Origin of the sequence: Bacillus cereus group sp. BfR-BA-01453, from assembly GCF_022662915.1 — a bacterium.
Classification (GTDB): Bacteria; Bacillota; Bacilli; order Bacillales; family Bacillaceae_G; genus Bacillus_A; species Bacillus_A paranthracis.
The window spans coordinates 1-56230 of record NZ_JAKUEN010000021.1 but is presented as its reverse complement, the minus strand read 5'-3'; the positions used below and the strand labels follow the sequence as shown (position 1 = coordinate 56230).

Below are 56230 nucleotides of genomic sequence, written 5' to 3'. Positions count from 1 at the left end.
ATCAGTGGACATTAAAAAAGATGGCTCCGATCGAATATCGGAACCATCTTTTAAGTGCTTGATTTTTCAGGGCTTTTTTATTAAACTGTCCATTTTATAGGGTACAGTTCAGGAGGTAGAGTACTGCTTCTTTTTATTGCTTCATAATTAAAAATCAGAACTTTCTAACTATCTTTTTTAATATTTTTAAATTATAATAAATAGTAGCAATCTATTCCAATTATCAGGGGGCTCATACATATGAAAGCTGCAGTAAAACATAACATCTCAGATTTTAGAGACTACTTAAAGTCAAACGATATATACATGGAAGAAAATATAGATGAAAATGATGGCTCTGTTCACTTTTCAGTAGGATTAGAGACAGAAGCTGGCGCAAAAATTCAACTGATCGCTGCTTTCCAAAACGAACATCCTACTGTAGATATATACTGCTTCAATGTTGCTCACGTACCGGATGCAACAGCAACAAATGACATTTTGCACGTTATTAATGAATTAAACACATCTTACCGATTTGCAAAATTCACATTAAACAAGCAAAATGCAATTGACATTTCAACATCTCTTGCATTCTCAGAACCAAACTTTAATCCAGCACTTGTATTTGAACATACGAGAATGCTATATAAATTAGCTAATGACGAATATAAAAATTTAATGAAAGTGATTTGGGCATAAATAAAAGGATGGGCTGCAAGCAGTGCCATCCTTTTATTTCGATATCATATCAATCCACATCTTAATAGCTGTACCTACAATCAAAATCGATAACATATATTGCAGTGCTTTTTGATTGATCTTCTTCCCAACTCGCGCTCCAAGCGGCGCAGCAAAGATGCTTGCAATCGCAATAATAAGAGCTGGCATTACAACTACTTGCCCAGTTATCACTTTTCCAGTCGTAATCCCTACTGAGGAAATGAACGTAATAGCGATAGAGGTTGCTATCGTTGTACGTATTGGCAAATTTAAAATGACTAGCATAATCGGAACTAAAAGGAACGAACCTCCAGCACCTATAATACCTGATGCGCCTCCTACAATAAATGCTAACAAACTTGCTAACCATTTATTATATTTTACTTCATCACCATTATTTCGTTTCGGTACGAACATCATAATAGCAGCTATTGTTGCTAACGCTGCATAAACAACATTGACCGTATGTTCCTCTAATGCATTAGCACCAAAACTACCTATAAAACTTCCTATTAATATACTAGCTCCCATATACACAACGAGCGTTTTATCCATATCATTACTTTTCCGATAAGCCCATGCCCCTGCAAAAGTTGCAAAGAATACTTGCACCGCTGTAATACCACTCACTTCATGTGCAGTATAGCCAGTAAATCCTAGCAATACCGGAATGTATAAGATCATCGGATAATTAATAATCGCACCGCCAATTCCAACCATTCCTGATATAAACGATCCTATAAACCCAATTATAAAAAGTAATACGACTAAGCTCATCTTACATCCCCTCCCTTCTAGAAAGAAGATGAATTAAATGAATAAGTTCACATTCCCATCCGAAGCATCTGCTAAATATGCTCCTACTCCTGCAAACTCTACCCCTTCCATAATCTCTTCCTCTTTTAACCCTAATAAATCTACTGTCATTTGACAAGCGACAAGTTTAATCCCCTGTTCTTTCGCCAAATCTATTAAATCTGGTAACGGCATCGCATTATGTTTTTTCATAATACCTTTAATCATCTTTGGTCCCATACCAGCAAAATTCATTTTAGATAATCCCATCTTATCAGCGCCACGTGGCATCATTTTTCCAAACACTTTTTCGATGAAATTTTTCTTTACCTTCACAGGTTCATCTTTTCTTAAAGCATTTAATCCCCAGAAAGTATGAAAAATCGTTACCTCTTGATCATAAGCAGCTGCACCATTTGCAATAATATAAGCAGCCATCGCTTTATCATAATCTCCGCTAAACAAAACGATTGTTGTTTTCTTTTGTTGTTCCATGTTGTCCTTCCTCCAATTACCTATAGGGGTATTTTTATTTTTATAAAAAATCGTTTCGCCCTATTCTACTTTACCTTCCCAAGCTAACATACCACCTACCATATTGATCACTTGAAAACCGTAACTTTCTAAAAACTGAACTGCTCTTGCACTTCTTCCGCCAGAACGACAAACGATAATATACTCTTTCTTTTTATCCAACTCATGCATACGAAACTCCAATAGTCCTAGTGGAATATTACACGCTTCTGGAATTTTCCCTTCAGCTACTTCTTCTACTTCACGTACATCTACGATATTTACTGCTTCTTTACGTACCAATTTTTCTTCTAATTCTTTTGCTGTCATTTCTTTCATTTTACATTTCCTCCTCACAAACCATTCATTCCGCCTGAAACATTGATAACGTGCTGAAATCCTAATTTTTTTAACATTTTCGCTGCTTGTTTACTTCTCATTCCACTCTGACAAATAACGATTACTTCCCTATTCTTATCTAATTGATTTGTCTTACTCGCTAAGTCATTTAGCGGGATATTTTGAAATCCTTTCATATGATTTCCTCTATATTCACCTACTGTACGAACATCGATAAAGTACTTTCCCTGTTTTCCTACTATACTTTTTAATTCTTTTCCGTTTATATTTTGAACACCTTTCACAGGTAAAAAGCGTGAAATAACAAACCATGCAGCAAGTACAATGAAAAGCGTACTTAATATTGTGTTCATATAATCAACCTCTCTACATTTATAAAAATACTATGCCTTCTTAATCCAAAACTTCAGCACATCGCCTTCCTCTTCATGCTTTACGATGTCATGGCCACTTTTATTTGCCCAAGCTGGAATATCCTTAACTGACCCTTTATCAGTTACCTGTACTTCTAACACTTCTCCAGTTTGCAAAGTATCCATCGCTCTCTTCGTTCTTACAATCGGCATTGGACATGCTAAATCTTTTGCATCTAATACTTGTTTTACATTCATCATCTATTCCTCCATTTTTCATTCATTCGTTTATTTATTTATTTATTTATTTGTGAACTGCACAACGATTTGGACCAATCTCCATTTCACGCTCTTCATCCAAACTCGGGTGAATTTTACCCATATTCGTTTGACGGATTTCTTCATATGCATTCGGTTGAGGTGGTAAATTCTCTGTTACAACTTTACGGAACTCTCCCTCATCCTCAATATTTAAACCTGCATTATGCTCAAATAAATCTTTTAATTTTGCACTAACAATACCACTTTCGTCCATTTCACTTATTTTTGAATAATGAGCCGGTAACACAATTAAACTTTGAGATAGTTCTTTATATCGGCTATACAAAGTATTACGTAAATCACTTACCCAATCTTCAGCTTTCCCAGCAAGATCTGGACGCCCGATGGAATCTACAAATAAAATATCGCCTGATAATAAATAGGAATCATCTACAATAAATGACGTACTTCCAATCGTATGCCCTGGTGAGTATAATGCGTCAATTTCAATTTTAGTACCCCCCACCGTAATAACAGATCCTTCAACAAGCGGTTCGTATGAGAAAACAACTTCCTCCGCATCTTTTGGCGGTAACCAATACGTACCACCTACTTTTTCCGCTAACTTACGTCCTCCAGAAATATGGTCTGCATGTAAATGTGTATCCATTACATTCGTAATCGTAACAGCATGCTCTTTCGCAAATTCTTCATACGCTTCAACTGTTCTTACTGCATCAATAACTGCTGCTTCACCGTTTGAAACGACCATATAAGATAAACAGCCTTTTCCAAGACGGTTAAACTGATACATACTTCCGCCATTTTTTAAATCTCCAACTTTTACAGGCTTTACATATTCACTCCATGCCTTCATACCACCAGCTAAATAATAAATATTTTCTAATCCAGCCTCTGTTAATTGCTCTGCCACAAATATAGAAGACCCTTCTTTTGCGCATACTACTAAAACATCTTTATCTTTAGGTAATTCACTTACAATATGATCTACACCATCTAACAAATCAAAATACGGTTTATTTATAGATGAGATTTGTTTCCCTTCAATTTTCCAATCTTCATAATCCGTCTCATTACGAACATCTAAAATAAACAACTCTCCGAATAAAACTTTCTCTGCAACATCTTTTGCTTGTAACGGTTTAACATTCATTTAATTACCCCCATAGGTATATTTTTATTTAAAAAATTTTAATTCTTTATATTCCCTTGCCACTCTAACATGCCTGGAATGACATTCTTCACATTTACATAACCTTTCTCTTTCAACATATGGCAAGCTACATCACTACGGTTACCCGTTCGGCAAACAACATAAATTTGCTTCGTCTGATCTAAAGCTGCACTGTCTAACTCTCCTAACGGCACGGAAACAGCCGATGGAATATGACCAAAAGCGAATTCCGCCGCTTCTCGAACATCTAATACAATACACTCTTCATCACTTAATAATATCTCTTCCAACTCTTCATTCGTAATTGTATGAGGATACTTTGCTACTTCATTCACTTCATGCTCATGCGCTTTCCTAACGTAATGCATCAAAACATCGCCCTCTTGTTTCGTCCCGATATATTGATGCCCTACTTTATTCGCCCAGCTTTGTATGTCTACTGTAGACCCTTTATCTGTTGCCTTAATTTCAATCACTTGTCCTGATGCCAATCCTTCTATCGCCTTCTTCGTTTTCACAATCGGCATCGGACAAGCCAAACCTTTACAATCTAAACTCATATCCACTTTTATACTCATAGTCGATTCCTCCACAATTTATATACATATACCTGTAGGGGTATATTAAAATGTTTTTGAAAATCTGTCAACTCTTACGTTTGACAGATTATCGGCTTTTTACAAGTAATTGAACAGCTTCTTTAATTAACTCTTCATTTGAACCGTTACCTTTTTCAAACTGCTCACGTAAACATTGCTCTAGATTTGTTCCAACAACAAGTCCAATTGTACGATCAAGTGCAGAACGAGATGCCGTTAACTGTGTAATAACCTCTCGGCAATCTTTTCCTTCTTCCATCATACGAAGCACACCACGAACTTGGCCTTCAATACGTTTTAATCTATTTTTCATATCTTGATTGTATTCCACTATAGACCACCTCCGTAATTATAACTATATTATACATTACTTTGTAACTTTGTATAATATCATATACCCTTAAGGGTATATTGTAAAGCGTTTTGTTTTTTGGACATTTCTAACGGATAGTAAAAATGCAAAAGCCACTGATTGTATTGGCTTTTGCATTTCTCAACTACACTGCATTATTATCTTACTTCTTATAAACTCTTTTTAAAACTATAATCCATTTCTCCACCTAGTGCTGCAGCTGTATCACCAGTTTCTCTAAAATCATGTGTATATGTTTTTTCAAATGAACCGAAATCTACTTGCTTATAAAATTCAAAACAAGGGAATCCATCATGCTCTCCTTGAACATCGATAGTACCATCCTTTTTCACACAGACATTTAATACATAATCTACAGGAGGTGCATATACATTTAATGGATTACTTGCACTCGCACTCATTTTAAATTGTACACCACCGGAATTCCATACGATATCAGTACACACAATATTTTCCGTACTCGCTTTTCCAGTTCTTTTATTCACCGAACCATCTGGATTCGTAATCTTCTCTGTCGTAATACCCGTATTCGCATATGAAAACACTTCTTCTTTATAAAAATCAACTACTACCTCTTGCTCCACTCTAGAACGCATCGTATTTACCGCATGTGGTGTAAATTCACGTGAATCACCTTCAAATTGGATTACTTGTCCTGTTTCCATATCCTTCTTGGCTTCAGTCCAAGACATTGGAATAAATACACTGGCTCTAATTTTTACGATATTAGTCATAAGAAACACCTCTATAATTCTAATTTTATATACTGCATTATTTAATAAAAAATCCACCATTTCAGCTACATAATTAAAGCCTTTCTCTTTTATGTTGGCTACTTCCTTCATAAAAATGGTGCTATATTTTCCTTTTAAAGTTATATTCCATTTCTCCATCTAGTGCTGCTGGGGTATCATTCGTTTCTCTGAAATCATGTGTATATATTTTTTCAAATGAACCAAAATCTATTTGTTTATAAAATTCATAGCAAGGGAAACCATCATGTAAACCTTCAATATGCACAATGCCACTTGTATTAACTCTTATAACCAAAAAATAATCTGCTGCAGGTGCCGCCGCATTTAACGGATTACTTGCACTTGCTCTCATTTCAAATGAAACTTCATCTTCACTCCATACAATATTTGTACATGCGATGTTTTCTGTACTTGTTTCTCCCTTTTGATATTCAATTGAGCCGTCTGGATTTGTAATTTTTACAGTAACGATGCAAGCATCTGCATATGTGAAAATTTCTCTTTTATAAAAATCAACAATCACTTCTTGTTCTAATCTTGAACGCTTTGAATTTACAGCGTACGGTGTAAATTCACGTGCATCTCCGGCGTATTCAAAAATTCTTCCTGTTGCAGCGTCCTTAATAGGCTTCAGCAACGCATACGGTGCAAATACACTCCCTCTAATTTTTACGATATTAACCATGTGAAACCTCCATTGATTGTATATTATATAAATCATTATTTGTTCTACAACATAATATAGTCAATTTGATTGACTATATTATGCATAGTACAATAAGTATCATGTATAGTCAACTTAATTGACTACAGATACGGAGGTTATATACATGGATCAAACATTTAACGAGTTCGATCTTACATCGCTTTTATCATTATCATTTAGCACATTAATTACTGAACTACATGACAAATTAAATGAATTGGGATTTGAAGATATTAGGCCAGCACATGGTTTTATGTTCAAACGCATTCTACCTAATGGAGCAACGGGTATAGAACTAGCTGAATATTTAGGGGTTTCAAAACAAGCTGTAAGTAAAATGGTGGATTCTCTTGAGAAGAGTGGCTACGTTACACGCAAAACACATCCTACTGATAAAAGAGGGAAAATCATTGTTTTAACCGAACGTGGTTTGTCAGTATTGAAGGCAAAAGAAAAAATAGTAGCTGAAATAGAGCAACAATGGATTGAAAACATAGGTACAGAACGAATGCAAATGCTAAAAGAAGATTTAACAACATTCGTTACTAAAGAAAATACAGAGAAATTATCATCAAATATACGTCCTGTTTGGTAACTAAAAACTCCATAAAAAAACGAATCCATTTTGAGTATTCTTTTTCAAAATGGATTCGTTTTCTACAATAATATATTTATTACTCTCGTTTCATCTCTATCGTTAACCCTAACTATTTGCGTCTCACCATTTGGCAAAAATATGATATAATTTCCCTTCCTCACATTCCTCCAAATAACTTTTCCTTCTTCATCCGTTCTCCCTATTGAAATCCCAATTTCTTTACTCGGCTCAGGTGATTCGTCTTTCATAAGTATAATTTCAAAACCTTTTATTGGCTGTTTTTCTTTATTTTTCACGTGAAAAGTTACATAATTAACAACCTTACTAAACTTCTTTTCATTATTTGCTATAGAACTAGACATTATGATAATGACCAATATACAACATAAAATCCATATAAGGTTATTATATTTATTCAGACCATTTTTTAAGATTATTAAAAACATCGTCTGTCACCCGGTTTCCAGAATTCCAAGAACTACTTCCTACTGTATGGGTAGCTATTATTGTTACACCCGTACGAGATGGATAATTAAAATTACTGTCTCTTAATAAGTATCCCCAATCTTCCCCACCATGTTTACGCCCTTCAAATGAAGGTGAAACAAGATCTTCTCTCCTTCGATCATTACTATACAAAGATTGTTCTTGAAAAAGTACACGTTCTCCCTCATTGGAAACTGATGTCCACGGTACATCTTCTGCATACACCTTTTGATTCACCAAAAATACTGTACAAAAAAAGATAAAAAGAACACCAAAACTATAAAGAGCCAACCTACATCTTATAGAAATAAAGCTATCCAACATAACTTACCTGCTATACAAATGATAGCGAACAATTGAAGATCCCTTTATAAATTCTAGTTTTTCTTTTTTCAGAAGTCAATGTAATTAATAATGAGTATCATTATTAATTACATTGACTTCACAAAATCAAACAATGAGTCATATTCTTTACTCTGCGTTCAAAAATCTGTCGCATTACAAAATCTTTATTTAAGTAGTTTCTTAAGAAAGATACGTTCCATTCAATTTCGCATACTTCAAAGATTTTGTCTCGACCAGATCCTATTGTTTTATTTCTTCTGTCGGGTTGTTGTAGCGTTCTTCAATATCTTCAAACATTTTAATACCGAGGTAGTATGGATTAATGCTCGTTTTTGATAGCTGAAGAGCACCCAGCCCTCGTATTGATAAGGTGCTTTAATCACCCAAAACTAATTAAAAATTTATAATCTAGATAATATGATATTTTTCACAAAATCTATTGCTTTTATGCCCATCATTTATGTATTATATGGAATGGTAGAAAATTCTTGTTTTAAAATACATTCAATTATCATAAGGGGAATTTAATATGAATCCGTCATCCATCGAATCCACTAGTAATAAAAAAAAGATAGTTGCTTTTATAGCTGGCGTCATCACAACTATTGGAACATGTATAGGAATAATTAGCTATATAGAAACTAAAACGGAAAACAATCAAAAGCAGAAAACCTCTGAAGATATTCAAATCTTTTTAAACAATTATAGCAAACAAAGCTTACTTGCTTTTAATAAAAACACTAGCAGTTACATTGAAGATTTTATTGAAAAAGATGGTCAATATTATACAGGTATGAACAATTATATACACAATGAATTCTCTGAGGGGCACCAGTATCATGTCGTTGAATTTCAACTTTCTGCAAAACCAGAAGAGATTACGAGTTCAGAATACAAAATTACAACCTCTGAAGAATATATTTTTACCACCGGAAAAAGCAAGTATAGAGAAAAGGTAAAAAACAGATTATATAAAATAAAGATACTTGATAATAAGATTCAAATTTCCTCAATGTTAGACAAAGGAGACACGACAGGGCCAAAACCAATTGAATGAAGCCCTATACATTATTCTCTAAATAGAATTTTTACTAAAATAGACTGTAAGCCCTTGGTTCACAGTCTATTTTAATACCTCAATGATTGCATCTAATTTCAAAATCCACCCTCTACTTTCACTTTTTTCTGTGGTTAATAAACATATTCATACTTTCTCAAAGTCTACTTCTTGAAATAGCTTCAGCGCTTAAATAGTTGTTATTAAATATTTTAATAATAGTTGAAGTATTATATAGTTTACCAATAATCTTTACATCCTCATTAGTCTGAACATCTAAATCATAATTAGAAAACGTTTGTCTTACTATATCTATTTCTTTATTTCCAACTATCACTTCATCGCTAATTTTCTTTAATTCTTTTCATTAAATCTTGTAAAATACTTATCACATCTTCTTCTATTTCCTGGCTGTACTCTTGAATGAACAGGATCTTTCCGTATTTTTACATAAAATTCTCCCAACCTCCTTTTTTATCCCTATTTTCTAATCCCAACAAGTTCTCGTAAACTATTTTCCTTCTTTCTACTTGTCCTTCTGCATCCTTATCATCTATTAATCCCTAATTTCACACTCATTAGGGATTAATTTGTTATTTAAATCACAAATACTGCATCTAGAACCTTTCAAAATTCATATCTTCCATCTCTTTACTCTAACTTATTGTATAGGTAAAATATAGAAGAAGATAATTTGAACTTGTAAAGGGTGTGTATGCATGGCAAGTCGATACCATTATCAAAAAACTATTAGTAATGACTATTTAGGAAAAAGCAAACTGATTAAAGCTGCATCTCCATGGGAATTGAATCTAAAAATACAAGAACAAGAACAAAAATGGGCACAAGCTGAAGTGAAGCAACGTGAACGAGACAAGATTCAAGATATAAAAATGCAAGCAGAATTTGATACAATTGCTGCCCAAGATATAATCCATGAATATGAAAACCTGTTAAATGCTACACTCGAAATTGACGACACCTTAGATTGGGAATCTCAAAAGAAATACGACAGTTATCCACCATTTTTCTATGAACCTTTTAATACACAAAAACCTACCTTAGATACTTTTAAACATACATATAAAGTTCCAACCGAAGGAATATTAGAAAAATTCATATCTCCCCTCAAACGTAAAAGAATTCAACTAGAAAATCAGGCAAACAACGCTTATGAACAAGCATTGGAAGAATATAATCAAACTTATGATACATACGAAAAACAGAAAGAAGATGCTCTCAATAAACACCTTCAGCAAAAAGAAACATTTGAATTGGAACAACAACAATACAATGACAATATTACGAACTGGAAAAAGCAATTTGAATTAGGGGAACCTGAAGCAGTTGAGAAGTATGTAAATGTGGTATTAGAAAACTCTCTTTACCCTGATGGGATTGAGAAAGAGTATGATGTACAGTTTCGAAAAGATTTAAATACACTAGTTATATCATATAAACTACCTAATCCAACCTTAATTCCAAATATCACTGAATATAAATATATTGCCACAAGAAAAGAAGTAAAATCAGTCGAAATGAAAAAGAAGGATTTCGAGGAATTTTATGAATCTATAATATTTCAAATAACATTAAGAACAATTCACGAAATTTTTGAAGCTGTATATAACAACGATGTAAATATCGTTGTCTTTAATGGATGGATTAGTTATATAGACGAAGCAACTGGCAATGATTCTACTTCATGTATTATTTCCGTCCAAGCGTCTCGTGAAGAATTTGAACCTATAAAATTAGACAGAATAGACTATAAAAAATGTATTCAAAGTCTAAAAGGATTATTTGCAGGTAAGCTTACAACCTTATCTCCTGTTAAACCTATCATGACTCTACAAACAAATGATAAACGGTTTGTGGAATCCAAAAAGGTTTTAGCTAACCTTACTTCTGCGGACAACTTAGCTACTATGCATTGGGAAGACTTTGAACATCTAGTAAGAGAATTGTTTGAAAGAATGTTTAATGAGGATGGTGCCGAAGTCAAAGTAACACAAGCTAGTCGTGATGGCGGAGTAGATGCTATTGCGTTTGACCCCGATCCAATTAAAGGCGGAAAGTTTATCATCCAAGCAAAACGATATAATATGACGGTTCCTGTATCCGCAGTACGTGATTTGTATGGAACTATGCTTCACGAAGGAGCAACAAAAGGAATTTTAGTAACAACAAGCTCTTTCGGAAAAGACTCTGTCACATTTATAAAAGATAAGCCAATTACACTGATTGATGGTCAAAATCTTTTATACTTGTTTAATAAGTTTGGATATTCGACTCTCAATATAACATTGAATAGATAAAAATAACGGGGGAAGTTCCCCCGTTATTTTTCAAGTTACCTATTTTACTTTAATTAATACTTCCCTTTAGATGGCTTCACACATACTTCCGATGCACCATCTTCCCATCATAAGAAAACACAACACCCTTACTCTCCACAATCGACTCCATATGCACTGTTCTTCCCCACAGCTGATGAAGATATGGTAATACCTTTTCTAAGTATTTTAAATCGAGCTCGATTCCTTCGTAACTATGTTTAATGTATAATTCTCCGTTCTTTAAGTAGTCTCCATCTTCTACTACTAAGTACGGGAAGCCACCATTTGTCCGCATATTTACGAGTTGATCACGCACATGTTCCCACTCTTTATCTATTACCTTATATTCTTTTCCTTGGCGCTGGAATAAGTACATATCTTCTCTCATTACGAGATCTTTATTTAAGTAGTTTCTTAAGAACGATACGTCCCATTCGATTTCGCGTACTTCAAAGATTTTGTCTCGACCAGATCCTGGTTTGACGCCTCGTCGTTTCATTTCCTCTGTCGGGTTGTTGTAGCGCTCCTCAATATCTTCAAACATTTTAATACCGAGGTAGTATGGGTTAATACTCGTTTTTGATGGCTGGACGACACCTGCATTTAGTTTCGCAAATTCAATTGCTTCATCCGATGTTAAGTCCATTTCGCGAAGTATGCGTTGGTGCCAGTATGATGCCCAGCCTTCGTTCATGATCTTCGTTTCAAGCTGTGGCCAGAAATATAGCATTTCCTCACGCATCATCGTTAATATGTCTCGCTGCCAATCTTCTAGCTCACGGCTATATTCTTCAATAAAAAGGAGTAAATCTTTCTCTGGTTGCGGTGGAATCTTTTTCTTTTTACGCACGTTGGAGCGTTCCTGTTTTTTATTTCGATTATCTAAATTCCATAGGTCATCGTACTGTGATGCCTTTTTCTTCTCTACTTCTTCCTCTTCTAAGTCATCAATACTCCACGCTAGTTTCGGACGCATAAGCGACGGGTCAATATGCTCTTGAATGGCAAGTACGGCATCTAAAAATGTTTCTACCTCTTCTTTTCCGTACTTATGCTCATATGCTTTCACCCGTTCAGCTGTTGCTGACATACTTTCTACCATATCTCGCTTCGTATTTGAAAAACGAATATTATTTTTAAAGAAATCACAGTGCGCTAACACGTGCGCCACAATTAATTTATTTTGAATTAACGAGTTCGTATCTAATAAAAAGGCATAACATGGATCAGAGTTAATAACGAGTTCGTATATTTTACTAAGACCTAAATCGTATTGTAATTTCATTCTGAAAAACTGTTTTCCAAAACTCCAATGTGAAAATCTCGTCGGCATCCCATATGCACCAAATGTATAAATAATTTCCGCTGGACATATTTCATAACGCATCGGATAAAAATCAAGCCCAAATCCAGTCGCAATTTCCGTAATTTCCGCAATCGCATATTGCAGTGCTTTATCGTCACTTGCTCTCATTATTTTCCCTCCTTACACTTTCCCTTAAGAAAGTGTATGATTGAGAACAAGCTTTCATGAGGATTGATTGCATAATAAAAAGACACCCTCATAAAAACGAGAATGTCTCATCTATTACCCCTCAATAATCTCCATCTTCTCCGTAATCGGTGTACGAGCTTTTCCTTCTGGCGCTTTATCGAAGTAGCCAAGGTGAAGAATTCCAACGATACGTTGACCTCTAGTTAAACCGAGTCCTTCTATAAATAATGGATTGTAGTTCAATCCGCCTGATTTCCAAACACAACCTAATCCACGTTCCCAAGCAAGAAGTTGGAAGTTTTGCATAAATGCACATGTTGCAGCGTAATCTTCGTCACGTTGAATTTGACGTGGGTCTTCATTTATATATACAACGATTTGTGCTGGCGTGCTTAAGAAACGATCAGATAAAATTTTACCGCGTTTCGCTCTTTCTTCTTCTGTGAAAGAGTTTAATACTGCATCTACCAATTTCTTACGGCCTTCTCCAATGTATAATTTACAATTCCATGGTTCACGGTGTTTATGATTCGGTGCCCATGTTGCGTCGTTTAATAGTTCAATTAATAGCTCTTTGTCTACTGCTTTATCTGTAAATGTACGAACAGAACGTCTTTCTTTAATCACATTTGCGATGGAAGTATATGTAGTCATATTTTTCTCTCCCTTATTTTTATCTATATGTATACGTTTATTATTGATATTGATTTTCAATTTCGATTATAACCTAGTTTTTTACTATTAATCAATGTTTTATGTTGGAAAACTTGTAAAAACTTCTTTTTCTACTGTGAATAAAAAAACTTAGCTCGTTCACAAGTTTTTCACATTTTATGGAAATGATATGTGTAAAGTTTTCCACATTATCCATCTAGGAGGAGTTTACATGTACAAAAAAATCGTAGTAAGTATGACTATGGCAGCATTATTATGCGGGATAGCTACTTTCCCTGCTTCCGCTGCTACGCCAAAAGAAGTAACATTGCATCATCATAAGCCAATTTCAGAAGAAGAAATGCAATCGTTCGAAAAACTCGGCTATAACAAACATGAAATTTGGAAAGCTGCCCACATTGCAAGAATGAGTAAAAAAGAAATTAAGGACGTTTTAGCTTACTATAAGCAAAATAAATCTTGGGAGAAAACAGCGGAGCATTTCGGGGTAGATCCAAGTAAGTTGAAAAAGCATCATATGAATAAAGAAACGAAAAAGGCGCTGCTGCAAGAATTAGCAAATATGCAAAAATCTACACCAGACGGGCTAAAACAAAAAATGAAAGAATATAATATCGGATTACGTCAGCTCACGGTATTAACAATCATCTCTCAAAAAAGTAATACTCCCCTTGATGATGTGCTAAAAATGAAAAAAGACGGAATGGATATGAAACAAATTGCTGAAAAATTAAATGTAAAGAAAGAAGATATACGAGTAGAAATAATTAAATTAGTAAAGTCGATTAAAGAAAAGAAAACAAATTAATACAACAAAAGGAAGAGTTTTTTAATACTCTTCCTTTTGTTTATGAACTTTCAATTTTCAAGTATAAATTCCCGTCTTTCCCAAAAACTAACACAAGTAAATGATATATGTTAGGGGTGAGAAAATGTTCGGTTTATCATCTAAGAAATCCAAAAAGAATAGTACAAAAACAATTTGTTCTATTCCAGAATTTATAAAAAGCATGAAAGAATCTAGCGATTTTGTCTCCTATAACGTACTTGACGATGACACGTTATGCTTGTTTTATTATAAATCTGTCGTGGAAGCACTTATTATTAAACAATTTATTTTAACTCCTCTAAAAAAGGAATCTGAACAAATCCAAAACATCTCTGATTTATGCAATATTGTCTCTATTGAAGATATTATTACCTCCCCTTCTATTGATGATATTCGTGAGAAATTATTAGGTGGATATATTTTAATACGCTTAAAAAATAATTCGAATCCCGATCAATATGCTTTAATTCGCGCCGAAAGTACTGTTTTAGGAACACGATTATATAACGATACAGAAAATGAATATAGCGTAATCGGGCCTAAAATCGGTTTCGTTGAAAACCTTGATACAAATATACACTTATTACGCCGAAATATTGTAACAGAGCAACTCATTTTTAAAGAAGTTACCGTCGGATCTATGTCAAAAACGAAAGTAGCTGTTGCTTATATAGAAGGCGTTACAAATGAACAATTTATCAACACCGCAATACAACGGCTAGAAGACATTGACTTCGATGTCCCATTTGATGCAACTATGATTGAGCAATTTATTAGTGATAATAGCAATTCACCTTTTCCTGTTCTATTACCTACAGAACGATTAGATCGAGCTGTATTTGCTTTAATTAACGGGGAAGTTTTAATTTTAACAGATGGCTCTCCATATGCTTTATCAGGACCAACAACGTTACTAGATTTTTTCATTTCACCAGAAGATTATTATTTACCGTGGATGATTGGATCGTTCTTTCGTGTTATTCGTTTTTTCGGGGCTATATTTTCTCTTTTTTCCTCCGCTATTTATACAGCGGCTTTAACATATCATTATCAAATGATTCCTGCCGATTTACTAGGTCCTATTATTTTCTCGAGAGCTAACGTACCTTTCCCTCCTATTCTAGAAGCACTCTTTTTAGAAATTACAATTGAATTGCTTCGTGAAGCGGGAGCACGTTTACCGACGAAAGTAGGACAAACAATTGGTATTGTTGGCGGGATTGTAATTGGGCAAGCATCTGTTGAAGCCGCTTTAACAAGTACAATTTTATTAATTGCAGTTGCTTTATCCGCTCTTGCATCTTTCACAACACCGACTGTAAAAATGTCTTCTACTATCCGGTTGTTACGATTTCCGCTTATTCTTTTAGCCGGCGCATTCGGAGGATTAGGCCTTATTGTCGGATTTGTATTTATTTTAGCTCATTTAATTAAATTAAAATCACTTGGATCACCTTATTTATTACCTTTATATCCATTTCGTGGTTTAGGTACAGCAGAAGGTTTTCTTCGATTACCATTTAGTCAAACAGCACAAAGGCCTTCTTTCCTTAGACCAAAATCAAAATGGCGCTATAATCCGAACAAAGTGAAGCAAAAACGTGATGGTGATAATGAATGAAAAAACTTTTCTTGTTCCTTATTATAATCTTTTTTGTTCTACAAACTGGCTGTACACAAACGTATATAGTGGATACACAGCGCATTATTCATATTGCTGGATTTGATATTACAAAAAACAAACAATTCCAAGGGACGATCTTATTCCCAGAATACACGCATGGTGTAAAGTCTAAGCCTGAGACACAATCAACATCTGCTCGTTCACTTGAAACAATCGCTTCACGATTGAATGCTAAATCTCCTCACAATGTTGTTGTAGGTCAAATGCGTGTCGTCTTATTTGGAAAGGCTCTAGGAGAACGTGGAATGGGAGAAATTATTACTAACTTACAACGTGATCCAAATATAGGACGTGATGTACAACTAGCAATTGTAGATGGATCAGCTGAAGAGCTTTTAAATTACGGAAAAAAAAATGGTTCTTTATATATTGCTGATTTACTCGAGCAAAATATAAGAAATGAGAACATTCCACAAACTGAATTAAATGTTTTTTTATATAATTACTACTCTTCCGTATGTGATGCCTACGTTCCTTATATAAAAATGGGCGATAATCATTCCGTCGCTGTCAAAGGACTTGCCTTTTTAAAAGGCGATAAAGTCGTCATGTATACGGATAAAAGACATTCTGTTTTAGCAAAACTGCTAATTAATCCTACCAAAAATGGGCGTTACGAAGCAGCGATAACAAAGGATAAACATAAAGGTATGGTTGTTATACAAAACTTAGCTGGGAAAAATAAATATGATATAGATCAAACTGGCGACATACCAAAAGTAAAAATCCATTTAAAATTAAATGGTTTAATTAAAAACTCTCCTAATTGGATTGATTTGAGAAAAGAAACAAATATCAACTATATAAAGAAACAAATTGAACGCAATGTTGAAAAAGACTGTGAAGATTTAATAAAAAAATTCCAAAAAAAGGAAATTGATCCTTTAGGCATACGCGATGAAATTAGAAGTCATACGAGAAAATGGAATATAAAACAAATTCGAAATATGTATAAGAACGTCGCCGTAGATATAAATTTAGATCTTAATATTGTACAATCTGGAATCGGGGAATAGTGAGGTGAAATAAGCAATGAATACAATGAATAAATCAAAGACAGTCTCTCCATACTTTGCCTTTATATTATTACATTCGCTTCAAATCGGAATAGGAGTTCTTGGGTATCAACGTGTAATTTTAAAAAACGCTGGTTATGATGCCTGGATTTCTCTTATTATTGCGGGGATTGCAACCCATATTGTGCTGTTTTGTATGTTAAAAATGTTAGAAAAAGATGGAGATTTAATTAGCATTCATACAACAAGTTTTGGAAAATGGTTTGGCTCTATATTTTCTGTCATTTTCACTCTTTATTGCTTATTATTCTGCCTTACTGTTCTTCGTACATATATGGAAGTGATACAAGTTTGGATTTTCCCTACCATTAAGTTATGGAAACTTACCCTTATGTTTTTATTAGTCACTTACTACATTATAAAAGGTGGGTTCCGTTCTGTGACAGGGATATGTTTTTGGGGTATTGTACTTCCTATTTTCGTTGTATTCTTTTTAGTCTATCCAATGAAATACGCTCATTTCCGTAATATTTTACCTATTTTTACACATTCACCTTTTGACATGCTTATATCTGCAAAACAATCTGCATTAGAGTTTCTCGGCTTTGAAACAATCCTTATCTTCTATCCATTCATTGAAAAAGGTAAGTCTTTAAAAAGATGGGCTCATGCAGGAATTTTTTTTAGCACTTTGATTTATGTAGTTTTAGCTATTGTATCTTTTATGTATTATAGTGAAGGACAATTAAATCATACTATTTGGCCTACTTTAACGATGTTAAAAATAATTAAAGTTCCTTTTATTCAACGGTTTGAATATATTATTATTTTTGTTTGGTTTTTAATTATTTTGCCGAACCTTTGTTTAACCATTTGGTCATCATGCCAAACGATGAAGCGTTCATTTCATATTTCATTTAAATTTACATTACCGTTTTTTATTTTCATCGTTTTTACAGCTTCTTTATTTTTTAAAAACCGTGAAAGTATCAATACATTAAATACAGTCCTATCTCAAGCTGGTTTATATATTGTATACGCTTATATCCCGGTTTTATTTCTATTCCATTCGCTAAGATGGCGCTTCAAAAATCAGTCGAAAAAATCTTCACCCGACACACCATAATCTCTGATACAATTTGATTAATACATTTGTAAAGGGGACAAGCGTATGAAGAAATATGTATTTTCTTTACTTGCAGTACTGAGTTTAATTCTTGCTGGATGCGGAGCTACTAGTACAAATGAAAAAAAATCATCTGAATCAAAAGAAGAGCACGACCATGCATCGCATACTCAGCAAGCTGACATTCAAGAGAAAACAAAAGGAGTCGACACACTTCCTACCTTCCTAGACAAGCTTGATCCACAAATGAAAGATATCTACACTGTCGCTGGACAAAATGCAGAGCTATTAGATTGGATTCCATGTTACTGTGGTTGCGGTGAAAGTGTAGGACATAAAAACAATAAAAATTGCTTTATTCGTGAAATTAAAAAAAATGGTGAAGTTGTTTGGGATTCCCATGCAACGACTTGCGTCAATTGCCTAGAAATTGCAGTTGAATCTGCTTCGATGAAACAAAAAGGAAAATCAACGCTTGAAATTCGTAACTATATCGACAATAAATACAAAGAAGGCTATGGAAAACCAACACCTACGCCAATGCCAAAAGCTTAAAAAACGAGGAAACACCTCGTTTTTTTTCATTCACTTTTTTTCTTAACAAATTCTTTCAAGTGTATTTCTCCTTACTTATCACACACTATATATAACTCTCGGTAAGGAGGGTACACAGTGCAAACATATAACGACTATGATAAAGCTCTCTATTACACGTATTGCTGTAATTGGGATAAATTACTCGTTCTCATGGTTCAAACGAACGATCAATTATTTTCTAAGCGTATTGAGCATTTTTTACACGCTTATCAATACAGTAAAGAACTGCCAGAAGTTGATAAACAATTGCAGCTCCTATTTCAATATATTGACCACGCATCCCAAAAGTCACATATAGAAGAAGTAGAGCAAATTCAAATGTAAACTATAGCGCTATTCTCTTCTGGAGAATAGCGCTTTTTTAAAATGTTCATATCAATAAAAGTTTCCCCTTATAAAACTTTTATTGATAAACATATTTTTTCTTTCTTTTCTGTACCACTTCATACTATAATTTAGTATGTAACTATTATAAGAGAGGTATAAAATATGGGACGAGAAAAAAAGCAAGAATATGCTTTATTTACCGCGTGGGGAGCTTCTTTTATTGCTACACTAGGAAGTCTATACTTTTCCGAAATCATGAAATTTGAGCCTTGTGTCCTTTGTTGGTATCAACGTATTTTTATGTATCCATTCGTTTTATGGCTCGGTATCGCTGTAGTAAAAAAAGACTATCGCATCGCAAATTATTCTTTACCAATCGCAAGTATTGGTGCTTGTATTTCTTTATATCACTATGCAATTCAAAAGATCGCAGCATTTTCAGCTGCTGGGGCAGCTTGCGGCCGTGTACCATGTACGGGAGAATACATAAACTGGTTCGGCTTTGTGACAATCCCGTTTTTAGCACTTATCGGCTTTATTACAATCGCTGTTTGTAGCTTTATTGTCATTAAAAACAAATAAGGAGATGAAAGAATGAAAAAAATACTTATATTTGGCGGTATTATTATCGTTTTATTTGCGGCAATGTTTGCTGTAGCACAAATGGAAAAGAAAAACGCATCGACAAATGAAAAAGATTACTACTCAAATAAAATTTCTCTTGAGGATCTCAATAAAAATATAGAAGATAAAAAAGCACAAACGATTTACTTTTATCAAACGTCTTGTGTTCATTGTCAAAAGGTCTCTCCTACTGTTGTACCTTTAGCAAAAGATTTAAATGTTGATATGAAAGTAATTGATATTGAAAATTTAAACGAGCCTTGGGATAAATACAATATCCAAGGAACACCAACAATTATTCATTTTAAAGATGGTAAAGAAGTAAGCCGTATTAGCGGCGAACAATCAAAAGAAAAGTTCAAAGAATGGTTTGAACAAACGAAAAAATAACGAGAAAAGGAAACTCCTTCTACACATGAAATGGACGTAAAATTCCAAACTAATGTATAAGGAGGGGGTTTTATGCCAGAAGTAAAATGTTCTGTTTCCAATTGCTCATTTTGGGGACAAGGTAACTTTTGTCAAGCAAGTGCAATCATTGTTCAACCAGATGCTGAAGAAACGGGTTCGAATACAAATGATTCGTATACAAGCGCAGTTTTAACAAACGAGACGCTAGAAAGTTCTGTAACAACAAGTGTTGAAACTTGTTGCCATACTTTTAAACCAAAATATTAACAATTATTCCACCTCATATACGTGAGGTGGTTTTTTCTTTCCCCCTTCTTATTTACGTCTTCTCTAATTCTCCCTATAATAAAGTTAACATTTTTATGAATACGAAGGTGAAATACTATGGCTAAAACAATTGCAGATATCGCCAAATTGGCTGGAGTTGCAAAAAGCACAGTTTCTCGTTACTTAAACGGTGGATATGTAAGTGATAAAACAAAACTTAAAATCGAAAGTATTATTCAAGAAACAAATTTTTCTCCCAATACATTTGCTCAAAGCTTAAAAGCAAAAACAACAAATTTAATTGGTGTTATTATCCCCCGATTAGACTCCTTCGCTACAATGAAAACACTTATCGGGATTGATAATACGTTACAGGAAAATAACTATCAAATGCTTGTAGCAAATGCAAATCAAACAATTGAAACTGAAATACAAGCAATGGAAAACTTTATAAAACAAAGAGTAGCTGGCATTATTTTATTAACCAAAACTTTAACAAATAAGCATCAACAAATTATTGCTAATTCAAATATCCCTATTTTATTCGTTGGGCAAGAATATAAAGATCAATATTGCCTCGTTCATGATGATTATGATGCAGCTTATGAGTTAGGAGCATACGTATTATCACAAGGTCATAGAAATATCGCCTATTTAGGAGTAGAAAAAGATGATATTTCTGTTGGTATAAATCGAAAAAACGGTTTTCAAAAAGCCATTGAAAATTTAGAACCAACTTGCAGTGTTTGTTATTACGAAACATCTTTCCAAATAGAAGATGCCATGAAACAAGTACAACATATTTTAGATAATAATCGCCCAACTCTTATCGTATGTGCTACAGATAATATCGCTCTTGGCGCAATGAAAGTTATTCACTCCCACTCCCTTTCTGTACCAGGTGATATTTCTGTAACAGGATTTGGGGGATATGATATTTCAGAAATGGTACACCCTAGCTTAACGACAATTGCGTTTGACTATGAGTATGCTGGAAAGCTTGCTGCCACTTCTCTTTCACAGCTTGTTGAAAACAAAACTATACCAAAAATATTACACTCTCGTTATACATTAAAAATCCAAGAAAGCGTTGACAAAATATAAAGGCGCTCTATAATAAAATTAAAACCGGTTCCACATTTTAAAAACAGGATTTTCAACATCATTTCCCTGTTTTTTATTTTAACTTATTACGGAACCGGTTCCATAAAAGAGAATTTATAGTAAGGGGGAATTTTTATGGATATGAAACAAATTGCAACTCAAGTATTACAGAACATTGGTGGAAAGGAAAACATTGTTCGTGCCACACATTGCGCGACTCGCCTTCGTCTTATATTAAAGGATGATACGAAAATAAACGCTGCAGAAATCGAAAACATCGATGGAGTAAAAGGTGCTTTCGCAACGACCGAGCAATATCAAATTATTTTTGGAACTGGCATAGTAAACAAAGTATATGATGAATTCTCAAAACTAATTGGGATAGCCGAACTAGATTCTACAACATCAAACGATATACCTAAGAAAAAAATGAATCCTATCGCCCGCCTAGCAAAGACACTATCCAATATTTTTGTTCCAATTATTCCAGCTATCGTCGCAAGCGGTTTACTTATGGGTCTACTCGGAATGTTGAAAGCGTTTAAATTAGTTCCTGGAGATCACTCACTTATCCAATTACTTGATATGTTCTCAAGTGCAGCTTTCATTATTTTACCTATTTTAATTGGAGTGAGTGCCGCTAAAGAATTTGGTGGAAATATTTTCTTAGGTGCAGTTGTTGGTGGTATATTAACTCATCCAAGCTTAACAAACCCTTGGACTCTTTCAAATGCAAAACCAACTGTTTTACATTTCCTTGGTATGGATATTGATATGATTGGCTATCAAGGTACTGTTTTACCTATTTTATTATGCGTATATGTTATGAGTACAATTGAAAAAGAACTTCGAAAACGTGTTCCGAACTCTTTAGATTTATTAGTTACACCATTCTTAACAATTATTATAACTGGCTTTTTATCACTTATTATTATCGGACCAATTGGATATAAAATCGGTGACGGCATTACGTACCTTTTAAATACAATTTATCAATTTGCAGGACCAGTAGCTGGACTTATATTCGGCGGATTGTATTCAACAATCGTTCTTACTGGCTTACATCATAGCTTCCACGCTATTGAAGCGGGCTTACTTGCAAATAAAGATATCGGTGTCAATTTCTTACTCCCTATTTGGTCAATGGCGAACGTTGCACAGGGCGGTGCTACTTTAGCAGTTTATTTCAAAACAAAAAACAAAAAAACGAAAGAAATTGCAATTCCCGCAGCAGCCTCAGCATTTTTAGGAATTACGGAACCAGCTATTTTTGGGGTCAATTTAAAACTTGGTAAACCATTTATTGCAGCCGCTATTGGCGGCGCAATTGGAGGCGCTTACGTTGTTTGGATGCAAGTGGCGGCTAATGCATACGGTTTAACAGGTATTCCGATGCTTACAATTGTTGCACCTCTTGGCATGATGAACATGATTCACTATATAATTGGCTTCACTATTGCAGTTATCACTGCTTTTGTTGCCACATTCATTTTATATAAAGAAAGTAAATAATAACGGGGTAAAAACTATGTCAAAATATAAAACAATACTGCAATCTAATAAAGACGAATTACATTCTTTATATGAAATTGCAAACCAAGATTCATGGAAACCAATTTATCATATCCATCCACCATTTGGATTAATGAATGATCCTAACGGTGTATCATACTACAATGATGAATATCACGTTTTTTATCAATGGTATCCATTTGGTCCCATTCATGGAATGAAGCATTGGGGGCATGTGAAGTCAAAAGACCTTATTAACTGGGAGCGTATGCCTGTAGCCATCATCCCTACTGAAAGCTATGAATCACACGGTGCATATTCTGGTAGTGCTATCGTAAAAGATGGCCTTCTTCATTTACTTTATACAGGGAATATAAAAAATCCTGATGATTCCCGTGATGCAAAACAATGTATGGCAACAATGGATTCACAATATACGATGACGAAATATAGTAATAATCCCGTTATTGATATAATTCCTGACGGATATACAAAACATGTACGTGATCCAAAAGTCTGGAAACATAATGATATGTACTATATGTTACTCGGTGCCCAACGTGAAAATAAAACAGGAACTCTATTACTATACAAATCACAAGACCTATACAATTGGCATTTCCAAGGCGAAATTACAACAAATTTAAAAGAATTTGGATTTATGTGGGAATGCCCCGATTACTTCCAATTATCAGGGAAAGATGTACTTCTCTTTTCACCGCAAGGAATTGAAAAAGACGGAGAAAACTTTCACAATGTATACAATGTCGTTTATGCTATAGGCCATTTCGATATTAAAAATTTATATTTCCATGTTGATTCCTATTACGAAGTTGATAAAGGATTCGATTTTTATGCTCCTCAAACTTTAGAAGACTTTACTAGTCGTCGCCTATTGTTTGCTTGGGCAGGATCAAGTGAAATCACATATCCTTCTGATGATTATATGTGGGCTCATTGCCTAACAATTCCACGTGAATTAACATTAGAAGATGACATCTTAAAACAAAAACCAGTTTCAGAATTAACAAAACTACGAACAACAAAAAAAGAAATCTCAGGAGATATAACAGCTGGATTAAATGTATTATCAACGCTTGATGATGAAGGCTCCTACGAATTAATTGCTTCCCTTAAAACAGAAGATGCAAAGTGTTTTGGGCTTTCTCTCTTCCACAATGAGGAGGAATGTTTTCCAATTACATTTAATCGGGAACAAGGTACTATTTCTATAGACAGGGGCAACTTCTACCATCAATTTGGCGGAGAATATGGATTTGAACGCTGTAAAAAAATCGATATTCAAGATACGATAGAACTACAAATATTTGTAGATAAAAGCATCGTGGAAATTTTCTTATATGATGGTTCAACAGTCTTTACTTCCCGAGTTTTTCCTCGAAAAGACGTGAAACATCATATCGCAATCTTTTCAGATGCAAAACTAAACTTTACCATCACACAATATAAGCTGAAAAGAGGAATTATATGAGAAATGTCTTTTGTATAGGTGAACTATTAATTGATTTTGTGTGCCGAAATACTAACGTTTCTTTAGTAAACGGTTCAGATTTCGAAAAAAAAGCTGGTGGAGCACCCGCTAACGTTGCTGCTGCAATTACAAAATTAGGTGGACACGCTACATTTATGGGCCAAGTAGGAAACGACCCATTTGGTGATTTTCTTGAACAAACTTTACAGCGTGCGCAAGTCGACACTTCCATGCTCATAAAAGATAAACAAACAACACTTGCATTCGTATCCATAGATCAAGATGGCGAACGTGATTTTACTTTTATGCGTGGTGCAGATGGTGAATATCAATTCAATAGCATTGATTTATCAAAAATACAAACGAATGATTTAATACATTTTGGTTCAGCGACAGCTTTACTATCAAGCCCATTAAAAGAAACGTATTTCCAGTTGTTACAATATGCGAAAGATAACGGCCATTTTATTTCTTTTGATCCAAATTATCGAAGTGCACTCATTACAAATACAGAACAATTCTCTCAAGATTGTCTAACCTTTATAAAACATGCACACTTCGTAAAAGTAAGTCAAGAGGAGGCTACTATGCTCTCTAAAGAGAGTGATTTACAACAAGCTGCTCTCAAATTATTAAATTATGGCGCAAAAGTAGTAGCTATTACACTTGGAAAAGACGGTACCCTTCTAGCGACAAATGAAGGTCAAACCATTGTCTCTTCTATTTCTATTCAACAAGTCGATACAACTGGTGCTGGTGATGCTTTCGTCGGAGCAATGTTATATCAGATTGCCCAAAGTGAACATACACTTTCGTATCATTTCAAAGACTTAACAGCGTTTATCTCCTTTGCAAATAAAGTAGGCGCTATCACATGTACAAATTACGGTGCAATTGCCTCCCTTCCATCATTAACAGATATAAAAGCATACGACTAATCGTATGCTTTTTTACATCCCCCTCCAAAAATCATGCATAATAAAAAAGTATAAAATAACGAGAACGGCCGTCCCGCATAACGTAATGCGCCGATATATACTCTTCTCCCCTTCTCTCGCCTTAACAAACGCCCAAATAAATCCGAAGAACAATATTAAATCAACATATGGAACATAAAACGAAAAGACAAGAAACGCATACAAATACACGATAAATAAACAGGTCGTTACTAAGAAAACTTTAAACGCAAATTCACTTTTCATAATGTAACCGCCCCCTATCTGTACTGTATTATATTCAGCAAAGTACAATAGTTGCAGTTAAACTGGAAGTAGAAATAAGCTACCGTCTATAATACGGTAGCCATTACGGAACATTATATTTCCTTTTATATATATTACTTAAAATCGAAGAAGGAATTTGCTCATAACGAATTTTTTCTCCTGTTTCATCGACAATATACAAATTGTTTCCTATATAATATATTCCATCTTTTCGTTTTGAGTACACTGCATATCTTTCGTTTGGCAATACCATTTTCACTTTCGTTAGCTGTCCATTCGGTTCTTGCCAATATATATCCACGCGATCTACTAACGTAAGCATACCAATTTGCTCTTCTTCTACTTTACGACCATTCCAGCTCACAACACGATAACCAAGCTTATTCGCTTCATATTCCGGGCTCGTATGAAACCGAGAAATGATTACTTTCGTCTGTAATTGAACTCGGTCATATAACCACTGTATATCCCTGTCATGCATACGAATACAGCCATTTGATTCCCTACTTCCAATTGTCCATTCCCGATTTGTCCCATGAATCGCATATTCATTTTTATCTAGTCCAAGCCATCTCGTACCAAGAGGATTATTCGGTGCACCACCAGCTATTTTTTTTCGATGATATTCTTTATTTTTAAATTTAGTTATAATACAAAAATTACCTTCAGGTGTAGGAGTACGATCTCTTCCAGTTGTTACGGGGAATGTTTTTGTATAATTTCCATTTTCAAAAAAAGACAATTGGTTTGTCGTAAGGTTCACTAATATTAGATGATCTGTATTAGCCAAGGCACTAACCGGTAGGATGAAAAATAATAGTATGATGAAACATAACTTTTTCATTTATATCCCCCCTAGCGCTCACTATAATAAGTGGAATTAACTTTACTTTGCTCTTATAAATGAAAACTATCCATTTACAATAACGCCCCCATTTACGTGTATCATTTGCCCGGTAACATAGGATGAATCATCAGACGCTAAATATACGTATGCTGGTGCTAATTCATATGGTTGGCCCGGTCTTTGCATCGGAACATTGCTTCCAAACTGTGATACTTTTTTCTCATCAAAGCTCGATGGAATAAGTGGTGTCCAAATCGGTCCTGGCGCAACACCATTTACACGAATCCCTTTTTGCACTAATGACTGAGAAAGTGATCTTGTGAAAGCAACGATTGCCCCTTTCGTTGCGGAATAATCAATTAACGTTTCATTTCCTTCGTATGCAACGATAGACGCGGTATTTATAATGACATCCCCTTGCTTTAAATGAGAAAGTGCGGCTTTCGCAACGTGAAAATAAGAAAAAATATTAATACGAAAAGTCTTTTCTAGCTGTTCTGCTGTAATATACTCTAGTCCTTGCTGCGGATATTGCTGTGCGACATTATTTACCAAAACCTGTAAACTACCTAGCTGCTGGACGGTCTCTTGAACAACATCTTTACAATGCTGTTCATCACTTAAATCACCCGGCAACAATACACACTTTACACCTTCTTTCTCAACATACTGCTTCGTCTCATTAGCATCTTCTTCCTCATCTAAATAAGCAATCGCAATATTTGCTCCCTCTTTCGCAAAAGCGATGGAAACAGCTCGTCCAATCCCACTATCTCCCCCTGTAATTAATACATTCTTTCCTTTTAACTTTTCGCTACCTTTATAATTTGGATCTTCAAACTGTGGTAGAGGATTCATTAATGATTCAATACCAGGTTGTTTATTTTGATGTTGCGCTGGCATTGTTATAAAGTTTTTTTGCTGTGGCATAGCTTCTTTCAACTCCTTTTCCTTATAATGTGCATAATAAAAACTGAAATTCGCACATCAAGTTACGATTAATATTCGAATTTAAGACACAAAATATGAATTGTTGTAAACTTTTTATGCAAAACTATTGCAAAATAGATAAAAAGCGAATATTATATATAACTGTTGTGAAAATTATTCGTAAACAGAAAGGATGTTTATATGTTTAACCTTTCAAAACATAAAACTTCTATTAAAACTGAAATTATGGCAGGTATTATTACCTTCTTAACAATGGCATATATCATTGTCGTAAACCCAGTTATCCTTGGGGATGCAGGTGTTCCATTTGAACAAGCATTTACAGCAACAATTATCGCTGCTGTTGTCGGAACATTATTTATGGCGATCTTTACAAACTTACCAATCGCAATTGCACCAGGTATGGGATTAAATGCTTACTTCTCTTACTCTGTTGTAAAAGCTCATGAAGGCATGACTTTCGCAATTGCATTCTCTGCTGTATTCGTAGCAGGTATGATTTTAATTTTGTTATCATTCACATCTTTCCGTACAAAATTAATGGAAGCAATTCCTGAAAACTTAAAACATGCAATTACTGCTGGTATCGGTCTTTTCATTGCCTTTATCGGTTTACGTTTAACAGGTATCGTTACAAAAAATGAAGCAAATTTAGTTGGACTTGGTGATCTTCACTCTGCTCCAGTACTACTCGCATTAGCTGGACTTGGAATTACAATTGTCCTTATGTCTTTAAATGTAAATGGCGCACTATTTATCGGTATGCTATTAACTGGTATTATCGCTTTCTTCACGGGACAATTATCATTCTCAAACGGTGTTACATCAATGCCTGGATTACCAGAAGGAATTATCGTTTCAAACCCAATTACTGCTGTATCTGATGTAATTAACTACGGATTATACGGCGTTGTATTCTCATTCTTCCTTGTTACATTATTCGATACAACAGGTACATTACTTGGCGTTGCTCAACAAGGTGGATTTATGAAAGATGGAAAGCTTCCAAAAGCTGGACGAGCTCTTCTATCTGACTCATTCTCAGCAACAATCGGTTCTATGTTCGGAACAACACCATCAACAGCTTACATTGAATCATCTGCTGGTGTTGCAGCTGGTGGTCGTACTGGTTTAACAACTGTTACAGTAGCTGTTTTATTCGCACTAGCAGCATTCTTCGGACCATTAGTAAGTGCCGTTTCTGGTGTATCAGCTATTACTGCACCATCATTAATTATCGTTGGTAGTCTTATGATGGGTTCAGTTCGCCACATCGATTGGGACGCATTTGATGAAGCATTCCCAGCATTCTTAGTAATCTTAAGCATGCCACTTACATCAAGTATCGCAACAGGTATCGCACTTGGATTTATTTCATACCCACTTATGAAAGTGGCAAAAGGTAAGTTCCGTGCTGTTCACCCGCTTGTGTATGTATTTGGAATTTTGTTTGCTTATCAATTGATATTCTTACCACATTAAAAAAGTAGAGCATCGGATTTCGATGCTCTACTTTTCTTTTATAACAATCATTCAAACTATAACAGTCCCTCCAAAATATGAAGGAGCTTATAACCATTTAATACTTCTCTTCTACCTGTAATTCTTTACTATACTTTTGAATGAAAACTGACGAAACAACCATTACCATCCCTACACTAAATCCAATAAGCTGATCCAGTAGCATTTCATCCTGAATGAACCAACGTAGTAGAAATACCCCACCAAAAATAAGCATCATAGTAAATCCAGTATGTCGAAGTCCTTTATATACATTTTCCATATGTATCACCTCTCCATATACTTTTATCCATATTATACCACGCATCCATCGAGCAAACATATCGTCCTCTGGCAGTATGTAGCTACCTTTTGATCGTGCGTGACAACTAGAACCGTTTTTCCTTGTTTATTAATTTCTTTTAAAATACTCATAATTTTTTTCCCATTTTCTTGATCAAGAGCACCAGTCGGTTCATCAGCAAGTATAATCTTTGTATCTTGTGCTAAAGCCCTTGCTATTGCTGTTCTTTGCTGTTCTCCGCCTGATAACTCGTAAGGATATTTGTTAATATGCCTCTCCAGCCCTACCATTTTCAGCATTTCTTTTGATATTTGCATACGTTTCTTATGAGAAATTCTTCTATATACAAGCGGAAGCATCACATTTTCAACAACTGTATAATCACCTAATAGCGAAAAGTTCTGAAACACAAATCCAACTTCCGTGTTTCTATACTTATGATAGTTTGACTTGAATGTACTCGTATCCATTCCATCTAAAAAATACTTTCCAGCAGAGGGACTATCGATTAAGCCAATAATGTTAAGAAGAGTAGATTTCCCCGAACCAGAGGGCCCCATAATAGCTATCATTTCGCCTTTTTCTATTGTAAGATTAATATCCTTTAACGCACTAAAATTATTCTTTCCAAAGCCTTTAGCCACATTTACGAGTTGAATCATCTACAACACCTCTTTCATATATGTATTTTTTATTTTTAATACATTGAAATAAATGATTGTATATATAATGAAGAGCATTACAATTGATAACATACTTATAACAATCAATGATTCTTCAGAAACTTGTAACGTTCCAAAAAAAGATACGGTACTAGTTTCTATCTCTTTTTGAATTTCAATCGTCCCGCTATTCTCCCATTGAAAATACGTAATTCCTATACATATCGATAAAATAAATAACAATATATACTCAATAATAAATGGAAGACATATTTGAAAAGCACTTGCACCTAACGCTGATTTAATAGAAATATTTTTACGCTCCATATAAAGTGCTGCCATTGATATTAATACAATAGATAGAAATGAAAAAAATAAGACTATACCGCTTAATAATAATGGGTATGACATATTATCAATACCCTGCTTTTCGTTTTCTAACAATTTATTCGGATTTGTAACGTAATACGAATACCCCTTACCTTCTGTTACCTTTAATACTTTCTTTTGAAATTCATTTATATTTATCTTCTCATTTGTTTCTATAATTAACCCATTGTATAACAGGTCTATACTATAGAACTCTATTTCTTCTGTTCCAATTGGTAAAATCGCCATGTCATCTAACAATGTAATACGATTATCCGATATTTCGCCGCTCCGAGGATATGTAAATGGTGAATTTTTTTCTAAAAAGCCAATTACTTTTAGCTTCATTTTTCCAGATGGTATAACATCACCAATGGATACTTTTTCTTTATAATTAGCACCTAATATAACAGGTCTAATATCAAATACGGATTTATGAAATTCTGATTCCTCAAAATACCTTCCTTGTGAAAGTCGGATATGAAAGTACTTATTAATATCTTTATCAATAATAAGAGTCTTTATCGTTTCACTTTCTTTTTTTAAGCTAAATGAATAGTTACGGAACAAATAATTTGTTGTATTTGTTATTGGTATCGTATTAGATAACCCTTGCATGAATTGTTGATAATCACTTTTCGCTTTTTCTTCGCTAAACAATGTTATATCTTGCGTCGCATAAAGTTCATAGAAACTTTTATGAGTCGATAAATTATTTGCTACTGTCATCATTTTTCGATATCCCGACAGATTACTAATAAATTCTATAGCTGAAGAAAATGAAATAATTAAAGAAATTACTATAATCAAACTTGGTAACAACCGTTTTTTCATAGACCGTATAGAATCAAATATAAAAAACATGAAGATCACCTACGCTCTTAAATGTTTTCCAGGATATATATTTATAATGTGCTTGATTGGAATTACAGTAACAAACATTGTAAGAAAAATAATAAAAACAATATTACATACGAATACATATGGTGTTAACGGTTTTAATAAGTATGTCTGAAAATACGTATGAATTGTTCCAGAAAACATTTCTAACACAAGAAAAACCAACAACATCGCCACTAGAGAAATAAACAAAATTTGAACATATAGTTCACAATAAATAGATATATTAGAAGCACCTACTGCTTTTTTTAATGAAATCTCTCTTTCTTTTTTATAAATCCAAAACAACACTGCTGAAATACCAGAAACTACTGCAACAAGAATAAATTTATAATAATACTTATTGGCTGGATCTACATATGTTACATTTAGTTCCTGAAAATCTCTTTTATTCAGTATTTGAACCTCACCTGAGATTACTTCTTTGCTCTTATTCATAAATGTTTTTATTTCTTTATGGATAGATGATGTAGGGTTAACAACTGTTAATTGTAATTGTTTACTCGCGATAATACCTTTTTTAGATATAGTAGGTAAATTTTGAAGTGGAATGTATATGTCTGATACACCGACGTCACTGTCTTTTCTTGATATAGTGCCTATTTTTTTATATGTATTATCAAATTCATATAACTCCTTTACATTCGTTTGATCACCAACAACCATATCATTTACATTTTCACGATGAAAATATTGACCCTCAGAAATATATGGCGTCCAATAATAATCATCTTTTAAGTTCACAGCTACGATTTTTATTGCACCTGAACTATTTAATGCTTTTAAATGCTCTACGTAAATATCACTTTTCACAAAAGTATCTTGTATGAAAGGAATTATCTCATCCAATTCAGTTGCATTTGCTATCGGAACATTTAAAACTTGATTTTTTTCTGGGAAACCGATTTGAAAAGCAGATATAAAATTCCGTTTAGACTCTGTTAAAAGTGCGGCTACTGATATAGAAAGAAAAGAAATAAAAAATGCCATAAGAAGAATTATGGAAAATAGTTTATTGTTTTTTATATTTTTAAAAGCTAAATACATGTCTCTGCTCCTTTTAGATAAGAAGGAGATGATGAACATCCCCTTCTCCTTATCCAAATATTTATAAAGACAACTATTGAATATTTTTTACCACTGTAATCGTAAGTTACCGTTACTATCAAAAGTTCCTTTGTGTGTATCTTCTTGATAGTCATTATTCTCATTAGCATAATGCTCAGAGTATAGCCCCTTTGCACCAAAGGCGTTATATGCGCCATTACTAACCGTGGCATTTAATGCCCTTCCAGATTCATGTGATCCTAATTTATCCGAAGCACTTTCAATATATGAATAACTTCCTTTTGAATTAATAAAAGAAATTGCTACTGAACAGCGAGATGCATTTTGATTCGTAGTTGTTTGAGCTCTGTAAGATAGTAGGTTACCACTTTTGTGACCACTTAAAGTTGGATAGAATGCACTTGTTGAGATGGATGTTGCTAATAACATTAAAGTCGCAATCGAAAAAACCTTTCCCTTCATTAACAATCACCTCATAAATTAAATAGTTTTGTAGCGCTACCTCATCATAATATCCTTCAAATAAATTCTCCTCAATAAGACACCCCTATGTTTTACAAACTCTTTAAACACTTAAACATTCATACATTTTTCAAAAGTAACGTATAAGTAGCAATATAAAAAGGCTGCAGAGAAATTCTTCTCCACAGCCTCATACTTATTTTTGCAAAAACGCCTGCAAATCTGCAAACTGTCTCTTTGCATCTTCATAGCCTTGCTCATATAGATTTTGTAGTTTTGTTGTATCTTTTTCCATACGATCTACTTGAAGCGGCACTTCTGGGCGAATAACAAATAAATTCCCAGCTTGTTCTTCTTTTTCAATGTAGTGCAGTGTTTCATTATATACTTCATAGCGATTTAGCATCGTGTTAACAAGATTCGGATATTTTTTATAAGCTTTCGCAGCAACCCAACCAAATCTTGATTTTTTCTTTGCGTAACCGTGATTTCTTGTTAAAATTACGACTGATTTTTTAAATCCATCTTCCTGTGCTTTACGAACTGGAATCGGATCTGAAATCCCGCCATCTAATAATTGTTTACCACGGTAATTTACTACTGGTGCAATGAAAGGTAATGAACTAGAAGCTTGTAATAAATTTAGTGCATCATCATTCGTTCCCTCTTTTTCAAAATAAACAGACTGTCCTGTTTCACAATCCGTCGTTCCTACAAGGAAACGCTCTGGGCTATTAAAGTATGTTTCAAAATCAAACGGCACATGCTTTTCTGGAATTTCATGAAAAATAAAATCCATATCAAATAGCTGACGTTTTCTCCATAAGTTTTTATACGATAAATATTTCGGATGTGATGCATAATCAATATTTACTGTTTTATTTCTATTTCTTTGTCTGGAAAGATACGACGCTGCATGACAAGCACCAGCTGATACACCAATTACATATGGAAAATATAAATCTTGTTCCATAAAGTATTCTAATATCCCGCCCGTATATACACCACGCATACCGCCGCCTTCTAATACTAACCCTGTATTTTCAAGCATGTTACTCTCTCCTCTATATATATTGACTCTTTAATTATTCACCATGTTAAGTATCTTTTTCTATTATATATGAGTTCTTTCAGAAATTATATTTAAAAGACTTGAGAAAACGGAATTTTTTCTTCCAATTATATTTCCAAATGATCCGAGACATCCTTTATAAACCTTTGAATAAAATCTTGTTCTTCTTTCGTATATCTATCTAAGAGTAACAGCCACTTTTCTTCAGCTTGTTTATGCAATTTCTCATGAGCTTTATATATTTCATTTCCGCTTTCCGTTAAGCGAAAGAAAATTTCTTTTTGATTGTCTAACATTTGCATCTTCTCAACGAATTTCTTTTGGAACAACTTTGTACAAACTTTAGAGATTGCACCCTTCGTCATTCCCATTTCTATCGTAATTGCCGTTACATTCATCAGACCATTTTTCCCGATACACTCGATTACATGTAACTCAGATAAAGACATACCACTTACACCTGTCTCACGAAGAAACTTCTCATTTTGTCCTTTCAAATGTTCTTCTCTTTTATGCAAAAGTGTACGAATGTTCGAAAGTATTTCCATTTGTTTCGTTGTATAATCCAATCTGTTCACCCCCTAAGTTTCCAAAGAAACAATTTAGCTATATACCATTTTAAAATCATTTTTTCATATTTACAAGTTAGAAAAACATGTTAAAATAAATTTAGTTTCCTAGGAAACTAAAAAGAAGGAGGTTAACATAATGAAAAAATCCAAACTACATTTCATTTTATATGTTGTCTGTATTAGTGCCTTACTCAGTTCCTTCGCTCAAAATATTTACACACCTATCTTGCCCATGATTCAAGGTTCTTTTCATACTTCTCCTTATCTTGTAAATGTCACAGTTTCACTTTTCACATTCATTCTTGCAATTATGCAGCTCGTATATGGACCTTTAATTGATACAAAAGGGAGAAAATCCGTCCTTATCCCTAGTTTAGTCATTAGTACAATTGGTTCAATCGGATGTGCTTTTTCGGCAAACATTTATTTATTTCTCTTTTTTAGAGTTATTCAAGCTATAGGAATAGCGGCTATACCTGTAGTTTCAGCAACGATTATTGGTGATTTGTTTGAAGGAAAAGAACGCGGAGAAGCGATGAGCCTATACCAAATGTTACTTGCCCTCGCACCTGCGATTGGTCCTCTCATTGGTGGTTATCTCGGCAGTATAAATGGCCACTTATCCGTATTTCTATTTTTATCTATACTTGGCATTCTTTTATTAATGATAAACCTTTCACTACTTCCAGAAACAAAACCAACTGTAAGTAAGCAACCGCAATCAAAAAAGAATTACTGGTTTATCTTAAAAAATAAAACTGGATTTTCTATTACTCTTATTGGCTTCATTCAATTTTGTATTTACTTTTGCTTTCTCGTTTTTTTACCGAGTATTTTAACAAATTCATTTCATTTAACTGTAAATGAAATTGGTCTTATGTTTGTACCAATGTCTCTTTCTATCATGCTGGGAAGTTTTTGCTACAAGTTTTTGCAAAAACGCCTGACAACAAAGCAAACTTTATTTATTACGAGTTTCTTCAATATTATATGTGTCGTTTTATTCTCTTTCACATATAGCATTAATATCCCATTCATCATTATCGTTACATCTTTGTACGGTTTTAGTATGGGACTTTCTATGCCAACTCACACTACTTTATTAACGGAAGAATTCGTACAAGAACGCGCAACTGCTATCGGTATGTACAACTTCATCCGCTATCTTGGTATGGGCACAGGCCCACTTATAGGTGGATTTCTTTTATTTAACCAAAATTACTTTTGGATTTTCTTCCTAGGCGCAATTATGTTTTTACTTGTAATCTTATATGCAATGAAAATGCTACGATTCCCTGCCACACAAAAAGCAAAATAGAGACCTACAGATGGTCTCTATTTTAAACTCGTTGATCCGCAACAATATGAATATCAATATGCTTCGTCTGTCTCATAATTTCATTCACAATCGAACCTTTTCGAATTTCTTCCCATCGCGTTCTCGCTGATTGCCCAAGTAAAATTTGCGTTACTTGTAATCTTTTTGCAACTTCAATAATAACATCCGCTGGCTTTCTTCCTTTTGCTTCTTCTAATACAAAACTTGCATCAAATTGATTCGTGAGCGCCTTCCACTCTTCAATCGTCTGCTTTTTTCCAGCTGAAAGAGAATCTATATTTTCTCTTTCAACATTTAATACATACAATTCAGCGTTTAACCGATCAGCCATGCGCCAGCCCCGTCTTATTAATTTCTCTGCTGTTGAACTGTACTGTACACAAACGAGAATTTTTTCTTTCACGCCAATTGGTTCTATCACTGTTTGACTAATTTTCTCGTCCATATCGTCAGCGACTTCACGAAGCGATAATTCCCTGAGTGCTCCTAAATTATTAAGCGTAAAGAAATTTTGTAAGCTTTGCTGAATTTTTTCCTCCTTATATATTTTCCCGTCTATTAATCTCTTCCGAAGTACTTCCGGCGTTGCATCGACGAGCTGAATTTCATTTGCTTTTTGTAAAATAAAATCCGGAATACGTTCTCTTACTTTTACATTTGTAATTTGAGCTACAATGTCATGAACGCTTTCTAAATGTTGAATATTAAACGCTGACAATACGGATATACCAGCCTCTAACAATTCTTGTACATCCATATAACGCTTCTTGTTTTTAGAGCTGGGAATATTACTATGTGCAAGTTCATCCACAACAACGACTTGCGGTGCACGCTTTATAATTCCTTCCACATCAAGTTCATAAAACACTTTCCCTTTATACTCTATTTCTTTTAAAGGAACCTTTTCTAAATCAGCAATTGCGTCTTCCGTCTCTTTTCTCCCATGCGTTTCAATTAAACCAATTACAATATCCGTACCGTCCTTTTTCATCTCTCTAGCATCAAAGAGCATTTTATAACTTTTCCCTACTCCTGGAGCTGCTCCTACATATAGCTTTAACTTCCCGCGGTTTTGCTGACGAATATATTCTAAATACTCTTCTGGTGTTCGCCTTTGAAAAGTGGGTTTATAGTCATCCGCATACAAAACATTCACAACCTTTCTTTTGAAACAACGCTACCTCAATCCGTTAGATTGAGGTAGCACCGTTACTATTTCATTAGTTTCTGTAATTCTAAATTTAACTTTAAGACGTTTACGCGGGTCTCTCCAAATAAACCAAGTGCCGCACCTTCTGTTTGATCTTTAATCAATTGCTCTAGTGTTTCTTTCGGAATTTTCGTTAATTTTGAGATACGCTCTACCTGTACGGAAGCCGCCTTCGGACTAATATCAGGATCAAGCCCTGAACCTGAATTTGTCACTAAATCGATTGGTACTTCTGTAACTGGAACGCTCGGATTTTGTTTCTTCCACTCTTCAATACTTTTCTCTACTCGTTTCTCTAAATCTGGATTAGACGGTGCATAGTTATTTGAACCTGACGCTTCTGCTTTATATTCAATACTAGAGACACGCCCATGAAAATAACGTGGATCTGTGAAATTTTGACCGATTAATTTAGAACCAATCACTTCATTTTTATCATTATATATTAGACTTCCATCCGCATTATCCTTCATTACTGCTTGTGCAATACCAGTAACAATAAGCGGATATACAAGTCCGCACAACACTAAAAATGTAAAAGTAATACGGATGATTGGTGATAGTATACTTTGTTTCTTCGCCATCTCTTTCCCCTCTTCCTTATATAAACAAGCCGACAATCATATCAATTACTTTAATTCCAATGAACGGTACAATCACTCCGCCAAGCCCATAAATAAGTAGGTTTCGGCCAAGTAGTGCATTCGAACTCATCGGTTTATATGCGATACCTTTCATCGCCAATGGAATGAGTAATGGAATAATAACCGCATTAAATAGTAATGCTGATAAAATCGCTGACAGTGGTGATGTTAGTTTCATAATGTTCAATGCTTCCATTTGCGGAATCGCAAGTGTAAACATTGCTGGAATGATTGCAAAATATTTCGCTATATCATTTGCAATACTAAACGTCGTTAACGCACCACGTGTCATTAACAATTGCTTACCGATTCCTACAACCTCAATAATTTTTGTCGGGTTCGAATCTAAATCAATCATATTGGCTGCTTCTTTCGCAGCTGTTGTACCACTATTCATCGCTAATCCAACATCAGCCTGTGCTAATGCCGGCGCATCATTTGTACCATCACCTGTCATCGCTACGAGTTTTCCTTTATCTTGCTCTGCTTTAATAACTGCAATTTTATCTTCTGGTTTGCACTCAGCAACAAACTCATCTACTCCTGCTTCTTTTGCAATGGTTGCTGCTGTTAATGGGTTATCCCCTGTACACATAACCGTTTTAATCCCCATTTGACGCAACTGTTCAAAACGTTCACGCATACCAGGTTTTACTGTATCTTTTAAATAGATTAAACCGTAAATACGATTATTCACTGCAACTACAAGTGGTGTTCCGCCCTCTTTTGAAATGAAATCTGCTTTTTGATTTACATCTTTCGGAATTGTTCCACCTTGTGACTGAACCCATTCAATCACGCTACCGACAGCACCTTTTCTCACTTTCGTTCCGTCCTGTAAATCAACACCACTCATTCTCGTTTCTGCTTTAAATGGAACAAACTCACCTTGTTCTGCAAGTTCTCTATTATATGATATAGATTTCGCTTGCACATACTCGATAACAGATCGACCTTCTGGTGTTTCATCTAAAACTGAGCTAATAGCAGCCCACTTTCCAACTTGCTCAATCGTTTCATTTCCTACAGGTAATAATGTATGAGCCATTCGGTTCCCAAAAGTAATCGTACCTGTTTTATCTAAAATAATTGTATTAATATCACCCGCAGCTTCTACTGCTTTCCCTGACATCGCTAACACGTTAAATTTTGTCACTCGGTCCATCCCAGCAATACCAATCGCTGATAGCAAACCACCAATTGTCGTTGGAATTAAACATACTAACAATGCTACAAGTACAGCTGTATCAATTTGAAACCCTAAATAATTTGTGAAAATCGGCAGCGTCACAACAACGATTAAGAAAATAAGCGTTAAACTCGTTAATACTGTATTTAAAGCAATTTCATTCGGTGTTTTTTGACGAGCAGCCCCTTCTACTAAAGAGATCATTTTATCAATAAATGATTCACCAGGATTACTCGTAATGATAATCGTAATCTCATCACTTACAACCATCGTACCGCCTGTTACGGAACAAAAATCACCGCCAGCTTCTTTTATTACAGGAGCTGATTCCCCTGTAATCGCAGATTCATCAACAGATGCTAACCCTTTTATTACTTCTCCATCACTTGGAATCATTTCTCCTTGTTTTACAATAACAACATCACCTTTTCTCAGATCCGTTGCTGAAACTTGAACAATGTTCCCGTTTTCTTTTACAACATTGGCAAACACATCTTTCTTCGACTGTTTTAAAGAATCAGCTTGCGCTTTCCCCCGTCCTTCCGCTAATGCTTCTGCAAAGTTAGCAAATAAAACTGTAAATAATAGAATGAGGGAAACTGTTATATTAAACCATCCTGGTACACTACTAGAACGACTTGGAAGAAACGATAAAATGAACGTAATGATAAATCCAATCTCCACAACGAACATAATCGGATTTTTTATCATAACTTTCGGATTCAATTTCGCAAAGGATTGTTTCATCGCATGTTTCACGATATCACGATCCATCGTTTTCGCTTGTCTAACCTCATCTTCTACTGCATGTATGTGTGACTCATTTACTCTTTTTTCTTTTACTACTACCGGTCTCATCATTTACCCTCCATTACTTCAATGTAAGAAATTCTGCAATTGGGCCGAGTACTAACATCGGGAAGAATGTTAATGCACCGACAATTACAATTGTTCCGATGAAAATGCCGCCAAATAAACTATTATCCGTACGGAACGTTCCGACTGTTTCTGGCACAACCGTCTTCTCTTTCAATGAAGCTGCAACAGCTAGCATCGTAATTAAACTGAAATAGCGTCCTAAAAACATAACTAAACCAGTTGTAATATTCCAAAACGGTGTATTATCTGCTAACCCTTCAAATCCAGATCCGTTATTCGCAGCTGATGACGTATACTCATAAACAACTTGTGTTAAACCGTGGAAGCCCGAGTTAGAAATCGCTTCTGTTCCTAAATGTGTAGAAAGAGCCAATGCTGAAAATCCTAAAATAAGCAGTGGATGAAATAGTATTGTTACCGCAATTAATTTCATTTCCTTACCTTCAATTTTCTTACCTAAAAATTCCGGTGTCCGTCCAACCATCAATCCAGATATAAAGACTGCGATAATCGCATACATAATAATGTTCACAAAGCCTGCTCCAACGCCGCCGTATACTGTATTTAACATCATATTTACGAGTGGTACTAACCCGCCAATTGGTGTTAACGTATCATGCATCGTATTCACCGCTCCAGTTTCAGCAGCTGTCGTTACTGTTGCGTATAGTGAAGAAAATACTGTTCCGAACCTTACTTCTTTTCCTTCTGTACTTCCTTGTACATGTTCGATACCCATTCCATTTAAAGCTGGATTTCCATGTAATTCAGATGTCGTAATCGTTATAAACCCTAGTAAAAAGACCATGAATAGTGAAACAAAAAGGATGCGACCTTGCTTTTTATTGCCCACCATTCGTCCGTACGTAAATGGAAGTGCTGTTGGCAATAACATCATAAGCATCATTTGCAAAATATTACTCATTTGTCCTGGATTTTCGAAAGGATGTGTAGAGTTTGCTCCGAAAAATCCACCGCCGTTATTTCCAAGTTCCTTAATAGAAACGAATGATGCAACTGGCCCGCGTAATATGCTTTGCTTTGCCCCATCAATTGTTTGTGCTGTAACGGCACCGTCTAACGTTTGTGGTACGCCAAGTGCAACAAAGACTAGTGCCGCCATAAATGCGATAGGAAGAAATACTCTCGTTAGTGCTCTCGTAAAATCAACGAAAAAGTTACCGAGTTCTTTTCCAGCAAGCCCTCTTATAAATGCCATAACGAGCGCTAAAGTCGTTGCCGGTGCTGCAAACATTAAGAATGTAATTCCGATTAATTGTGATAAATAAGATAAACCATTTTCACCGCTATAATGCTGTAAGTTCGTATCAGCCATAAAACTAATTGCTGTATTAAAAGCGAGCGTAGGCTCCATTCCTTCAATGTGTGCTGGATTTAATGGCAATACTCCTTGTAGTCTGAAAATGAAATATACGACAACAATCATAAATCCATTTAATAAAACTAATGATAATGCGTACTGTTTCCACGTTTGATTATATTCTTTTACACCCGTAATTTTAAAAATAAGTTTTTCAAAAGGCCCGAATACTTTATCTAGCTTTTTACTCCCTTGAAAGGCTTTCTCTAAATAAATTCCCGTTGGCTTTGCCACAAGAATAAACAATAGCATTGTAATAACGACTGCAACCCAGATCATAATGAATGACTCCCCCTAATTAAAACTTTTCCGGATTTAATAATGCATACACTAAGTACAGCGTAATTGCTGCAACAATAATTGATAAGGCAATCGTCATGATTGCTTCCCTTCTTTCACAACTTTATCTGACCAACTTGCAAGACTTGCCATCGATGCAACTAACACAACAAAAATCCCGATCATTACAACATCTAACATAGCTATCCCTCATTTCTAATTGTTAAAATTTACCATTGAAATATTAAAAAAGAACACTGAGCTCTACTCAGTGTTCAAAAAATGAACAACAAAAAGTAAACCTCCTCTCTAAACGCTTACGAGGTTAGCTGTCGGATTCGGGCCTAAAGAGTAGCCCTACTTTCAAAACTGAAAGATTCACCCCAAGTGACGATGCACAAAATTGGTTCCCCCGCTCCATTTCTGGAACTCAGCGATTTTAGGTTTTTTTGGAAATTTTATGAATGATTTATGAGAGTAAATATACTCCTCTATATTTCACTTGTAAAGAGCTAAATTACTGAAAATAAGAAAATATCCATCTATTTAAACGCTTACATTAAGTGTTATTAATATTATTCCATCTATTTTCTCGTCTTTTCTTGCTTTTTCATAGAAATGATATTTTAAATACGAAATAAAAAGAGCGAATGACATGAAGTGCATCGCTTGTTGCACTTAGCATTCGCTCTTTTTTTATTCACTATTTATTCTCCTCGTAAAAAAGTACGTAGATTTCTCCCGCGAATATAAACTTGTGACAATTCTGCATGTAGCTGCTCATATTCGATAATATCTGTTTTTAAATATAAAGCGTCTTTTGATGGCAGTATGATATAGGGCTTTGGAAAAATGGGGTCGAGCACCACCAATTCTTGAACTCGCTCTACCGATACCGCCCAACGATTCGCTATATCTCCTAGTAACAAAACCTTCATCTTCTTTTCCCCCGCCCTATTCAAAAAATAAAAAAGTAATATTATCACAATTCGTAAACACGACAAATGTAGCTCCAATTGTTTCATAGAGCCTCGCTGGATATCGTTTATTCCTTGTAACAACAGTAATAGGTGCCTGAAAAGAAAAGCGAATGTGTTCTGTGAAAAAACTAACGATTGGAAGCTCATCCCCTAGTAAAATTACCTTCTTAATACACTCACAAATACTAGTAAAATCCTGCTCCTTACTACAACTATACGTCCAATCAAATCCACAATTCCTCACTTCAGCTGCTATCTCTTCATTTGCTGTAAAAATAATTAACTCATGTTGAAATGCTACTAAATTTCTTAAACTATTTACCTTGCTTTCTTCTCCAACACAAATAAGTGTTAGTTCCATGTACCTCATCCTCCTTAGTATAAAAGAACTCAAACATAGATTGATATTCCCTTATACTAATCAGATCGATGAAGTGATGTATCCATCATGGCACCGTCCTCTCTCAAGACGCTTACGAAGTTAGCTGTCGGATTCGGACTTTGAGAGTAGCCCTACTTTCAAAATTGAAAGATTCACCCCAAGTGACAATGCACAAATTGGTTCCCCCGCTCCATATAATTGGACTCAGCGTATTACAAAAAATATATTCTGGCTGATATATTACTCCTGTATTTAGAAAAAGTAAACAGAAAAAAAAGCCAGTTATAAAACTGACTTTTTACTTACCTACACACTCGTTTTATTCACTTTATATGCAAAATGATTCGTCGGCCCATGACCACTTCCAATATGCAACGGCTCTTCAATTGCTATACTAATAAATCGTTTTGCTTCTTGAACTGCCTCTTCCATCGAGTAGCCTTTCGCAAGCCCTGCTGTAACCGCTGAAGCAAATGTACAGCCGCTTCCATGTGTTTGCTTTGAAGGAATTCGCTCACTTCTAAATTCAATAAACTTTTCTCCATCAAAAAGTAAATCAATTACTTCATTACCTTGATATTCTGCATGTCCGCCCTTCATAAGTACATATTTCGCCCCTAATTCATGCAATACTTTTGCAGCCTCTTTACTATCTTCAACGTTATGAATTTCTAGCCCCGTTAACACTTCTGCCTCAGGAACATTCGGCGTTACAACTGTTGCTACTGGCAATAAATATTCTTTTAAAGCTTGTACTGCTTCTTGTTGTAATAATGATGCACCGCCCTTAGCAATCATAACAGGATCTAGTACAATATTATTCCAGCCAAATTTATTAATATATTCTGCTACAATTTGAATAATTTCGTTGCTAAATAACATACCTATTTTTACAGCATCTGGTGTTAAATCCGTACCAATTGAATTCAACTGTTCCGTAATACCTTCTAACGAAACTGGATATACCCCTTGAACGCCAAGCGTATTTTGAGCAGTAATTGCCGTAATAGCCGTCATCCCATACACGCCAAGCTCTTGAAATGTTTTTAAATCTGCTTGAATGCCAGCACCGCCTCCGCTATCAGAACCTGCAATTGTTAAAGCTTTATTTACTTTCATCCCACTCATCCTTTTCTATCCAAAATATCGATGATAAATCGTTTTTGCTTCGCTTATATCTTTCGTTCCATGTACAAGTACACGACCATCTTTAAAAGCAACTAATCTCTTTTCTTCCACAGAAAATGATAATAAATATGGATTTACATTTAAATCATTCACACGATCATTCAGCAGCTCTTTGTATCGTTCAAAATCTATTTCCTCTTTATGAGGTGGTCTAATTTGAACTGTATTTCTCCCGCATAAAACTGCTGTTTTCGATGTATTATCTTTATTTAAATACGGATACAAGGCATTCTCTCCGCACGAAGGACAATTGTGCTTACGAAGCTTTTGCACATTCATACATGAATATTCATTCTTCCATACATCAAACGATACAAGTCCATCTCGAAGCGATTCGTAATCTTCTACTAATAGTTTAAGAGCTTCCGTTACTTGATGAGAAACGACGAGAGATACAGCAGGCGATATAATCCCCGCTGTATCACATGTCGCTCCGCCAAGCGGAATCGATTGTAATAAACAAGATAAACATGGCGTTTTACTAGGAAGGATTGTGTAAGAAAGGCCGTAACTCCCTACACATGCTCCGTAAATCCATGGAATAGAATATTTTTGTGCTATATCATTCACAATGAAACGCGTTTCGAAATTATCAGTTGCATCAATCATTACATTAACGTTTGTAACAAGTTCTTCTAACTCCTCAGCTGTTACATCTTGAACGAGCGCTTCTACTCTTACTTCACTATTAATCTCTTCTAGACGCTTCTTCGCTGCTACAGCTTTCGGAAGATTATTTTTCACATCACTCTCTGCATACAATTGCTGCCTTTGTAAATTACTCCAATCGACATAATCCCGGTCAACAATCGTTACTGTACCAACACCAGCTCTTACAAACATTTCTGCATTTGCACTACCTAGTGCGCCTGCACCGATAATAAGCACATGCTTTTCCCTTATCTTTTGCTGTCCTTCTTCTCCAATCGGAGAAAATAGTTCTTGGCGAGAATATCGATTATTCAACTACGCTCATTCCTTCTAAAGGACTACTTGCTGTTGCACAACGTTTACGTGCAATGCGACCTGCTTCAAAGCCTAAACGACCTGCCTCAATACTTAATTTCATTGCTTGTGCCATTTTAATAGGATCTTTTGCTCCTGATACAGCTGTATTTAATAACACACCATCTGCTCCTAATTCCATCGCAAATGCCGCATCAGCCGGGCTACCGATACCAGCATCAACGATAACTGGTACTGTCGCTTGTTCAATAATGAAGCTCAAATTCAATGGATTTACAATACCAAGTCCTGATCCAATTGGAGATGCTCCTGGCATAATCGCATGCACGCCAAGTTCTTGTAATTTACGTGCTAATACAACATCATCAGATGTGTACGGAAGTACGATAAATCCTTCTTCTAGTAACATTTCAGATGCCTTTAACGTCTCTACCGGATCAGGTAATAACGTTCTATCATCACCAATAACTTCTACCTTTATCATGTCGCACAGCCCTGAAGCTTTTGCTAATTTTGCAATACGAACAGCTTCTTCAGCATTTTTTGCTCCGGCTGTATTCGGTAATAACGTATATTTTTTTACATCAAGTTTCTCTAATAAATTAGGCTGCTTTGCATCAAATATATCCATACGACGTACTGCGAACGTTAAAATTTCTGCCTCAGATACATCAATTGCCTTTTGCTGCACATCAAAATCAGGGAATTTGCCTGTTCCTAATAAAAGTCTAGAATGAAATGAAAATGGTCCAATGTTTAACATAATCAACCGCCTCCTACGAAAGTTACAATCTCAATTTGGTCTCCATCAAAAACAGATGTATCTGTATGATCATCTTTTTGTAAAATATCTTTATTACGCTCTACTACAACAATTCTGTTATCTAACTCTAAATGTGTAAGTAGCTCAGCTACTGTTTTCACACTCTCTGGCACTTCAATTTGATTACCATTAATTTTTAAATTCAAACTTCCATCCCCTTTCTAAACTGTTTTAGAAAGCAATAAATCTAGCAAGTGATTCTCCTGCTTTCCTTCTATTAAATCAGCCATATATTGACCAGAAACAGGACTTAATAAAATGCCGTTTCGATAATGGCCTGTGCAAGCATATAAACCTTTTATTTCTTCATGCTCTCCCATATAAGGAGCTTCATGATTCGACTGTGGTCTTAATCCTGCCCATGCGCTTTCCCACTCCGCTTCTTTTAATGCTGGCAATATTGTATACGCGCGCTCTAATATAGAAGTAATACTCTCTGGTTGCACAGTTTTATTGAATGTACGGGGCTTCATCGTTGCTCCAATTACGTAACGTCCGCCGCGCTTTGGTGCAATGTAAAATCTTTCTTGGAAAATAGGCGCCTTTAAAAGTGGTTTTCTACTTCTTACCGCTACTACTTCTCCTTTAACTGGATATGTACCCCATTCGCGGTGAAAATAACCTAGTAACTTCGTGCTCCATGAGCCACCCGCAATAACAACTTTCTCGCAAGTGATCATGCCTTCACTCGTCACAATTCCATTCACTTTATTATTTTCAATACGGATATCAAACACTTCTGTCTGTTCATATATATCAGCGCCCGAAAATGATGCGGAATGTGCGAATGCTTTCGTAAGCTCTGGTGCAATAACATGACCATCTTTCGGATAATATACAGCCCCTATAATTGACTCAGATAAATACGGCTCTTTCTCTCGCAAACGATCTCCCGCTAGAAAGTAAGAATCTTCACCGGTTTTCTGCTGCCAATCCATAATGTGAAGAATTCTTTCCTTCTCATCTTCATTTTGAGCAATGCGATAAATGCCTTTCTCTTCATACCCAATATCGATGCCTGTTTTTTCGCGTAAAACTTCTGCAAGTTGTGGAAATATAGCACGGCTTTCTCTAGCAAGTTCAAATAGCGGGTCATATTCATCCCATTCTGCCTGCACCCCAAGTAAACCAGCGGCTGCTTTCGAGGCTTCAGATGCAATCTGTTGCTTCTCTACAATCGCTACTTTATGGCCTCTTTCTGCTAGAAAATGTGCAACCGAACTACCAATTACACCACCGCCAATTATCGCTACATCATACTTCTTACACATGTTTTTCCGCCCACTTTCTTATTGATTCCTTATAAGATTTCGCTTTGCTATACGGGTTACTACTACTTATAATCCCAGACATAACAGCAATACCACTGACGCCGTTAGTAAGAACATCTCCAGTGTTTTCCGGAGTGATTCCTCCAATTGCTGTAATCGGTATGGATAAACACTTTGCAATGTCTGAAATTTCTTCAAGCCCTCTCGCTGGCACACCTTTTTTACAATCTGTCGGAAATACATGACCATAGACGAGTGAATCCGCGCCATTCTTAAATGCATCAATCGCCTCTTCTAAAGAATGCACAGAATAACCGACATGCAAATAAGAAAACTTTTCTTTCACTGACCTTACATCTGCGCTTCGATATCCTAGCTGCACACGCGGAATATTTAATAAAATAGCAATATCAATTCGATCATTTATCACTATTTTCGATGCTGGAAAGCCCTTCTTCAAAAGACTTTCCACACCTTCATACAATTCCTTCGTACTTTTCTCACGCTCACGAATATGCAAATAATCAATTTCACTTTCAATTTGCATCGCTACATTCACTAACTCTTCGAATGACATGTGACCATTTGAGATTACATGAAGCTCATTTTTCATATTCATTCGCCTACTTTAAAATGTTTTCGAATAACTCATCGGCCGGAACGATTTCTTTCGTCATTCCTTTATCTTTCAACCATTTATTTTGTTTCTCCCATGACTCTTTTGAATCTGATAAAAATGGCTCATCTTTCGTTTCCATCTTCTCTAATAAAATTTTCATACTTTCCTTTTCAACTTCTGGCACAAGTGGGAAGTTTTCTTTTTCTTGATGATTTAATAAAATATTCAATGCTTCATCTGGGCTTTTCTTCATGAAATCATAGCCTTTTTTCGTACCACGCAAGAAAGCTTGCAAAGCTTCTTTATCTTTTTTCAATGTCTTATCACCTGTTACAAATACGAGCTCATGATAATTCGGTACACCATAATCTGCTGGATTAAAGTATGCTGGTTCATGACCTTCATGACGCATAACAGGTACTTCGTGGTTAATATATGCTCCTGTTACCGCATCCACTTTTTTCGTAATTAATGCTGGTACTAAATCAAAACCAACATCGACTACTTTCACTGTATCTGGATTACCACCAGCTTCTTTTACCATCGTTTTTAAATACATCTCACTTAAAGGTGTTCCAGAATATCCAACTGTTTTACCCTCTAAATCTTTTGGCGATTGAATGCCTGCAGACTTCAGCGATACAACATGATTTAATGGTGAACGTACGACGGCTCCAATTGATTTCACTGGAATTTGTTCATTTGCTTTTGCCATGACAACATCTGGCTGATAATATAAGCCAACTGTTACTTTTCCTGCAGCTGCTAACGTTAATGGGTCAGTCGGATTAGAAGGGAATTTAATATTTACCTTTACTTCTTCTTCTTTAAAGTAACCTTTTTCAATTGCCGCATAAATAAAGCTATGTACCGCATTTGGGTACCAATCAAGCATGACCGTTATTTCTTTCTCTTTTTTATTCTTATCTGATGCTGAATTACTCGAACATCCAGCAATCATTGCAACTAATAATGTAAGCACAAAGATGCGTTTTAAAAATTTCATGAATGCTTCCTCCAACTAATGAATTTCTTTTCTAATACCGAAATAAGTACGACGAAGAAAATAGCTAATAATGATAACAATACAATGGGTGCAAATACACCTGCCCCGTCTAATTGCGTCATCATTCTCTTACTGAAATATCCTAGCCCCGCTTGTGCACCGAGCCATTCACCAATTGCCGCCCCAATTACACTAAGCGGTACTGCAATTTTTAAAGCTGAGAAAAAATAAGGAAGTGCAGACGGCAATTTTAATTTAAGAAAAACATCTTTTTTCGTTGCCCCATACGTAACTAAAAGCTCTTCCCATTCTTTTTTCGTACTGCGCAGTCCATCATACGTATTAACCGCAATTGGGAAAAACGTAATTAAAACTGTAACAACAACCTTACTCCAGATCGTATATCCAAACCATAAAACGAAAAGCGGAGCAAGCGCTGTAATAGGAATCGTTTGTGAGGCAACTAATAATGGATAAAATGCTCTCTCCATCCAATTACTCGCATTCATTAACATCGCTAGCCCTACCCCAAGTACGATAGAAATAGCCCCCCCTATTAAAACGACATATAATGTTGCTGGCAAATGAACCGTAAATAATATGTCTTTTAGTTTCCATATCTTCATTACAATTGCAGACGGTGACGGTAAAATGTACATTTCATCTACAATTCTTGCGCCTACTTCCCAAAGAGCAAGTAAAATACTAGAAAGTGTAAGAGCAGGTAATAGCTCCTTCAACCGGTTCATCATACGAGTACCTGCCTTTGCAACATACTAAGAAGCTCATCTTTCAGCGCTAATACTTCCGGTTTATATAAATCTTTTCTTGTCCGATTATGATCAAGCGGTACAATCCTCTCGGTTAAAGTAGTTATCGGTTGCTGCTCTACCACTAAAATTCGATTAGAAAGAAACAATGCTTCTTCCACATCATGAGTGATAAATAAAATTGTTTTTTCCCACTCTTTCCATTGTTCAAACAACCATTCCTGTAAAGATGCCTTCGTTAAAGCATCCAACGCGCTAAACGGTTCATCTAACAGCAATATCTCCCCGCCTGTTAATAAAGTTCGAATGAAAGATACGCGTTGCCTCATACCACCAGATAAATCTTTCGGATATTTTGCCTCATACCCTTGTAAACCAAATTTGTGTAACAGTTCCTTTGCCTTTATTTGTGCTTCTTTCTTCTGTACACCTTGGCACTCTAGCGGCAGGGCCGCATTCTCAATAATCGTTCTCCATGGCAGGAGCATATCTTTTTGGGGCATATACCCTACAGGATGGCTCTTTGTTTCTGTTAGTTCTATCTGTCCCGTACTCGCTTCTTCTAAACCTGTAATAAGGCGAAATAAAGTACTTTTCCCGCATCCACTCGGTCCGATAATGCTTACAAACTCTTTATCTTGTATAGAAGCATTTAATTCATTAATGATTGGCTTCTCATCATAATGAAAAGAAACATTATGAAACTGTAGTATGTTCTTGCTCCTCAAATCCCCACATCTCCTTACGGTAGGACATATCCCAGAATAAATATTCAAATCGACTGGAATATAGGAAAATCTCCTCTAATCGATCTAGCTCTTTTTCAGACTTTCCAACTGCCATTTCATTTAATAAATCGATTAACCAAACACAAAGGTTGCCATATTCTTCAGAGCTATAGCCTTGAATCCACTCACCAAAGAACTCATGATCTCTTGCTCCAGGAATATCATTTAAACGCTTTCCAATCTCCCAGTAGCTCCACATACATGGAAGAAGTGCTGCTATTAATTCCGCAAGTGTGCCATTTTGAGATACAGACATCATGTAATTTGTATAAGCTAAATTTTTAGCAGATGGCTTTGCAGACTCTATCTCCTCTATAGAAATTCCAAGTCTTTTTGCATATTGTTTATGGATTGTCATTTCTCCATTTAATATCCCATCAATTTGTTCAGCAAATTTCCCCATAACTTGTGGATTTGTTGCCTTTACAACACCGATCGCATATAACTTTGCATAATCTAACAAGTATAAATAATCTTGAATAATATAATACTGAAACTTATCTTTTTCTAACGTACCATCCCCCATACCTACAACAAATGGATGATTATGACTCATCTCCCAAACTGGTTGTACAGTTTCTAATAATCTATCGCAAAATTTCATTTCTCTATCCCCTTTCAATTTATATATCTAAATAAAAAACCACTTCTAAATAAGAAGTGGTTACAGCAAATAAAATTATAATTTATTCGTTGCTCCACTTCCCTTCGCTAGTATTATCTAGATCAGGTCTGTAAGGGTTAAGGATTATTCCTCTCTCAGCACAACAAGCACCCCTAGTGGTTTCAATATGAAATTTTCAAATAAAAAAGCCCCGTTTCTATACGCAAAGAAACGGGGACTCATTATTAGTGTCCGAATTGCTTCCCTACGCTAGCATAATCTAGATCAGGTAATAAAAAGGATCAAAGACTTAAGGTCTTACTCTCAGCTGGCAACACCAGCTCTCCTAGCAAACTATAAAATTATCACTGTCAGTATAACACCGTAATAAGACATCATCAACTGTTTTAATTTTCTCAATTGTCAACAAAATAACAAAACCATATAATACTTATATTCTATCTTAGAAATTATTATCCTAATAAATTGGATAAAAAGGAATCATTATCCTCAAAAAATTTATTTTTATATTGATTTCATATTACATTTATGTGAATACACCCACTATATTATATCTTTATACTATAATAAAATTACAACTATACAACTAGAGGAGGTCTCTATTATATGAATATGAAAGCTACTGCTTTAACAGCAACTACTGTCGCAATTGCTTCTTTACTTCCTTCTATGGGAGAAACAAATGTACAAACAGCCAACGCTGAACAATTATCTAATGTGAAAACTGGATATGTCAAAGTCGATCAAGTAGCCTTACATACAAAAGATAACGCAAATAGCTCATCAATTGATACAATTCGCTTTAATACGAAAGTGAATATACTTGAAACAACTAATGGCTGGTATAAAGTATCTGTTAATAATAAAGTAGGTTACGTACAAAAAGATTCTATTCTACTAAAAAACAAACTTCAATCTAATAATCAATATATCGTCAATGCCAATGCATTAAACGTTCGTTCTGAACCTAATTTAGAATCTTCAATTTTAGATGTATTACCAAATGGGAAATTCGTTACTATTCAAGAAGAACAAGGTGAATGGTATAAAATTTTACATAATGGCAAAACAGGTTACGTACAAAAGGCATTCGTATCTAATGGTTCACAGCCTTTAGTAAAAGGCATCACAGTTCAAAATAATACGAAATACACAGTAGCAACACCTAAACTTAATGTGCGTAGCAACGCTAGTACAAGTAGCGCACTACTTGGTTCATTACAAAATGGTACACAATTACAAGTAGTGGAAACTGTAGGAACTTGGTATAAAATTCGTTTTGGCACAGGATACGGATATGTGGCAAAGCATTATGTAGTGCAAAATCAAACGCAATCACAAGCTCAAACGGCTCAACCTACTTCCATTCCAGCCGTTTTCAAATTCCCTACTCAAGGAAAAATTAGCTCAACATTTGATATGCGCTGGGAACAAATGCATTATGGTATAGATATCGCAGCTCAGGGTAATGTCTCTATCCAGGCTGCGGCGGCAGGTAAAGTCGTGAAATCATATTATTCAGCTAGCTATGGCAATGTTGTGTTCATCGCCCATCAAATAAACGGGAAATTATATACAACAGTCTATGCTCACATGAAAGATCGCACTGTACAAGCTGGTGATCAAGTACAAGCTGGACAATTAGTAGGTCATATGGGAAACACAGGTCATTCATACGGGCAACATCTTCATTTTGAATTACACAATGGAGAATGGAATTTTGAAAAAACAAATGCAGTAAACCCACTGCCATATTTAGTTAGGTAAATTGTATGCCACGCAATATCAATATACCTCTCTTAATTGAATACTTAGCCTTTTTAGGCTTAATCTGTTGCTTAGTAATTTATAATACAAATACTGTATTTTTATCTATTATCATTGCTTTTGTTGCTTTAGAAATTATGATGGAAGCCTTTCAAGTTCAACTAAAACAAAAAATTGCCCATATTTATAATGCCATCTTTCTATTAAGTGCTTTAATAACAAATATTATTAGTAATGGTTTTTATTTATCTACCGTATTTCCCGTATTTTTTATGGCTGTTTTATTATTCATAGCTAGATACATTCATGTCCCTAATAACAAAAAACACGAACAAGAAGCTTAGAAAGAGGAGACACTGTGTACCAATCTTTCAAAGATAATCCGATAAAATATATATTGAATTTATACAAAAAAACAAATACTTTTTTTGGTATACAAGGAAGCTATACGGCACAATTTCTCCTTTATGGAATGTTATTTCTCGTCTTAATTACATTCTCCTTGCTTTACTAATAAAAAAGGATCTCACAATTGAGATCCTTTTTTATTTATATAGAAAGTGCCCTTTATCCACAAGCATATTTTTCATAAATAAAGCTAAGATTATATTTTTTCTCTAAGCTCATTCTTTGTTCATCATCACACCAATAGAACAGAATATCATGAATCGTTGCATAACGCTTATTTTTAAGAAACAGTTTAAAGAAAGATGGTAAACAGTCATGTAATTGTATAAATATATAATTGCGTAATATTTCTTCTTTATATTTAATGCCCTTACAAATATACAATAATTCTTCACAATAATATGCATGTTGTGGAACTTGGATCATTTCAAAAAATGGCACATATGATAATAACTTTCCAATAAAATGATCATATCGATCCATTATCCCTATCGTCATATGCTCCATCATATCTTTCATTACATATAAGTAATCATCTACATGAGTAGTCTTGAGTGGGTCTAATCGATCTGAAATTTGAGAAAGTACAGCCCTTTGGCAAGCTAACACCGCTTGACTAGGTCCATAATATGATAGAAAGTCTGTACACTTACGATACTTTCGTAATAAATCATATGTATATAAGTCATAAACAAAAGTATTACAATACATCGCTAAACTCATCATATCACTATTTAATTGCTCTTTTGATAGTGACTTAGCTCTCTTACACATATAAAAAAATGTAAATTCTAATACTTCTTTATGGGATAATAAATGTTTACAGTCTGTTATACATTTCTCATTAAATTTAACTCTATCCCAAATTTCTACATCTCCATCAGTTAATTCACCAATACGATATTTAATTATTAAATAGTTTAAAGCAACCGCCTGCGTCAAAAGATCCCACGTTTCATATTCCAATGAAGTATGAACAAACTCAGCTAGCCCTTGAGTTACCATAAAAGTATTCGCTTCTTCATACCAACCAATTTCTTGGCATAAGCGAAGAATACGTACTAAAGTTGGAATTTCGTCTTTATGAAATTGCGGTAAATTCTTTGCTTTATTCATTCCATATACGATAAATGCCGCTAAATTTTCTTCTTTATAAAATTCTTTTTCTTTCCACACTAATATAGTTCGTTCTTTCCCTTCACCTTTTGGATGACAAGGTACAAGCAAAGAAAATAATTCAGCGAAATTATTTGGTTCTATATATGTATCTGTAACCAAATTCCAATTTGGATCGCGCTGTACAGCCTTCATATAATTCCCCTTCCCTTTTATCTACATAGGAAATATTAATCCATTATCACATCATTAACAATAAATATTGTTATATTCGAAATCAATCATAATACTTATATCTATCAGTATATCATTTTTTCTCTTATTTATAATTAGGAATGACAAATTTAAATAAACTGTCGAAATTACTAACTGTATACTTATTATATAATGGCTCAGATACATCATGCTAACATATTAGCTTAACCCTATATACTAGAATAATGTATCTGATTTTTATACGTAACGTATTACACTAATTAAAGTCTCACTTCATTCCGTATGCTCTGATATTTCACTTAAAGCAAATCCCGCTTGATCATCTGCCGATTCTTTTATAGCTAAATCTCCTAGTGCTAACATCCCAACGAGTTGACCACTCTCAACTACTGGCAATCGTCTAATTTGATACTGTGCCATTAACTCTGTAGCCTTTTCAATAGGATCATCTGGAGAAACTGAAACAATGTTTTTTGTCATTACATTTGTAATTTTATTAGATCCAGGATGTTTTTCAGCAATCCCTCGAACAACTAAATCTCGGTCCGTAACAAGACCAACAACTTGTTCATTTTCAACAACCGGGATCAATCCAATCGATTCTTCTTTCATCTTTACAGCAGCTTCATATACATTGTCTAACGGTGTACACTGTACAATATGAGTGCTCATCAAGTCTCTCACTCGTGTCATTTGTATCTCCTCCTTTTTATACATACCATAGCTTTTCCTAAATCCCTTTATTTATTTCAGGAAAATCAGTTGATAAAGGAGAATGAACGCACAATAAAAAAGAGTCAGCAATATGCTGACTCTTTTTTTATGACCCGTACGGGATTCGAACCCGTGTTACCGCCGTGAAAGGGCGGTGTCTTAACCACTTGACCAACGGGCCATGGCTCCGCAGGTAGGACTCGAACCTACGACCGATCGGTTAACAGCCGATAGCTCTACCACTGAGCTACTGCGGAATAATATATGGTGGGCCTAAATGGACTCGAACCATCGACCTCACGCTTATCAGGCGTGCGCTCTAACCAGCTGAGCTATAGGCCCATATACTTTACAGGGGCAGTAGGAATCGAACCCACACTGGAGGTTTTGGAGACCTCAGTTCTACCTTTAAACTATGCCCCTAAAGGATGCCGACTAGAGGACTTGAACCCCCAACCTACTGATTACAAGTCAGTTGCTCTACCAATTGAGCTAAGTCGGCATAAAAAAATGGTGGCTCGGGACGGAATCGAACCGCCGACACGAGGATTTTCAGTCCTCTGCTCTACCGACTGAGCTACCGAGCCAAACATAAATGGCGGTCCCGACCGGGGTCGAACCGGCGATCTCCTGCGTGACAGGCAGGCATGTTAACCACTACACCACGGGACCATTTGGTTGCGGGGACAGGATTTGAACCTGCGACCTTCGGGTTATGAGCCCGACGAGCTACCGTGCTGCTCCACCCCGCGATGATAAAATATTTATTTTATAAAAAATGGAGGAGGTAGAGGGATTCGAACCCCCGCGCGACTCTCGCCGCCTGTCGGTTTTCAAGACCGATCCCTTCAGCCGAACTTGGGTATACCTCCATGAAGGAAAAAATATTTTATTATTTATGTCTAAACCATTTTAAAAGAAAATGGAGGAGGTAGAGGGATTCGAACCCCCGCGCGATTCTCACCGCCTGTCGGTTTTCAAGACCGATCCCTTCAGCCGAACTTGGGTATACCTCCGAGACATATAATAAATAAAGTGGAGCCTAGCGGGATCGAACCGCTGACCTCCTGCGTGCAAGGCAGGCGCTCTCCCAGCTGAGCTAAGGCCCCATGTTTTTGGGAATATCGGGAAGACAGGATTTGAA

The 56230-nt window shown here is 35.2% G+C and carries 64 protein-coding genes, 11 tRNA genes, 2 pseudogenes and 4 riboswitches; of the genes and pseudogenes, 21 read left to right on the top strand and 56 right to left on the bottom strand.

All coding sequences use genetic code 11. The features are described from left to right. Positions 1-240: 240 nt before the first annotated feature. Positions 241-681 (top strand): hypothetical protein, encoded by a 441-nt coding sequence (locus tag MR070_RS24915; RefSeq protein WP_044790707.1) that lies wholly within the window; start codon positions 241-243, stop codon positions 679-681. A 33-nt stretch (positions 682-714) separates the two neighbouring features. Here the strand turns inward: MR070_RS24915 and MR070_RS24910 are convergent, their stop codons facing one another. The 10 genes from MR070_RS24910 to MR070_RS24865 form a co-directional block, all read right to left on the bottom strand. After that, on the bottom strand, positions 715-1479 hold the full coding sequence (locus tag MR070_RS24910) for a sulfite exporter TauE/SafE family protein (RefSeq protein WP_242262149.1): 765 nt from the start codon (positions 1477-1479) through the stop codon (positions 715-717). A gap of 33 nt (positions 1480-1512) precedes the next feature. Next, positions 1513-1992 carry a DsrE/DsrF/DrsH-like family protein gene (locus tag MR070_RS24905; protein WP_000437743.1) on the bottom strand — a complete coding sequence of 160 codons (480 nt, stop codon included), beginning with the start codon at positions 1990-1992 and terminating at the stop codon, positions 1513-1515. Between the two features lie 60 nt (positions 1993-2052). Next, positions 2053-2349, bottom strand: coding sequence for a rhodanese-like domain-containing protein (locus MR070_RS24900; RefSeq protein ID WP_095842578.1), 297 nt, complete (start codon positions 2347-2349; stop codon positions 2053-2055). A gap of 14 nt (positions 2350-2363) precedes the next feature. Continuing rightward, entirely contained in the window at positions 2364-2723 is a 360-nt protein-coding gene (locus MR070_RS24895; protein ID WP_001092321.1) for a rhodanese-like domain-containing protein, read from the bottom strand. A 30-nt stretch (positions 2724-2753) separates the two neighbouring features. Beyond that, a complete protein-coding gene (locus MR070_RS24890; RefSeq protein WP_002035794.1) occupies positions 2754-2984 on the bottom strand; it encodes a sulfurtransferase TusA family protein in 231 nt (76 codons plus the stop codon). 43 nt (positions 2985-3027) lie between these two features. Then, positions 3028-4158: an MBL fold metallo-hydrolase gene (locus MR070_RS24885; protein WP_044790956.1), complete on the bottom strand. Its 1131-nt coding sequence runs from the start codon at positions 4156-4158 to the stop codon at positions 3028-3030. Between the two features lie 38 nt (positions 4159-4196). Next, the gene (locus tag MR070_RS24880) at positions 4197-4757 is read right to left on the bottom strand and encodes a sulfurtransferase TusA family protein (RefSeq protein ID WP_000023967.1); all 561 of its coding nucleotides are present in this window, start codon (positions 4755-4757) and stop codon (positions 4197-4199) included. A gap of 88 nt (positions 4758-4845) precedes the next feature. Then, on the bottom strand, positions 4846-5109 hold the full coding sequence (locus MR070_RS24875) for a metal-sensitive transcriptional regulator (RefSeq protein WP_000456204.1): 264 nt from the start codon (positions 5107-5109) through the stop codon (positions 4846-4848). A 191-nt stretch (positions 5110-5300) separates the two neighbouring features. After that, positions 5301-5885, bottom strand: coding sequence for a DUF3238 domain-containing protein (locus MR070_RS24870; protein WP_242262148.1), 585 nt, complete (start codon positions 5883-5885; stop codon positions 5301-5303). Between the two features lie 121 nt (positions 5886-6006). Further along, positions 6007-6591 (bottom strand): DUF3238 domain-containing protein, encoded by a 585-nt coding sequence (locus MR070_RS24865; RefSeq protein WP_242262147.1) that lies wholly within the window; start codon positions 6589-6591, stop codon positions 6007-6009. 145 nt (positions 6592-6736) lie between these two features. Between MR070_RS24865 and MR070_RS24860 the strand changes: the two genes are divergently transcribed. After that, positions 6737-7207 (top strand): MarR family winged helix-turn-helix transcriptional regulator, encoded by a 471-nt coding sequence (locus MR070_RS24860; protein ID WP_242262146.1) that lies wholly within the window; start codon positions 6737-6739, stop codon positions 7205-7207. A gap of 62 nt (positions 7208-7269) precedes the next feature. On the opposite strand, the gene MR070_RS24855 is transcribed toward MR070_RS24860, so the two are convergent. The 3 genes and pseudogenes from MR070_RS24855 to MR070_RS24845 form a co-directional block, all read right to left on the bottom strand. Next, positions 7270-7656, bottom strand: coding sequence for a DUF2606 family protein (locus MR070_RS24855; RefSeq protein ID WP_000478590.1), 387 nt, complete (start codon positions 7654-7656; stop codon positions 7270-7272). Positions 7657-7696: 40 nt separating this feature from the next. Next, positions 7697-8020, bottom strand: a pseudogene (locus MR070_RS24850) (trypsin-like serine peptidase); the annotation flags it as partial. Between the two features lie 145 nt (positions 8021-8165). After that, positions 8166-8392: pseudogene (locus MR070_RS24845) on the bottom strand (SpoVR family protein); the annotation flags it as partial. 178 nt (positions 8393-8570) lie between these two features. Here MR070_RS24845 and MR070_RS24840 point away from each other — a divergent pair. Together MR070_RS24840 and MR070_RS24835 are read left to right on the top strand one after the other, a co-directional pair. Continuing rightward, entirely contained in the window at positions 8571-9098 is a 528-nt protein-coding gene (locus MR070_RS24840; RefSeq protein ID WP_001070031.1) for a TcaA NTF2-like domain-containing protein, read from the top strand. 719 nt (positions 9099-9817) lie between these two features. After that, entirely contained in the window at positions 9818-11416 is a 1599-nt protein-coding gene (locus MR070_RS24835) for a restriction endonuclease (RefSeq protein WP_138322457.1), read from the top strand. Positions 11417-11492: 76 nt separating this feature from the next. Here MR070_RS24835 and spoVR read toward each other — a convergent pair whose 3' ends face one another. After that, positions 11493-12911, bottom strand: a complete 1419-nt coding sequence (spoVR, locus tag MR070_RS24830; RefSeq protein WP_070805274.1) for a stage V sporulation protein SpoVR — start codon at positions 12909-12911, stop codon at positions 11493-11495. A 114-nt stretch (positions 12912-13025) separates the two neighbouring features. After that, positions 13026-13586, bottom strand: coding sequence for a nitroreductase family protein (locus MR070_RS24825; protein ID WP_000214808.1), 561 nt, complete (start codon positions 13584-13586; stop codon positions 13026-13028). Between the two features lie 232 nt (positions 13587-13818). Here MR070_RS24825 and MR070_RS24820 point away from each other — a divergent pair, with 232 nt between their 5' ends. The 13 genes from MR070_RS24820 (at position 13819) to MR070_RS24760 (ending at position 25534) form a co-directional block, all read left to right on the top strand. Further along, positions 13819-14415 (top strand): hypothetical protein, encoded by a 597-nt coding sequence (locus tag MR070_RS24820; RefSeq protein ID WP_000277029.1) that lies wholly within the window; start codon positions 13819-13821, stop codon positions 14413-14415. Between the two features lie 124 nt (positions 14416-14539). Then, on the top strand, positions 14540-16057 hold the full coding sequence (locus tag MR070_RS24815) for a spore germination protein (RefSeq protein WP_000467475.1): 1518 nt from the start codon (positions 14540-14542) through the stop codon (positions 16055-16057). Continuing rightward, a complete protein-coding gene (locus MR070_RS24810) occupies positions 16054-17136 on the top strand; it encodes a Ger(x)C family spore germination protein (protein ID WP_242262145.1) in 1083 nt (360 codons plus the stop codon). Before MR070_RS24815 ends, MR070_RS24810 begins: the two co-directional genes overlap by 4 nt. Before the next feature lie 16 nt (positions 17137-17152). Further along, a complete protein-coding gene (locus MR070_RS24805) occupies positions 17153-18262 on the top strand; it encodes a GerAB/ArcD/ProY family transporter (protein WP_139895761.1) in 1110 nt (369 codons plus the stop codon). A 45-nt stretch (positions 18263-18307) separates the two neighbouring features. Next, positions 18308-18817, top strand: coding sequence for a PCYCGC domain-containing protein (locus tag MR070_RS24800; RefSeq protein WP_000761019.1), 510 nt, complete (start codon positions 18308-18310; stop codon positions 18815-18817). A 117-nt stretch (positions 18818-18934) separates the two neighbouring features. Beyond that, the gene (locus tag MR070_RS24795) at positions 18935-19183 is read left to right on the top strand and encodes a YhdB family protein (protein ID WP_001195458.1); all 249 of its coding nucleotides are present in this window, start codon (positions 18935-18937) and stop codon (positions 19181-19183) included. A gap of 165 nt (positions 19184-19348) precedes the next feature. Continuing rightward, positions 19349-19768 carry a disulfide formation protein C gene (locus MR070_RS24790; RefSeq protein ID WP_000532254.1) on the top strand — a complete coding sequence of 140 codons (420 nt, stop codon included), beginning with the start codon at positions 19349-19351 and terminating at the stop codon, positions 19766-19768. A gap of 12 nt (positions 19769-19780) precedes the next feature. Beyond that, entirely contained in the window at positions 19781-20200 is a 420-nt protein-coding gene (locus MR070_RS24785) for a thioredoxin family protein (protein WP_000721874.1), read from the top strand. Positions 20201-20272: 72 nt separating this feature from the next. After that, positions 20273-20488, top strand: coding sequence for a DUF1540 domain-containing protein (locus MR070_RS24780; protein ID WP_001115394.1), 216 nt, complete (start codon positions 20273-20275; stop codon positions 20486-20488). A gap of 117 nt (positions 20489-20605) precedes the next feature. Next, the gene (locus MR070_RS24775) at positions 20606-21592 is read left to right on the top strand and encodes a LacI family DNA-binding transcriptional regulator (RefSeq protein WP_001140405.1); all 987 of its coding nucleotides are present in this window, start codon (positions 20606-20608) and stop codon (positions 21590-21592) included. A 135-nt stretch (positions 21593-21727) separates the two neighbouring features. Further along, entirely contained in the window at positions 21728-23104 is a 1377-nt protein-coding gene (locus MR070_RS24770; protein ID WP_000367325.1) for a sucrose-specific PTS transporter subunit IIBC, read from the top strand. A 16-nt stretch (positions 23105-23120) separates the two neighbouring features. After that, entirely contained in the window at positions 23121-24596 is a 1476-nt protein-coding gene (scrB, locus tag MR070_RS24765) for a beta-fructofuranosidase (protein ID WP_242262144.1), read from the top strand. Further along, entirely contained in the window at positions 24593-25534 is a 942-nt protein-coding gene (locus MR070_RS24760; RefSeq protein WP_001246636.1) for a carbohydrate kinase family protein, read from the top strand. Before scrB ends, MR070_RS24760 begins: the two co-directional genes overlap by 4 nt. A gap of 12 nt (positions 25535-25546) precedes the next feature. Here MR070_RS24760 and MR070_RS24755 read toward each other — a convergent pair whose 3' ends face one another. The 3 genes from MR070_RS24755 to MR070_RS24745 all read right to left on the bottom strand — a co-directional run bounded on the left by MR070_RS24755 (position 25547) and on the right by MR070_RS24745 (position 27596). Beyond that, on the bottom strand, positions 25547-25798 hold the full coding sequence (locus MR070_RS24755) for a hypothetical protein (protein ID WP_000834195.1): 252 nt from the start codon (positions 25796-25798) through the stop codon (positions 25547-25549). A 103-nt stretch (positions 25799-25901) separates the two neighbouring features. Beyond that, positions 25902-26663: a L,D-transpeptidase gene (locus tag MR070_RS24750; protein WP_000732014.1), complete on the bottom strand. Its 762-nt coding sequence runs from the start codon at positions 26661-26663 to the stop codon at positions 25902-25904. A 66-nt stretch (positions 26664-26729) separates the two neighbouring features. Then, positions 26730-27596, bottom strand: coding sequence for an SDR family oxidoreductase (locus tag MR070_RS24745; protein ID WP_139895764.1), 867 nt, complete (start codon positions 27594-27596; stop codon positions 26730-26732). Positions 27597-27797: 201 nt separating this feature from the next. Here MR070_RS24745 and MR070_RS24740 point away from each other — a divergent pair, with 201 nt between their 5' ends. Next, entirely contained in the window at positions 27798-29099 is a 1302-nt protein-coding gene (locus MR070_RS24740) for an NCS2 family permease (RefSeq protein ID WP_000482726.1), read from the top strand. Between the two features lie 97 nt (positions 29100-29196). Here the strand turns inward: MR070_RS24740 and MR070_RS24735 are convergent, their stop codons facing one another. From MR070_RS24735 to MR070_RS24705, 7 genes are all read right to left on the bottom strand, one after another. Beyond that, positions 29197-29445, bottom strand: coding sequence for a hypothetical protein (locus tag MR070_RS24735; protein ID WP_014481573.1), 249 nt, complete (start codon positions 29443-29445; stop codon positions 29197-29199). Next, positions 29433-30083 carry an ABC transporter ATP-binding protein gene (locus MR070_RS24730; RefSeq protein ID WP_000615501.1) on the bottom strand — a complete coding sequence of 217 codons (651 nt, stop codon included), beginning with the start codon at positions 30081-30083 and terminating at the stop codon, positions 29433-29435. The genes MR070_RS24735 and MR070_RS24730 overlap by 13 nt, the downstream gene beginning before the upstream one ends. Then, complete coding sequence (locus tag MR070_RS24725; RefSeq protein WP_041184071.1) at positions 30084-31316, bottom strand: ABC transporter permease; 1233 nt, start codon at positions 31314-31316, stop codon at positions 30084-30086. A 9-nt stretch (positions 31317-31325) separates the two neighbouring features. After that, positions 31326-32399, bottom strand: coding sequence for an ABC transporter permease (locus tag MR070_RS24720; protein WP_000280206.1), 1074 nt, complete (start codon positions 32397-32399; stop codon positions 31326-31328). 87 nt (positions 32400-32486) lie between these two features. Further along, positions 32487-32882, bottom strand: a complete 396-nt coding sequence (locus MR070_RS24715) for a hypothetical protein (protein ID WP_000676979.1) — start codon at positions 32880-32882, stop codon at positions 32487-32489. 196 nt (positions 32883-33078) lie between these two features. Beyond that, positions 33079-33933, bottom strand: coding sequence for a patatin-like phospholipase family protein (locus MR070_RS24710; protein ID WP_000892685.1), 855 nt, complete (start codon positions 33931-33933; stop codon positions 33079-33081). Between the two features lie 128 nt (positions 33934-34061). Then, on the bottom strand, positions 34062-34523 hold the full coding sequence (locus MR070_RS24705) for a MarR family transcriptional regulator (RefSeq protein ID WP_138322461.1): 462 nt from the start codon (positions 34521-34523) through the stop codon (positions 34062-34064). 139 nt (positions 34524-34662) lie between these two features. Here MR070_RS24705 and MR070_RS24700 point away from each other — a divergent pair, with 139 nt between their 5' ends. Further along, a complete protein-coding gene (locus tag MR070_RS24700; protein WP_138322462.1) occupies positions 34663-35844 on the top strand; it encodes an MFS transporter in 1182 nt (393 codons plus the stop codon). A gap of 22 nt (positions 35845-35866) precedes the next feature. Here MR070_RS24700 and kdpDN read toward each other — a convergent pair whose 3' ends face one another. The 18 genes from kdpDN to tenA all read right to left on the bottom strand — a co-directional run bounded on the left by kdpDN (position 35867) and on the right by tenA (position 50844). Next, entirely contained in the window at positions 35867-37021 is a 1155-nt protein-coding gene (gene kdpDN / locus MR070_RS24695; protein ID WP_242262143.1) for a KdpD-like non-kinase potassium sensor, read from the bottom strand. 56 nt (positions 37022-37077) lie between these two features. Next, positions 37078-37659 carry a K(+)-transporting ATPase subunit C gene (gene kdpC, locus MR070_RS24690; protein WP_001085556.1) on the bottom strand — a complete coding sequence of 194 codons (582 nt, stop codon included), beginning with the start codon at positions 37657-37659 and terminating at the stop codon, positions 37078-37080. A gap of 16 nt (positions 37660-37675) precedes the next feature. Then, positions 37676-39766, bottom strand: a complete 2091-nt coding sequence (gene kdpB / locus MR070_RS24685) for a potassium-transporting ATPase subunit KdpB (RefSeq protein ID WP_001248013.1) — start codon at positions 39764-39766, stop codon at positions 37676-37678. Between the two features lie 13 nt (positions 39767-39779). Next, positions 39780-41447 carry a potassium-transporting ATPase subunit KdpA gene (gene kdpA / locus MR070_RS24680; RefSeq protein ID WP_000638352.1) on the bottom strand — a complete coding sequence of 556 codons (1668 nt, stop codon included), beginning with the start codon at positions 41445-41447 and terminating at the stop codon, positions 39780-39782. Between the two features lie 19 nt (positions 41448-41466). Further along, a complete protein-coding gene (gene kdpF / locus MR070_RS24675) occupies positions 41467-41547 on the bottom strand; it encodes a K(+)-transporting ATPase subunit F (protein ID WP_138322628.1) in 81 nt (26 codons plus the stop codon). After that, positions 41544-41648: a SipW-dependent-type signal peptide-containing protein gene (locus MR070_RS24670; RefSeq protein ID WP_000887889.1), complete on the bottom strand. Its 105-nt coding sequence runs from the start codon at positions 41646-41648 to the stop codon at positions 41544-41546. The genes kdpF and MR070_RS24670 overlap by 4 nt, the downstream gene beginning before the upstream one ends. Before the next feature lie 99 nt (positions 41649-41747). Then, positions 41748-41893: riboswitch (cyclic di-AMP (ydaO/yuaA leader) on the bottom strand. Positions 41894-42154: 261 nt separating this feature from the next. After that, the gene (locus MR070_RS24665; protein WP_044790931.1) at positions 42155-42385 is read right to left on the bottom strand and encodes a hypothetical protein; all 231 of its coding nucleotides are present in this window, start codon (positions 42383-42385) and stop codon (positions 42155-42157) included. 16 nt (positions 42386-42401) lie between these two features. Further along, positions 42402-42788 carry a hypothetical protein gene (locus tag MR070_RS24660; protein WP_000424093.1) on the bottom strand — a complete coding sequence of 129 codons (387 nt, stop codon included), beginning with the start codon at positions 42786-42788 and terminating at the stop codon, positions 42402-42404. Between the two features lie 93 nt (positions 42789-42881). Next, positions 42882-43029: riboswitch (cyclic di-AMP (ydaO/yuaA leader) on the bottom strand. An 86-nt stretch (positions 43030-43115) separates the two neighbouring features. Further along, positions 43116-43928, bottom strand: a complete 813-nt coding sequence (thiD, locus tag MR070_RS24655; protein WP_000867394.1) for a bifunctional hydroxymethylpyrimidine kinase/phosphomethylpyrimidine kinase — start codon at positions 43926-43928, stop codon at positions 43116-43118. A 15-nt stretch (positions 43929-43943) separates the two neighbouring features. Further along, positions 43944-44963 carry a thiazole biosynthesis adenylyltransferase ThiF gene (thiF, locus tag MR070_RS24650; RefSeq protein ID WP_001065442.1) on the bottom strand — a complete coding sequence of 340 codons (1020 nt, stop codon included), beginning with the start codon at positions 44961-44963 and terminating at the stop codon, positions 43944-43946. Continuing rightward, positions 44956-45726, bottom strand: a complete 771-nt coding sequence (gene thiG, locus MR070_RS24645) for a thiazole synthase (protein ID WP_000931981.1) — start codon at positions 45724-45726, stop codon at positions 44956-44958. The genes thiF and thiG overlap by 8 nt, the downstream gene beginning before the upstream one ends. A 2-nt stretch (positions 45727-45728) precedes the next feature. Beyond that, positions 45729-45932 (bottom strand): sulfur carrier protein ThiS, encoded by a 204-nt coding sequence (thiS, locus tag MR070_RS24640; RefSeq protein ID WP_001049505.1) that lies wholly within the window; start codon positions 45930-45932, stop codon positions 45729-45731. Between the two features lie 15 nt (positions 45933-45947). Further along, entirely contained in the window at positions 45948-47057 is a 1110-nt protein-coding gene (gene thiO, locus MR070_RS24635; RefSeq protein WP_000335189.1) for a glycine oxidase ThiO, read from the bottom strand. Beyond that, a complete protein-coding gene (tenI, locus tag MR070_RS24630) occupies positions 47050-47670 on the bottom strand; it encodes a thiazole tautomerase TenI (RefSeq protein ID WP_000787179.1) in 621 nt (206 codons plus the stop codon). The genes thiO and tenI overlap by 8 nt, the downstream gene beginning before the upstream one ends. Positions 47671-47680: 10 nt before the next feature. After that, positions 47681-48682: an ABC transporter substrate-binding protein gene (locus MR070_RS24625; RefSeq protein WP_242262142.1), complete on the bottom strand. Its 1002-nt coding sequence runs from the start codon at positions 48680-48682 to the stop codon at positions 47681-47683. Further along, a complete protein-coding gene (locus tag MR070_RS24620; RefSeq protein WP_041184172.1) occupies positions 48679-49431 on the bottom strand; it encodes an ABC transporter permease in 753 nt (250 codons plus the stop codon). The genes MR070_RS24625 and MR070_RS24620 overlap by 4 nt, the downstream gene beginning before the upstream one ends. Continuing rightward, positions 49431-50180, bottom strand: a complete 750-nt coding sequence (locus MR070_RS24615) for an ABC transporter ATP-binding protein (protein WP_001256805.1) — start codon at positions 50178-50180, stop codon at positions 49431-49433. The genes MR070_RS24620 and MR070_RS24615 overlap by 1 nt, the downstream gene beginning before the upstream one ends. Beyond that, positions 50149-50844 carry a thiaminase II gene (gene tenA, locus MR070_RS24610; protein ID WP_000666831.1) on the bottom strand — a complete coding sequence of 232 codons (696 nt, stop codon included), beginning with the start codon at positions 50842-50844 and terminating at the stop codon, positions 50149-50151. The genes MR070_RS24615 and tenA overlap by 32 nt, the downstream gene beginning before the upstream one ends. An 82-nt stretch (positions 50845-50926) precedes the next feature. Beyond that, a riboswitch (TPP riboswitch) is annotated at positions 50927-51029 on the bottom strand. A 60-nt stretch (positions 51030-51089) separates the two neighbouring features. Continuing rightward, a riboswitch (TPP riboswitch) is annotated at positions 51090-51202 on the bottom strand. Positions 51203-51471: 269 nt separating this feature from the next. Between tenA and MR070_RS24605 the strand changes: the two genes are divergently transcribed. Beyond that, positions 51472-52632, top strand: coding sequence for an SH3 domain-containing protein (locus MR070_RS24605; RefSeq protein WP_044790929.1), 1161 nt, complete (start codon positions 51472-51474; stop codon positions 52630-52632). A 5-nt stretch (positions 52633-52637) separates the two neighbouring features. Next, positions 52638-52976, top strand: a complete 339-nt coding sequence (locus tag MR070_RS24600; protein WP_001137811.1) for a hypothetical protein — start codon at positions 52638-52640, stop codon at positions 52974-52976. A 223-nt stretch (positions 52977-53199) separates the two neighbouring features. On the opposite strand, the gene MR070_RS24595 is transcribed toward MR070_RS24600, so the two are convergent. The 13 genes from MR070_RS24595 to MR070_RS24535 all read right to left on the bottom strand — a co-directional run bounded on the left by MR070_RS24595 (position 53200) and on the right by MR070_RS24535 (position 56195). Beyond that, the gene (locus MR070_RS24595; protein WP_000648924.1) at positions 53200-54351 is read right to left on the bottom strand and encodes a DUF3965 domain-containing protein; all 1152 of its coding nucleotides are present in this window, start codon (positions 54349-54351) and stop codon (positions 53200-53202) included. Positions 54352-54645: 294 nt separating this feature from the next. Beyond that, positions 54646-55065, bottom strand: a complete 420-nt coding sequence (locus MR070_RS24590) for a CBS domain-containing protein (protein WP_000199015.1) — start codon at positions 55063-55065, stop codon at positions 54646-54648. Positions 55066-55195: 130 nt separating this feature from the next. Next, positions 55196-55267 (bottom strand) — tRNA-Glu (locus MR070_RS24585). 1 nt (position 55268) lies between these two features. Continuing rightward, positions 55269-55343: transfer RNA gene (locus MR070_RS24580), tRNA-Asn, on the bottom strand. A gap of 8 nt (positions 55344-55351) precedes the next feature. Further along, positions 55352-55428, bottom strand: a tRNA-Ile gene (locus MR070_RS24575). A 10-nt stretch (positions 55429-55438) separates the two neighbouring features. After that, a tRNA-Trp gene (locus MR070_RS24570) sits at positions 55439-55509 on the bottom strand. A 6-nt stretch (positions 55510-55515) separates the two neighbouring features. Further along, a tRNA-Thr gene (locus MR070_RS24565) sits at positions 55516-55588 on the bottom strand. Positions 55589-55597: 9 nt separating this feature from the next. Then, positions 55598-55673, bottom strand: a tRNA-Phe gene (locus tag MR070_RS24560). Between the two features lie 9 nt (positions 55674-55682). Continuing rightward, a tRNA-Asp gene (locus MR070_RS24555) sits at positions 55683-55758 on the bottom strand. Positions 55759-55761: 3 nt separating this feature from the next. Then, positions 55762-55838, bottom strand: a tRNA-Met gene (locus MR070_RS24550). Between the two features lie 27 nt (positions 55839-55865). After that, positions 55866-55958: transfer RNA gene (locus tag MR070_RS24545), tRNA-Ser, on the bottom strand. 51 nt (positions 55959-56009) lie between these two features. Then, positions 56010-56102, bottom strand: a tRNA-Ser gene (locus tag MR070_RS24540). 20 nt (positions 56103-56122) lie between these two features. Further along, positions 56123-56195: transfer RNA gene (locus MR070_RS24535), tRNA-Ala, on the bottom strand. Positions 56196-56230 lie beyond the last annotated feature (35 nt).

Excerpts from the sequence above, each read along its gene's own strand:
- MR070_RS24915 (WP_044790707.1), top strand. The coding sequence starts at position 241 with ATGAAAGCTGCAGTAAAACATAACATCTCAGATTTTAGAGACTACTTA.
- MR070_RS24910 (WP_242262149.1), bottom strand. The coding sequence starts at position 1,479 with ATGAGCTTAGTCGTATTACTTTTTATAATTGGGTTTATAGGATCGTTT.
- MR070_RS24905 (WP_000437743.1), bottom strand. The coding sequence starts at position 1,992 with ATGGAACAACAAAAGAAAACAACAATCGTTTTGTTTAGCGGAGATTAT.
- MR070_RS24900 (WP_095842578.1), bottom strand. The coding sequence starts at position 2,349 with ATGAAAGAAATGACAGCAAAAGAATTAGAAGAAAAATTGGTACGTAAA.
- MR070_RS24895 (WP_001092321.1), bottom strand. The coding sequence starts at position 2,723 with ATGAACACAATATTAAGTACGCTTTTCATTGTACTTGCTGCATGGTTT.
- MR070_RS24890 (WP_002035794.1), bottom strand. The coding sequence starts at position 2,984 with ATGATGAATGTAAAACAAGTATTAGATGCAAAAGATTTAGCATGTCCA.
- MR070_RS24885 (WP_044790956.1), bottom strand. The coding sequence starts at position 4,158 with ATGAATGTTAAACCGTTACAAGCAAAAGATGTTGCAGAGAAAGTTTTA.
- MR070_RS24880 (WP_000023967.1), bottom strand. The coding sequence starts at position 4,757 with ATGAGTATAAAAGTGGATATGAGTTTAGATTGTAAAGGTTTGGCTTGT.
- MR070_RS24870 (WP_242262148.1), bottom strand. The coding sequence starts at position 5,885 with ATGACTAATATCGTAAAAATTAGAGCCAGTGTATTTATTCCAATGTCT.
- MR070_RS24865 (WP_242262147.1), bottom strand. The coding sequence starts at position 6,591 with ATGGTTAATATCGTAAAAATTAGAGGGAGTGTATTTGCACCGTATGCG.
- MR070_RS24860 (WP_242262146.1), top strand. The coding sequence starts at position 6,737 with ATGGATCAAACATTTAACGAGTTCGATCTTACATCGCTTTTATCATTA.
- MR070_RS24855 (WP_000478590.1), bottom strand. The coding sequence starts at position 7,656 with ATGTTTTTAATAATCTTAAAAAATGGTCTGAATAAATATAATAACCTT.
- MR070_RS24840 (WP_001070031.1), top strand. The coding sequence starts at position 8,571 with ATGAATCCGTCATCCATCGAATCCACTAGTAATAAAAAAAAGATAGTT.
- MR070_RS24835 (WP_138322457.1), top strand. The coding sequence starts at position 9,818 with ATGGCAAGTCGATACCATTATCAAAAAACTATTAGTAATGACTATTTA.
- spoVR (WP_070805274.1), bottom strand. The coding sequence starts at position 12,911 with ATGAGAGCAAGTGACGATAAAGCACTGCAATATGCGATTGCGGAAATT.
- MR070_RS24825 (WP_000214808.1), bottom strand. The coding sequence starts at position 13,586 with ATGACTACATATACTTCCATCGCAAATGTGATTAAAGAAAGACGTTCT.
- MR070_RS24820 (WP_000277029.1), top strand. The coding sequence starts at position 13,819 with ATGTACAAAAAAATCGTAGTAAGTATGACTATGGCAGCATTATTATGC.
- MR070_RS24815 (WP_000467475.1), top strand. The coding sequence starts at position 14,540 with ATGTTCGGTTTATCATCTAAGAAATCCAAAAAGAATAGTACAAAAACA.
- MR070_RS24810 (WP_242262145.1), top strand. The coding sequence starts at position 16,054 with ATGAAAAAACTTTTCTTGTTCCTTATTATAATCTTTTTTGTTCTACAA.
- MR070_RS24805 (WP_139895761.1), top strand. The coding sequence starts at position 17,153 with ATGAATACAATGAATAAATCAAAGACAGTCTCTCCATACTTTGCCTTT.
- MR070_RS24800 (WP_000761019.1), top strand. The coding sequence starts at position 18,308 with ATGAAGAAATATGTATTTTCTTTACTTGCAGTACTGAGTTTAATTCTT.
- MR070_RS24790 (WP_000532254.1), top strand. The coding sequence starts at position 19,349 with ATGGGACGAGAAAAAAAGCAAGAATATGCTTTATTTACCGCGTGGGGA.
- MR070_RS24785 (WP_000721874.1), top strand. The coding sequence starts at position 19,781 with ATGAAAAAAATACTTATATTTGGCGGTATTATTATCGTTTTATTTGCG.
- MR070_RS24780 (WP_001115394.1), top strand. The coding sequence starts at position 20,273 with ATGCCAGAAGTAAAATGTTCTGTTTCCAATTGCTCATTTTGGGGACAA.
- MR070_RS24775 (WP_001140405.1), top strand. The coding sequence starts at position 20,606 with ATGGCTAAAACAATTGCAGATATCGCCAAATTGGCTGGAGTTGCAAAA.
- MR070_RS24770 (WP_000367325.1), top strand. The coding sequence starts at position 21,728 with ATGGATATGAAACAAATTGCAACTCAAGTATTACAGAACATTGGTGGA.
- scrB (WP_242262144.1), top strand. The coding sequence starts at position 23,121 with ATGTCAAAATATAAAACAATACTGCAATCTAATAAAGACGAATTACAT.
- MR070_RS24760 (WP_001246636.1), top strand. The coding sequence starts at position 24,593 with ATGAGAAATGTCTTTTGTATAGGTGAACTATTAATTGATTTTGTGTGC.
- MR070_RS24755 (WP_000834195.1), bottom strand. The coding sequence starts at position 25,798 with ATGAAAAGTGAATTTGCGTTTAAAGTTTTCTTAGTAACGACCTGTTTA.
- MR070_RS24750 (WP_000732014.1), bottom strand. The coding sequence starts at position 26,663 with ATGAAAAAGTTATGTTTCATCATACTATTATTTTTCATCCTACCGGTT.
- MR070_RS24745 (WP_139895764.1), bottom strand. The coding sequence starts at position 27,596 with ATGCCACAGCAAAAAAACTTTATAACAATGCCAGCGCAACATCAAAAT.
- MR070_RS24740 (WP_000482726.1), top strand. The coding sequence starts at position 27,798 with ATGTTTAACCTTTCAAAACATAAAACTTCTATTAAAACTGAAATTATG.
- MR070_RS24735 (WP_014481573.1), bottom strand. The coding sequence starts at position 29,445 with ATGCGTGGTATAATATGGATAAAAGTATATGGAGAGGTGATACATATG.
- MR070_RS24730 (WP_000615501.1), bottom strand. The coding sequence starts at position 30,083 with ATGATTCAACTCGTAAATGTGGCTAAAGGCTTTGGAAAGAATAATTTT.
- MR070_RS24725 (WP_041184071.1), bottom strand. The coding sequence starts at position 31,316 with ATGTTTTTTATATTTGATTCTATACGGTCTATGAAAAAACGGTTGTTA.
- MR070_RS24720 (WP_000280206.1), bottom strand. The coding sequence starts at position 32,399 with ATGTATTTAGCTTTTAAAAATATAAAAAACAATAAACTATTTTCCATA.
- MR070_RS24715 (WP_000676979.1), bottom strand. The coding sequence starts at position 32,882 with ATGAAGGGAAAGGTTTTTTCGATTGCGACTTTAATGTTATTAGCAACA.
- MR070_RS24710 (WP_000892685.1), bottom strand. The coding sequence starts at position 33,933 with ATGCTTGAAAATACAGGGTTAGTATTAGAAGGCGGCGGTATGCGTGGT.
- MR070_RS24700 (WP_138322462.1), top strand. The coding sequence starts at position 34,663 with ATGAAAAAATCCAAACTACATTTCATTTTATATGTTGTCTGTATTAGT.
- kdpC (WP_001085556.1), bottom strand. The coding sequence starts at position 37,659 with ATGGCGAAGAAACAAAGTATACTATCACCAATCATCCGTATTACTTTT.
- kdpB (WP_001248013.1), bottom strand. The coding sequence starts at position 39,766 with ATGAGACCGGTAGTAGTAAAAGAAAAAAGAGTAAATGAGTCACACATA.
- kdpA (WP_000638352.1), bottom strand. The coding sequence starts at position 41,447 with ATGATCTGGGTTGCAGTCGTTATTACAATGCTATTGTTTATTCTTGTG.
- kdpF (WP_138322628.1), bottom strand. The coding sequence starts at position 41,547 with ATGACGATTGCCTTATCAATTATTGTTGCAGCAATTACGCTGTACTTA.
- MR070_RS24670 (WP_000887889.1), bottom strand. The coding sequence starts at position 41,648 with ATGTTAGATGTTGTAATGATCGGGATTTTTGTTGTGTTAGTTGCATCG.
- MR070_RS24665 (WP_044790931.1), bottom strand. The coding sequence starts at position 42,385 with ATGAAGGTTTTGTTACTAGGAGATATAGCGAATCGTTGGGCGGTATCG.
- MR070_RS24660 (WP_000424093.1), bottom strand. The coding sequence starts at position 42,788 with ATGGAACTAACACTTATTTGTGTTGGAGAAGAAAGCAAGGTAAATAGT.
- thiD (WP_000867394.1), bottom strand. The coding sequence starts at position 43,928 with ATGAAAGTAAATAAAGCTTTAACAATTGCAGGTTCTGATAGCGGAGGC.
- thiG (WP_000931981.1), bottom strand. The coding sequence starts at position 45,726 with ATGTTAAACATTGGACCATTTTCATTTCATTCTAGACTTTTATTAGGA.
- thiO (WP_000335189.1), bottom strand. The coding sequence starts at position 47,057 with ATGTGTAAGAAGTATGATGTAGCGATAATTGGCGGTGGTGTAATTGGT.
- tenI (WP_000787179.1), bottom strand. The coding sequence starts at position 47,670 with ATGAAAAATGAGCTTCATGTAATCTCAAATGGTCACATGTCATTCGAA.
- MR070_RS24625 (WP_242262142.1), bottom strand. The coding sequence starts at position 48,682 with ATGAAATTTTTAAAACGCATCTTTGTGCTTACATTATTAGTTGCAATG.
- MR070_RS24620 (WP_041184172.1), bottom strand. The coding sequence starts at position 49,431 with ATGAACCGGTTGAAGGAGCTATTACCTGCTCTTACACTTTCTAGTATT.
- tenA (WP_000666831.1), bottom strand. The coding sequence starts at position 50,844 with ATGAAATTTTGCGATAGATTATTAGAAACTGTACAACCAGTTTGGGAG.
- MR070_RS24605 (WP_044790929.1), top strand. The coding sequence starts at position 51,472 with ATGAATATGAAAGCTACTGCTTTAACAGCAACTACTGTCGCAATTGCT.
- MR070_RS24600 (WP_001137811.1), top strand. The coding sequence starts at position 52,638 with ATGCCACGCAATATCAATATACCTCTCTTAATTGAATACTTAGCCTTT.
- MR070_RS24595 (WP_000648924.1), bottom strand. The coding sequence starts at position 54,351 with ATGAAGGCTGTACAGCGCGATCCAAATTGGAATTTGGTTACAGATACA.
- MR070_RS24590 (WP_000199015.1), bottom strand. The coding sequence starts at position 55,065 with ATGACACGAGTGAGAGACTTGATGAGCACTCATATTGTACAGTGTACA.